Here is a 56855-nt window from a genome sequence, read left to right as displayed (position 1 = left end):
CTTCAATACGGGAGAGGCAGGGTTTAATCGACTTGCTTTTTCACTTGAGGAAAAAGGTGCTTTAGAGTGGCTAAAGCGTAAGCTAAATGCAATTCAAGTAAGCGTAAAAGAAGATGCTGTTGGTAATGTTTTTGGGAAGTTAGGAGCTAACAACCTGCCTTCCATTAGTTTTGGGTCCCATTTAGATACTGTAAGAAATGGTGGCTTATACGATGGGGCATTAGGCGTATTAGCGGGGCTAGAATGTTTGCAGACATTCGTTGAAAATGGTTATAAACCAACTAAACCATTAGAACTAATTGCTTTTGTAGCGGAAGAGGCCAACCCATTAGGCGGCACATTTGGCAGTCGCGCTTTAGCGGGCATGTTAGATGATAGTTATACAGATGAAAAATTGAAAATAGCAAATTTGACACGTGCACAATGTGAGAAGGCAGTTCGTTCTCAAAGTGAGTTTGAAGCATTTCTTGAACTTCATATCGAGCAAGGTTTTGTTCTTGATGAAAAAGGGACAAAAATTGGTGTAGCCACGGCGATTGCTGGCATATTGCGAATTTTTGTTCATATTAAGGGAGATGCCCGTCACGCAGGGACAACACCTATGCATCGTCGAAATGATGCATTACTTCAGGCAGCATCTTTAGTTCAATTTGTAAATAATGTGGCAAAAATGCAAGAAAGTAATTTAGTCGCAACAGTTGGTGAATTCAATGTTTTCCCGAATTTAGCTAGTGTCGTCCCAGGTGCTGTTGAATGTATGATTGAAATTCGTGGGGATCTTTGGGAAGAGATAGAGTCGGTAGAAAATATGATTTCAAACTGGTGTGAACAGCATATTGACGCATCATTACGAAGAGATGTTGTCAAATATCCAAATGCTTTGGATGCAAGTATTCAACAAGCGATTACGAATGTATGTGAAGAAAATGAAGTGAGTTATACGCAAATGTTAAGTGGTGCAAATCATGATACGAAATCGATGGCTACATTATCGAAAGCTGGCCTATTTTTTATCCCGAGTAAGGACGGTATAAGTCATCACCCTGATGAGTATTCATCGTGGGAGGATATAGAAATCGGAACAAATATTTTACTTAAAACGCTAGTATTTTTATCAAAATAAAACAATAGGGGTTGGATTTATGAAAAAATGGTTTTTAGTAATTTTGGCAGTTGCTACATTTGTGTTAGGGGCATGTGGGGAAAAACAGGAAGCTTCAACACAAACGGCTTTAGAGCGTGTAGAGAAAGCTGGCAAATTAGTTGTTGGAACAACAGGGAATTACCGACCATTTTCATACATGGATAAAAGCAATAAACTAACAGGTTATGATATTGAATGGGCGACAATTATTGCAGATGAATTAGGACTAGAGCTAGAATTTGTAACCGGACAATTTTCTGGATTAATACCGGGTTTAGTAGCAGGTAAATTCGATGTTGTATTATCAGGCGCAAATGCAACTGAAGAACGAAAAAAATCAGTTGATTTCTCTGAATTTTATGCAAAGGATGGAGCAGTAGCGGTAGTGAAAAAAGGAACTACGGGAGTCAGTGGCATTGAGGATATGGAAGGCAAAATTGTTGGGGTAAATGCAGGTTCTGCTTTTGAGGAAGTTGTTAAAAAAATTGGTGGTTATAAAGATTTAAAAACATATCCAGGTGCTGCAGAGAGCTTTGCTGATTTAATCGCAGGCCGTGTTGACTTTGTAGCAATTGGTCTACCAGCAGCAGCAGAGTATATAAATAATTCTACGACAGGTAGTGAAATTGAAATAATCGGTCAACCTTTTGATGAAAAAGACATTGCAGTAGCGATTGCTAAAGATTCGGATGATTTATTGGAAGCTATTAATAAAGTGATTCAAAAGAAAAAAGAGGATGGTACATTTGATGATCTAGCTATGAAATATTTTGGTCAAACCTTTCAGTAATTAACAAGATTACGAGATGAATTTAATAAAGAGGGATGTGATATAGATGAATTTTGATGTAATTTCAAATGCCATGCCGTACTTTTTAGAAGGTGCATGGGTTACATTGAAGGTCTCTATTCTAGCAATTATTCTAGGAACAGTTTTAGGCTTTATTTTGTGCCTATGTAAGATGTCAAATATCCGTATATTAAAGTATATTGCATCTGTATATATTTGGCTATTTAGGGGTTTGCCACTATTAATAATTTTATTCTTATTCTACTATGCAACTCCGTTTGATATAAAGTTAAGTGCATTTTCCGCAGCATTGTTAGCAATGTCATTAAACTCTGCCGCATATAAGGCAGAAATTATTCGTTCAGGTATGATGGCTATCAACAAAGGTCAGGTTGAAGCGGCCGAAGCAATTGGGATGACGCCTGTTCAAATTATGTTTCGAATTAAAATACCTCAAATGGTGCGTCTAATTATCCCACCATATATCAATAACTCTGTTGTTTTATTAAAGGAATCAGCGCAAATTTCGGTTATTACAGTACCAGATTTAATGTTAAATGCTCAAACACAGTATAGTAGTACATACCTTCCATATGAAACATTAGGTGTGGCAGCAATATTATACTTAGTTATGACAAGCTCATTAATGCTACTACAATCATGGACAGAGAAAAAATTAAAAGTAGCAAATAACAATAAGTAAGGAGGTAACCCATGGAAATATTAGAATTAAATAATATTAATAAATATTTTGGAGATAAGCATGCTCTTAAAAATATTAATTTATCGATTAATCAAGGTGAAGTTATTTCTTTAATTGGTCCAAGTGGTTCGGGGAAGTCCACTCTACTACGTTGTGTAAATTTTCTAGAAGTGCCTTCTGAAGGTGTTGTTAAATTTGAGAATCAGCCAATTAAGTATAAAGTGAATCGTTCAAGTCAACTAACATTAGGATCTAAAATAAAAATGAGTAAAGTACGTGAAAACATAGGTATGGTTTTCCAACACTTTAATTTGTGGAAGCATAAAACAGTGCTTGAAAATATAATTGAAGGTCCAATACAAGTAAAGAAAATAAAACGTGAAGAAGCTATTAAAATTGCTGAAAAGCTTTTAGAGCGAGTTGGACTAGCAGATAAACGTGACGATCACCCTAGTGATTTATCGGGTGGCCAACAACAACGCATTGCAATTGCACGAGCGTTAGCAATGGATCCACATGTAATGTTATTTGATGAAGCTACATCTGCACTTGACCCAGAAATGGTGAATGAGGTTTTGCAAATTATGAAAAGCCTTGCAGAGAGTGGGATGACGATGATTATTGTAACCCATGAAATGGAATTTGCACGCAAAGTATCAGATCGTGTTGTATTTATGGAACAAGGTGCAATTGTAGAAGTCGGGACGCCAGACCAAATTTTTGGAGAGAAAGCAAACCCCCGTATTACACAGTTTTTAAACAGTATGCATCCAACTATATAATTTCTTTAGGAGGAATAGACGTTATATTCCTCCCTATTTCCTGTTTATCACCAAAAGTAAGAGTTGAAATTTCGTTAGGGGCATATCTAAATTAAAAGGATGATGCAGTACAGGATGGATGTACTATAGGAAGCATATATCCCGATACAGAAATTAATCTCAAGGTTTGATTGGTGAATCTGTAATGTAGAAGAGAGGAAAAGAAATGGATATTCAAACAAAATTATTACAAGACTATACAAATAATCAATATCCTCTAAATATGAGAAGAATAGCAGAGCGTTTACATATGCTAGGCCAAATTGGTATGACTAAAAACGGAGGGTCAAACCGAGTTGCACATTCCCTAGAAGATGAAAAAGGACGCTTTCTTATAAAAGAATGGATGGAGCAAATTGATTTAGAGTTTTTCACAGATGAGCAAGGGAATCAATTTGGTATATGGCATGGGGAAAATCCTGAACTACCAGTCTTTATGATGGGATCGCATACAGATACTGTACCGAACGGAGGGCATTTTGATGGTGCACTTGGTGTCATTATAGGATTAGAGGTGATTCATTTTTTACAGCAACATCATATCCAACCAAGAAGATCTTTAGTAATTAGTAACTTTAGCGATGAGGAAGGTGTTTTATCTGGAGAAGGTTTAACTGGGAGCAACTATTTTTTAGCAGCTGCTGAACAAGGTAAACATATGATAGCTTTGCCTAAAGATTATTTTGAAGTACATATCGAGCAAGGGAAGGTTCTGGAACATCATAATCTAGCAGTTGGCATTGTGGAATCTATTGTCGCACTAACGAATTTGCAAGTTACATTTAAAGGAAAAGCAGATCATGCAGGAACAACACCTATGTTTCTGCGTAAAGACCCAATATTAGCTGCGAGTGAATGGATTTTAAAAGTAAATCATTTAACACGCTCATTTGATCAACATGCTGTTGCAACAGCAGGAAGAACATTAATAGTACCAAATGCAACAAATGTGATTCCTGAGGAAGTACAAGTATTTATTGATATACGTCTTGCGCAAACTGAAAGGCTTAAACAATTAGTTGTGATATTGCAAAAAACAGCACAAGAGATCGCCAAAACGCACCAAATAGAGATTGAAATGAATAACCCTGTTATAACTAACGGTGCGCAGATGAATGCTAATTTATGTAACCAACTACATGCGATTTGTGAGGATTTAAACATACCTGTAATGAATTTATTGAGTGGTGCAGCCCATGATGCACTTGTACTTGCTCAAAAAATTCAAGCCACGATGCTATTTATTAGGAGTCAAGATGGTATAAGTCACCATCCTGATGAATGGTCAAACTTAGATGATATAGAATATGCTTTTACTATAGCTTTGCATTTTGTAAGAAAACAAATTGTATAATGACACAACAGTACGAGATGGTTATAACGAAGTGCAAGTTGTAAGGATTGCCGATGAGGTAGTATTTTGTTTTCTACAACATTTTTCCTTTTATAGATTATTTGTATTTTACGTTCCAATATTATATTCTATCGTAATACATAAATTTGGAAATGATGTGATTGACGTGAATAGTATAGAAAGAGCAAATAAAAGAAAAGTAAAGGCTATACGAATTTTGGATGAATTACAATTAATTCAAAAATGGAGTACTGTGGGAAACTGTTTTTTGGTGGGGGCAACAGCTTACGATTTAATAGTGTCACTTGATATTGATATAGAAACATTTAGTGAAGAAATTAATCCAGACAAAATTATGAAAGAATTAGTTTCACTGATTAATAATAAAAACGTTTTGGAACTAAAATATAAAAATTATATTGAATCAGACTTTAAAGGCTTTTACTTTAAAATCATTTATCTTGATAATGAAGAAGAGTGGAATATAGATATGTGGCTTTTTTCAAATGACCGTCAAGGCGCTCTCTCTAGAGATTTAGTGCCTTTAATGAAAAAAGCCTTATCCGAAACAACTAGAAAAGCGATTCTAGAAATTAAAGAAGCTTTACTAGAAGATAATTTAAATTATTCATCAATTTTTATTTATCAAGCTGTATTAGATTATGGAGTGAGCAATGTCACTGATTTTTTAGCATGGTCGAAAAATCATGATACGAATCATCTTATTCAATGGAAACCTCAATGAAGTCCGATGATGTAAAAATGGGATAAGTGGCTTTCCATTTAGAAAGAGCGACTCCAACCAGCACCTTAAGTCAGTAATATCATAGAGTGGGTAATTTAATTATCCAATTATTCTGCGACTTTATATGGACATATTTGGGTAGTTTTACTTCGTATTTAGAACAAAGCTTTATAGTAACATTAGGTATATAAAGATATAGGAGGTTTTATATGCCTGATTTAATGCTTGTCCTATTTTTATTTAACCTTTCTTTATTTTTTTTGCATGAAATGGATGCTATAAGGCGCTCTGAATGGCGATTGTTTATTGTACTAAAAGATATGGAAGATGCTAAGGCTTATAAAGTATTTACATTGATTCACCTATTTCTTTACGTAATTATCCTTTCCTTACTTTTCAGTGAGTATCAAACAATTACTTTTTGGGTCCTTGATGCATTCTTTATCATTCATGGAATTTTGCACTTATTTTTTGAACGGCACCCTCGAAACGACTTTAAAAATTCGTTTTCAAGATCGATTATTTATTCTATGGGGATTCTTGCTATAATTCATTTATTATTTTTAATTTAGATTTAAGTCATATCTAATAAGATGTGGCTTTTTTATCTGGTCGTACGTCTCCAAATTATGTATATTCATGTAAAGGAGGAATAAAAATTGAAGAAAAAATTAATAGTACCATTTTTATTATTGCTAGGTATGCTTCTAACAGCATGTAGTCAAGATAAGGAAAAAGAGGGTGGAGCTGAAAAAGATGTTGCTGCTGTAAACTCAACTGAAAATACAGCGGATGGAGAGCCACTAAAAGTTGATAAAGGAGTTTTAAATGTTGAAGTAACAATACCAGGCACTTTTTTTGAAGGTCAAGATATTGAAAAAGTTATAGCTGAAGCGAAAAATGATGGAATCAAGGAAGTTATAAAAAATGAAGATGGTTCTATTACTTATAAAATGTCTAAAGCAGAGCATAAAAAAATGATGAAGGAATTAGAAGAAGGGATTATTAAATCAGTAGAGGAAATTAAAACGAGTGAAGATTTTACCTCTATTAAAGATGTAAGTTATAATAAAACATTTTCAGAATTTACATTGTCAGTCAACAAAGAAGAATTTGAAAATAGCCTTGATACAATTGCTTCTTTCGGACTCGCAATTACAGGTATGTATTATCAGTTATTTAATGGAGTAGATCCAGAAAAATATAAGGTGACAGTCATTTTCAAAGATGAATCGAATGGTGAAGTGATTAATACAATTGTTTATCCAGATGATTTAAACGAGAAAAATTAATATATTGGTAAAGAACAACACTCCAAATATAAACCAGAATGAATTCTACGTTTGTAGAATTATTCTGGTTTTATTTTGTTAAACTAAATGCTTTTCTAATTACTGTAGAAAAGGACAGTTTAGTTTGAATTACAAATGGTTCCTGTTTTTATGCCAGTAGGTCCATTAAATCCTGGTATTGTATCAACTACCGTATTTGTTGCAATATCTATTACTGACACGGTATTGTCAGCCTGATTTGTAACATATGCAAATTTTCCATCTGGCAAGATTGTGACTTGGTCTGGAGATAAACCAACAGGGATTGTTGCAATGACTAGATTTGTAGCGGTACTTATGACTGATACAGTATTAATACCTTTATTTACAATGTAAATAAGTGTGCCATCAGGAGTTATTGCTGTTCCAACAGGCCCTGTTCCAACAGGGATTGTATCAACTACAGTATTAGTCACGGCATTAATTACAGAAACAGTGCTACTATTTTCATTTGTGACATAAGCAAATTGACCATTAGGTGTGAAAACGATTGATCTAGGGCGAATTCCAACAGGTATTGTAGCAACTACAGTATTTGTAGTGGTATTAATAACTGAAACTGCATTCGAATTTTCATCTGCTACGTAGGCAAAAGCCCCATTTGGCGTGAACGCAATACCTTGAGGTTGAAGCCCTACTGGAATCGTCGCTGTTACAGTATTAGTCGCTGTATTTATGACAGATACAGTGTTTGATCCGTGATTGGATACATATGCAAGTGCTCCATTTGGTGAAATCGCCACACCAAGCGGATTAACTCCAACCGGAATAGTAGCAACTACCATATTTGTTGCAGTATCAAAAACTGTTACATTATTTGAGAAGAGTGCAGGAACATAACCAAATTCGCCATTTGGTGAAATCGCGACTTCGAGAGGAGCACTTCCTACTGGAATGGAAGCGACAATAGTATTAGTTGCTGTATCGATGACTGACACTCTATTATCGGGAGTTTCTAATTGACCAGCGTCTGTAACATATACGAGATAGTTACAGCTTGGTTGTACAGGTAAATATGGTGGTTTACAACTACAATTACAACAAAAACCGCAGCAGTGACATTGACAACTAGGATTTGTTTTAAACTTAAACTTTTTAAAATTTTTAGGTTCCTTTTCCACACTGAACCTCCTTCTAATCGTATATGGTTAGAATATGTACACTAAACTATATCCTTTGTATGTTGTCCTATACAAAATATTTCTTATATGTGGAAAGTCTGTATTTACTTATGTTTCTAAAATTGATTTATTTTTAAATCGTTAGGCGTTCAAGAGTAGGTGGAGGGGATTTAAACTGAATAGGAAGATGCTTAGAAAAATTAGATTTTTTTGATGGTCATTTCCATTAAATAATTATTTTCATTATTAATTTTTTTTACCTTTGAAAATCCACATTTTTCATAACATCGAATTGCTCTTTCATTCGATATTTCAGGGTCTAAAATTATGATTTCGACGTCAGTCGTTTTCAAAATAAAATCAATAAATTTACTAACCATTATTGTCCCATAGCCTTTATTAAACAGATTAGGAATACCGATAAATTGGTCTATTCCATAAATCACTTGATTTTCGAGATAACCGAAATCTTTTTGCTCATGTATTTGTATTGGATAATGTTGCATGTATCCTATAGGTAGATCGTCTAACTCAACAATAAAAGGAGAAACAGTGCTTTCACCACGTACTCTTGGTTCATACTTTTTCCTCACTTCTTCAATTGTATAGGGTGAATTAATATCTCCATAAAATTCTAATACTTCTTTTGTACTTAACCAATGAGTCATTAAACGATAATCATTAGCTGTCATTTTCCTAATGTTTATTTTGTTTGTAATCAAGATTTGTTTCCTCCTTTAAATTTTTTATTAAAATTAAACCACTACATAATAATTCTGTGATTACGCCATTTTGGATCAGTATACGAATTTACGAGCTGAGCGACACGTTAGGAAAAATTAGGTTCTTTTAAATAAAACTATAAAACCTCACCTAAACGTGAGGTTTTAATATATTTTGACTTGTTCAGCAAAAAGTAATGAGAGATTTTATAAGAATAGAAGAAATTAGTTTTAATTATTATACTGCGCAAATATAACAACGTGGTAATGCTTGTAAGTCAAGGAACAAGTGAAAAGTTGATTTAAATTATAGGTTGAATTTTCCAAAATAGACAGTCAAAATGAAGATTAATACATGATTGATTTTCTTGTTATTTTGAATACCTACCTAATAATTATTATAGGACTGTAATTCATACAATAATTACTTTTATAAAGTTTTTAGCTTGGAGAAATAAGGGGGATGAAGATGGAAAATGTGAATATTTATGAAATCATTGGCGTTTCGATTGACCCTATTTATGAGGCGCTAAATCAGCTTAGTGAAAATGAAGAAATCCTTATCGGAAAATATACCATTCGAAAAACAGCTAAATTTTTCGAAATTGAAAATAAAAACTTGCATGAATGCTTCAAAGAAAAAGAAAATTGCTATCAATTTTTAAGCAATTTGCTCATGGCAAAATAAAAAAGCTACGGTTATGAGTATAGTAGCTTTAAGGTAATAATATGATTGTATTCTAATTTACTAAAATAACCAAATATTGTATAATTTTATTAATGATTTCATATAGTTAGGGGGATTATTATTGGATATCGAGTTTATTAACAGCAAGATTTCAGAACACTTATTAAGTGGTACATCTGAAGTAAGTTTGTTTTTAATTGAAAAGATTAAAACTCATGATGCTTTAGATTATTTTTCATTTAAACCATCTTTAAGTCGGTCTTTGCAATTAGATATTGTAAAGGTTATCCAACCAACTATTGATAAATTAGTGGGAAAAGAGCAAGTTGAATTTAATGAAAATGGTCGACCAAATGGTGTCGTTGAATACTGTGAGCCTTCATATATAGGGATTACATATGATAATTTATTTAAAAGCTTACAAAAACCAGGTGAATTGCTGAATGAAGGTACCCAAAAAGATTTATACTGTATAAAAATTGAAATAGAAATGGGGAAATTTGCTTATATTTTAAATCGTATTCCTCAACTTAAGAAGTTTACGAAAGGTCTATGGGGAACATTGGCGGACTCTACATTTAGAAAATTCTCAGATTCATTTATAGGAATTGAACCTGGATTTGATTTACTTATTTTTGAAGACGAAGTGCTTGTAATTAATAATATAGCGATGCAAAGAATTTTCGATTTAAAAACAAAGTATGTTCAGAATACTAATTCTGTATTAACAGTCTTTGAAGAAACGAATAAGTTAGAAGGATTTGAACAGTTTAAAAATGATAGTATTGAGGATGGTAATATTGTAAAAAGAGTTTCAAGATTGATGACAAGGCCTGAAAGAATGACGAGGTTTGTTGACAATTTTGATAAAGTAGAAGAAATCATTATGGAATTTGACTTAAATATCGAATTAAACGAAGAAAAAACGAAAATAAAATATACTGATAAAAAACAATTAAACGATATAGTCAAGTTACTTAACGACGCTTATTATAAAACTGTATTAACAGGAGAAAGAGGAAGCGATGACCTAAGGTAATTTAAGAAAGGGTGGGGGAAAATTGACAAATCTTTTTAAATTGTTTTTATTCATATCGTCCTACTCTCCATTGTATCTAATTGTAGCTCTTTCAATATACCCCTATGATCGTTTTAGCATCAATTCAATTATTCAAGATAAAGTAACGCTTACAGTGTATATTATTTTAATCGTATTATTTATCCTTTCATTTTTACCTATTTTGTATATAAAGAAATGTGAATTAAACAGCACAATTGTAGGTGAGCGTGTATCGAAGAAAAATGAAGAAATTTTAAGTTACTTAGTGACATATATAGTACCTTTATTGGCAATCGACATCACAGAAAAAAGTACATTGGTTACGAACGGAATATTGTTTATGTTAATTGGCTATTTATATGTTAAGTCTAATTTAATACATGTTAATATAACGTTTTTACTGTTTGGATGGAATACCTATGAGGATGAGCTTGGCCGAGTCTTAATTTCGAAGGAGAATCCAGACTATTTTAATAGAATGAAAATTAGTGGACACAATTTACATGTTAGAAAATTGGCAAACAATATTTATTTGCATAGAGCCTAATTTCTGAAACAAACCTTTATAAAACGCCTATTGCTGCACTGCAAAAGGCGTTTTTTATTATTCAACGAGGTAAAGAACAGAAAGCTGCCACTGGAGAGCAAATAAAATAGAAACTCAGAAAAAGCCACCCCATTTAAATGAAGTGGCTGATTTTGTATAGTTGTTTGGATTTATTTTTAATTATTGTTGTGATTGAAATATTTGATCATTTATAAAAGCCTTTTTAGAAAAATAGTTCATTTTCATTGGGCTCTCTATTATTTTCAGCCATAAAGCATTTTCTAGGGAAGAGGAATTAGGACAGTACATACAGAAAAAGAGGGAATAGGATTAAAAAATTTTTACATAAATTTCTCTAAATCGGACGGTATAGGAAATTGTTTTATTGAAAAAAAGAGATGAAAGTATAGATTTCTTAAAAAAGGAAAGTGTATTAACTGGAGGTGATGATGATGACGAAAGATAAGAGAAATAAGAAGGATGTAGAAAGAGAAGAATTTGGAAATGATTTAAGTCCAGATGATTTAGATGTTCGTGAAGATAATGATCTTACAAAAGAACAATTTAAGAATGCGAATGAGAAGAATGAAAAACAAGAAGAAAATCAGTAAATACTAAATGTATAAAACCCCAGGTATTGAAGTGAAGTGACCCCTAAAAGGTAGACACGGTTATTTCAGTTAGGCAGTATGAGTAAACTGAGTTCGGTATTGTACTGGACTAAAAACTGCACCTCCAATTGTTAGATGTGTCTAACAATGGGGGTGCAGTTCAGTGTACTGGGGTTTTATTGTCGCTTATAAATTATTTTTTGATTTAATTATAGATTCTATTTACTGTTCTATATATTGAATTGTAAAAAGCGCATCAAATTTGATGCTCTAATATCAATGTTCTTACCCATTATTTATTAATTAACGGGAAATTGCTCAGAGTTAATTCGTGTGTTCAGATAACTTTATAAATTCCTCTGGGGTAATGTGTTTTACCTTATAAGATATTACTGCTTTATCTGAAATCACTTTATGTTTTGTTGCAGCTTCACCAGGGGGGATTCGAAAAGTAATGTTAATTAGTTTATACGGAGGATTATGTGCATTTTCAAAAGTAATAACTCTTAAAGTAACGTCATAAAAGTCATTTTGTCTATTTCTTTCAATTTTTTCGATTCTTCCAGCAGTAAATAATTCATTATCACCGTATGAAGTCATTGTTTCAAGTATTGATTGGCCTAATTCGCGCAAAAAGGCTAATTCTATTACACTCGGGGGTTTATCTTGAGGGAAATATTCTGTATCGGATTCAGCAAAAGCATAATTAGTGACTAAGAAACACATTAATACTAACGAAATGATTATTCTTTTTCTCATATTCAATTCCTTTCTGCATTCGCCCTTGTTATTTGCAGATTAAAGAAGTTTTATGTATAGGAATTTTAAGCAAATAAAACAACGTGTTAATGATGGAGCATAATTGACCAATTCGGATATCTTTTTATATTTGATGTTTGCTATAGCTGTTCGAAAATCAATACCTTTGACAATTTTTGATGAGGTCTAACTCATTAGCATGAGGGCAAATGATATTAATTCAGTTGATAATTACCCCTATTTATTGTTTATTTTGATATAATTACCATTATGTAAATGAATCCTTATAGAAAAGCAAAATGAAAATATAAAAATTTACACGAATGTGTTTGTCGAGAAGAATCAAAAAGGAAGCGGCTAAAATGTTTATTAGGTGGAATCAAACTAAAAAGTCTCAAACAAAAGAATGCCTATATCTTATTGATTGATATAGGCGAAGTTTAAAATTATTCTGTTTTTAGAAGTGAATAAATATTTATATCTATAAAACTTTCATTAGAATTTTCGTATTGTCTAACTTGGTCTTCGAACGTGAAATTAAGTTTTTGTAACACCCTAATAGAATTTACATTTGCAGGCTCCACTTTTGCTTCAATTTTATTTAATTTTAAACTTTCGAAAGCGTAATTCAGTAGTGCCTTTATACCTTCTGGCGCAAATCCCATGCCCCAATAGGCTTTCGCAATATCATAACCGATTTCTGCCTTGTTATTTTCAAAGTCTATAAAATTGAATCCACACGTTCCTATTATTTCGCTGGATTTTTTTTCAATCATGCTGAACCGAATTGCTTCATTAGCCTGAGCCAATTCCTCAAGAAGTTCTATCATTTCTTTTGCTTGCGCTTCATGTGTAAAGCTAGCAATGTTCATATATTTCGTCACATCTGGATCAGACCAAATTTTAAATAAGCTATATGAGTCTGAAATTTCCATTCTTCTTAAATGTAATCTTTGGGTGTTTAGTTCTTTTATCAATTTTTGTACCTCCAATATTTTTAATCAGTTAGATAAAAAATATTGCCATCTGCGCATAGTTCAGTCCCTTCAAAGTTGTATAGTCTAATGATACCAAGAGGAGCAAAATAAAGGAATCTTAAAACTTTTAACACTTTTTGATTAATGAAAAAGAGAGTGTAGTAAATTAAGTTAATTAATTTATATTAAATATTTTAGGAGGAATAAAATTGAAGTGAATTTTTCCATTAATAATTCTTTTACTATTAGTTTTATCTGTATATCATTTTAAAGATAAGATAATTGTTTCAGGTGATGTTTCACAACAATATATAGAGCAATTTTTTAATAATGAAGAAATTTATGATACAGCGCATAAAAAATATGGGGTGTATAGCATGGGTGTAGATCAGAATGATAAATTATTACTTGTAAGTATGAGTGTATCTAATAAAGAATACAAGCAAGATGTAGAAAAATATTTTGAACAACAACTAAATATCCATCGTTTAAATGATTACAATATCGAAGTGTATTTATATGAAAATGGGTATAAATAATTTATTTAAATAATGGGTTTAATTACAAAATTAAAAGGTGGATAAAAGAACAGTATATAGTAAAAAATCAAAATTAAAACTATTTCTAAATTTGAAATCAATATTAGCAAAAATTTTCTAATTATGTGTTGAATATGCTAAGAGGCGATCTTATCATAAATAATTACATAGCAAGTTGATATTACTGTAAGAATCTTAAAAGCATTTATTTAATTTATGACAATGAACTAGAACTATAAAGGGGAATACGTATGATAAAATATCCATTTTTAGAAGTGGGGGCAACAATTGGCGTTACAGCACCTTCATCGGGGGTACCCAGTGAGCTGCATGATTTATTGAAAACAGCATGCATTCGTATGGAAAAGGAAGGATATAAAGTCCTTTGTGGAGAAACTGCTTGGACACAAGAGAAAGCAAAATCTGCTTCAGCTAAGAAGCGTGCCGAAGAGTTTAATAACATGATCATTAATGATGAAATCCATATTATTATTCCTCCTTGGGGAGGAGAATTACTTATTGAGACACTCGAATATATTAATTTCGGAAATATTCCAACTAAATGGGTATTAGGTTACTCAGATATCAGTCTTTTATTATTGGCTATTACATTAGAAACAGGTATAGCTACCGCACATGGAACGAATCTAATAGATTTAAGAGGAGAGTATTCTGATGACACGACAGCAATGTGGCAGTCGGTTTTAGCTCTAAAAAAAGGTGAATCAATCGTACAACATTCTTCAGACCAATATCAAAAGGATTGGCATTTTGATAAGCCTACACCATATGTTTTTAATTTTACTGAGAAAACAAACTGGAAAACTACTGCAGATAAACCTGTTAAAATACATGGGCGTTTACTAGGGGGTTGTATTGATTCGATTAGACATTTAATTGGAACAAGATTTGGTGAAATACAGAAATTTTCAGAAACTTTTATTAAAGGGGAATCTGTTATATGGTACTTTGAAAACTGTGAGTTATCTACTACCGATTTGCGTAGGACATTTGTACAAATGAGATTAGCTGGATGGTTTAATAATTGTTCAGGGATAATGTTTGGTAGAAGTAATGCTGAAACCTCTGTTGAAAATTATACAGTCGAAGATGTGTATGAGGAGCTTGCTAAGGAGCTTGAAGTCCCGATTATATACGACATCGATTGTGGTCATTTACCGCCACAAATAACATTAATCAACGGAGCATTTGCAGAAGTGCAAACGTATAACGGTAAAGGAACTATTTTGCAACACTTTATTTAAATATAAAATGTAAAGCAACATCTAAAAACGTATTTAATATGCGGGTAAGGATACTATTATCAATTAAATATACCTTACTGACTTTAGGAATGTAATCTATACAAGGGTCACCCTGGGATAGGAGCGACCCTTTAGAAACAAATCAGGAGGAAGTTTGCTTAACACTATTATTTATATGCAATGTTAACTTGGATTTTATAGTTAATTGCCTTTCGAAAAAAAAAATATTAAAGAGCTTTAAAGATTTTGGGAAATCTTTCTTTCAATAGTATTACTCAAACAAAGTACCTACTACTACAAGGTACATTTTCGCTAACAAAAACCAGCAAGGTAAAAAATACCGAGCTGGTTTTAAGTGTGCAAATATAACTTTTAATCTTTTAGACTGAATGATGACTAACTTTTAGTAATTCCCACTCGCTCCGTAAAATGCCCATTTTAATTGCATCATAGTATTTTCCATTAACCATTCGTGCGTCTCTAATTTTTGCCTCTAATTGCATCCCCAATTTATCTGCTACTCGCATCATTCTTTCATTGCCGGACCAAGTAGACATACCTAAGCGATGAAGAGTAGTATTTTCAAAAAGATAGTCAATCCATAAGCTATAAGCCTCAGAACCGTAGCCACCATTCCAGTAATCTGAATTATATGTAACAATCCCTGTTTCAAGCCAATTCGTATTTTTGTCAACCCAATAAGCTCCGACAACACCTATAAATTGGTCATTTACTGCCATGACTAATGTATTTGGGACACCTTCAAATAACTCTTCCTCATTGGCCCATTCCTTTAAAAATTCTGTTTTAGTCATTTGTTTTTCTGGAATATACGGTCCATTCCATTTCTTAGCGGCTTGTGTTTTATCAACATATTTCCAATAATAAATTTCTTCTAAATCTGCAATTGTAGCTGTACGTAACGAAACTCTTATTCCTCTTTTGTGAATCATGATCATTCTCCCTTTATCGCCTATAAAAACACTAATTTTATAATAACATACATATATGCATAAATTGTCAAAAGCAAACTGGACTTTACTTCAAAAAATGAAGCTTAGTGTTATACTTGTCTGATTTTAGAGGAGATCCATTCTTTATGTCGAATTAGTACATAAATGGAGGGATACTATTGTTAACCAAAATTAGAAAAGTTAAGTTTGAAAAAGAAAGAAAAAATCCTATGTATAATGTTGTTATGGAATGTCCAGATGGGAAGGAACTTTTTGTTAAGTTTGATTATACTTATGCTACAAAAAATTTTTGGCCATTGGAAGTAAATTATAATAAAAAAAATTATGGCGCAAAGCTCGCATGGTATACAAGAGAAGTTGAAAATATGACGGTTGAATTGTTCCTAGAAACTATTGCAAACAAAATAAATAAAAAATATAACTTCGTACTACAGAATTAATAATAGGAAATTTTATTTTAGGTCCTTCAAAAATTGTTGTGAAAGGTCTTTGTGCACTTTAGGAACAATTGTGTTAGCTTTGAGAGGAAAAGTTTGATAAAAATATTCCAATTTTATAGATTTTTTTTATGATTAAGTTGGAGGGGATATTAGATGTTTAGTAATACAGCGAATATGTTTAAGCAAACTACAAATCTTATAAATGCATTGAATAAGCTAAAACAAAACCTATCTTTTGTAAAATCAAATGTAAATAATGATAAAACGCTAGTTATCTATTTTTTAAGTAATGCGTATAGTGACTTTAATTTATTTAAAACGATCTATTTATCTGTAACGCCTGGCGATCAAAAAATCGAAACATTTTTACAAGAATTTGAAAAGTTTTTTGTAGATGCAAATAAATATTTAGTATTTATTACTGAAGATAGTATCGAAGATAAACTTCATAAAGAAGTGGTATTATCAATAAATGAATTAGAAAGATATTTGTTAAATCAGTTAGATATGTATAGATAATTTCATACACACTTTTGACATTCCTTATAGTAGGAGTGTCTTTTTATTTAAAAAGCAAACTTTTCCCTCTCATTACAAGTGTAGCAGGGGGAGGGCATAAGAAAGAGCTTAGTGGAAAGAAGGAACTGGTAGAGAAGGTGATTTAAAATTAAAAAGAGCTGCCCTAAAAAAGAACAGCTACTTAAAAATTTATTTGACAGCCTTTAAAAAAGCCTTCCCTTTGTTATAGATAAATCGTTCCCACTTAGCTAATAGCCCATTTCCATTCTCACCATTGTCTAATGCTAAAGCGTGATTTTTATGGAATTCTTTTACCCGTTTATTATGTTCTTTTTGCCATTGATGTAAAGGATTATGTTTCATTTTTTAGCCTCCTTTTAGTTATTTAATTATATGGTTAGTATGGATAAATTAAAAGCAATAAATATTTAATCAATAGAAAATATAATTGGTAGTTTTGCGTAATGAATATATGAAAGAAATTGTGCAATAACAAAAAAAGCATTGCAATATGCAACGCTAAGATCGATGGATTTCAGACAACTTTGCTATGCTAAAAACAAAAGATATCAAACCGCCAATCAAAAAAATATACGCTACTAATATTGACATAGCTTCTAAGTTGTTTGTAAAGATTCTATATGCCCCTAAAGCAAATAATGCCAAACTACTTACTGAGCTAAGTAATATTCTACTCTTATCAGTCAATAAAACACCTCCTAATATTGGGATTGTTAATTTGTTAACAATACAGTGAAGTAGAGAAGCTTACACAATATGTTTTTTCTTTTCATCTTTGTTTTACGAAATAACAATGATGCCATGAATAAAAAAATTGTTAGCCATAAGGAAAAGAGAAAGTATTCCAGCGAACTCGTTATTATTTTTGAAATAATCCCAAACGGATAAAAATCAGAAAATTGTCCCGAAGTAAGCAATATAAATGTATTTTTCGAATTTTGTAAAATAAAATCCCTCTAAATGTAATTTATGTAAATAATAACATATAAAAGCCGTGAAATAAAATAGTAACGTAATGATTATATATTTTCGCTTTATTAATAATCCCTTTGTTAATACTAGCATTTGTATACAGTATATTGGATAATTACAGGAACATAGGAGGTATGAAATTTGAATATTAAACGAATAGATCATATAGGTGTAATCGTAAACGATCTCTCTGCCGCTAAAAAGTTTTTTATCGATTTTGGGCTTGAGGTGAAAGCAGAATGGGATATGGAAGGAGAGTTAATGGGATATGCAGTTGGGCTTAATGACGCTAAAGTAGCGTGTGTTGGTTTGGGAACATCAGACGGTCCAACATGGATAGAGCTAATCAAATTTTATTCGCCATCAGATGATACAGATATTCAGCAACCCTTTGCAAATACACTAGGTATCCGCCATATAGCATTTACTGTTGAAGATATTGAAGCAGTTGTCGCCAAATTGAAAAAGAATGGGTCCGAAATCTTTAGTGAGATACAGCAGTATGAAGAAAGTTATAAATTATGCTATGTTCGTGGTCCAGAGGGAATTATTTTGGAGTTGGCTGAGGAAATCAAGTAAGCATGTTAATTAAAATGAAGATGTAACTCTTTGTTACTTAGTGGTGGATATTTGTACTGTTAAGATGTTAAACCTAAAGCGGTGCAACACTTCAGAGCAAGAAATTAGACATTGGTAAGTGAACTATAATAAAAGGCAAGTAGATACTTAGTGTAATTATTATCGTCAGTAATCATATATAATAGTGACAAAAGCCTATGACTAAAGTTATAATTCTTTTGGGGAAATAAGTAGAAATATTACTGACGGATCGCCGTATGTGATGAAAATCACCTGTACGGTGAAGGCTCGTTATAAAACCTAAAAAGAAATGGTATAAGACGAGAATAGCTTGTTAGCAGCACCAACTTTAATAACGGATTCTACAAATAACTACCTAGACAATGTATTGGAAATTAGCTTCTCTTCTAATAGTGCTTGGGAATCTAAATTAAGTTCCATATCAATTAGTACGGACGGAGGAGTAAATTTTATTCCTTTAAATTTTATTTCTTCATGGGTTAGTCCAGGAAAAATCACAATTCCTAAAGGCATGCCTTCAGGTTTGTTGATTTTCAAGTTTCATGCTACCGGCTATGAAGATGCTGTTGTTAGTCAAACTGTACTTAAACCATTAGCCGAAGTTAGAATAAAAACAAAAGACGCTAGTATTGTACAAGTGGACAACTCAATTGGATTTATAACAGTTAAATCGACAGCAACAGTCGCTGAAATTAAAGCAGCAATTGAATCTTACAATGGCTCCGCACAAAGTTATATGTTCAGAAAAAATATCGGTGATGATAATTTCGACTATACAGAATCAAATACGATATCAGAGATCTATGTATCATGGTTGGACATTATCTCTGAAGATGGTTCGTCAAAAGGGCAATATTTAATAAATGTTATTAAATGAACAAAATGAGAACGTCCATTATGGCGTTCTTTTCTTTTTGCACATTTGTTTCAGTTTGTTTAGTGAAGAGCTTGATACATGAAATAAGGAAAGAAAGTCGTTACAAACTAATTTTTTAAACGATAGAACTATTTTAGAGGGGAGTATATATTAGATGTGAGAATGATTGAGCCAAAAATGACCTATAATCTTGGACAAGTTATTTTGCTAACACTGTACCTGCCTGAAATCACATAGGGAACATGGCATGACGAGCGATGAGGTTGACGAAACGCATGGGATGCCTATGCGTATTTTGACATATAGTAATAATCAAGTGAAAGCGATGGGTGTAAAATGGAAGGTGCAATAGGCGGCTGAATACAGTCAGAATAACGTGTAGTATGTAAAGTATGGTTATAGGGTTACGGGAGAGTGGGATAAGAGAGAAAATTGGTTCTAATATAGAAACATTTAGATATTGAGATTGCATTCAATCTAACAGGTTATTCAAGTATTTACTTTTTAGGATTCACTTCAGAGGCCGCTGGTGGAGTGTTATATACTACTTTCCCTAGTTACATTATAGTACGAAGTTAGTAAAGATAAATACCAATCGTGAGTATTAGATTTTCGAATGAACTCGATAAATAATAACAATTATATTTCTAGTAAAAGAAAGGTTAGTGTTGAAAGCTAAAGGTGTTTTAAAAAGAATTACTATAGGTATTGTTAGCTCACTTTTTATCTCTAGTGTAGCTAATAGATTAGCAGGAAGTCATATAAGCTATAGCTACTGAGGAGATAGTCGTATTTATATATTTTATCCATGGCCATCAAAGACGTTGACAGCTTATATATTTCTTTCAGAGATCCTATTCTACTATGAAATCTGCTATTTTCCCATCTAGATTTTTAATCATCAACATCGAATTTTCCTGAATGATTCCTGTATCTACGAAACCAAATGAAACGTATAATGATCTAGCTATGATATTACTTGTTCGATAAAAGAGGGCTACATATTCTGCTTCCCCATATGGCATGGTTTCAATATCCATCAACATTTTTTCAAATGCAATTTTGCCATATCCCTTTCCCTGATAACTCTTTTCAATCATAATATGCCAAATAAAATAGCACTTCTTCCCGTAAAAACCTTCATTTTCAAATGATTCATGATCCAGCGTATCGTAAATATACATCAAAAATCCGACCGCAATTCCATCAGCATAAATGGCAATGGGAGTCGCAGGTATCCCATCTGCGTTCAACATATGAGCGTCTGCAAAGCTTCTGAGGTTAGTAGTTTCTATAAAGTCTTTCTGGTTTTCTCCAACTTCAAGCGCAATTACTTCATCTATGTTATCCCCGGATATTTTTCGAAATTCAATCATTTTTTTATCTCCTCTCCTAAGACAAGCTACTCCTATACATACCTAAAATATTTCAAATAACCTTTCCATAATTCTTAAAATAGAGTACACAAAATATTCAATAATGCTAACTTTTTCCACTATGATTTCTAATCCATATTACTGTCAAAATCCATCTTATTTAGGCAATTGTATCATATATATTTACAAATTATAGTGTTTTATTACAAATTATAGGTTTTCGTTACAATTGATCATTCTCGCTTGGCGTAAAAGAAGGAAAGGGTTTAATTTATTTCCAATCGAACAATGAATATGAAGATGAGTCCGGTTATTACCATTTTCTTCAGGAAGCGGAGAAAAGTGACGCGCTATTTCAAAGATGTCCTGGGTATTAAATGAGTGAAACGTTCTTCAAATACACAATGAACCTCTTGATTTACAGAAATTTCGGGTATTTGTGCAAGTGCTTCTTCGATTATTGTACAAGGTGATTATCGTGATATGGAAGCGATGAAACAATTGTTTATAAACAAACAACCCGAATATGTAAACCTATAAACAAAAACGAAAAAGTCAGCGAAGCGTTAAAGCTGATGATGGATGCACAATAAGCAGTAAATTGCAGAAGGTGAGTGAGGCTATCGATGTAACTGATTAAATGTAATTGATCAGATTGAAGAGGAATTAGTCGATGAACAATAATCTTGCCTATAAGTAAAACTTGTCGTTTCTTGCGCTTACCCGGGAAATTATTTTGCGTATGTGGGCTAGGTCAGTAATTGAAGGAGGGGGGATTGTATTAAAAGCAACCTCACCTAAATGGTGAGGTTATAATTTATGGCAATGCAATAAAGATTTGATTATTGCTTCACCCATTGATTTGCAAAAGGAGAGTGGGGTATCCATTTTGCACTTGTAGCCATAATGTTATTTCCTGCTTGGTCAGTAATGGTATTTTTTAATATAACGGCATCATGAATGTGAACTGTACTCATATTCACAAGTATTTGGTGGCTATTAGTATTGTAAATAGCTGAATATAAAAAGTTTATACCCGTAACTGTAATCTGAGCGGCAACATCGGCTCCGTTTTGAACTGGAACACCACCAATATAAGCTTGTTCGCCAATATCAAATGTAAATTGAAGATCATGAATATGGGTAACAGCTACTATAGGCGCTATTGTATCGCTATTCTCGTCTTATCCTTCTCAGTTTTATAACGAGCTTTCACCGTACAGGCGACTTTCATCGCATACGGCGATCCGTCAGCGATAGATGCTAAAACTTATTTCCCCGCGGTTAATAATAAATCAATTTACGTAAGGGCTGTACTGACGAATGTTAATGGTGTTGTTAATACAATAAAAATAACAGTAAGCCTTTGCTTGCGTTTAGTGTGTTACTGAACAATAGGAGGATTAAACGAAAATAGAGAGATTAAAATATCTCTCTATAATTCAACTATATATTAATATTACTTATTTCTTTCAAGTACTTCGATACGCTTTTCTAATTTTTTAATCTTCATGTCATTAAGTACGGCAATGACTGTCGCTGCTATGGCGAAGGTGAAGACTACGTAAGTAACACCAAGCATTAGCATACCTCCTAATTTTTGTGAATTTAATTGTAACATAAAAAGCGGTTGCAGACGCTACAGCTTGAATTGGAAAAACGATATATATAATTTAAGGTTAACTTAATAAGAAAGCCTTTAACGAAGCGTACAAACAAGTAAAATCTTCATGCGTAACTGTGCCATTCTTGAACTACGGGGATTGGAGAAAACAATTTACTGTTGATGGGTGAATAATTAAGGTTTTCAAAAAAAGTGAAATAAATCACCTCAATAGTATTTCTTTAAAGATAATTCCAGTATTGGATATTTATGTTAAAATTGGATTAGGTAAATAAATAATTCGAGGTGCCAATTTGAAAACATATAAAAGATATCTAATTCCCATATGGGCTGTCTTATTTGTTGTGTATTTATTTATATTGTTTATTTATCAAATTTCTCTATATGAAAAGCCTACTATTATATTTACAGTCATTTATATTTGTACTTCAACTATGATCAGTTTATTTGTAATAGGTGTAAAATCGAATAATAAAAAGTTAACAAATTTTATATCTATTCTAGCTATTATGCTTCTCTTCTTTTGTTCGATAGGTGTGGCTGGCTATTTTAATCATCATAAACATGATGATTTCCAGAAGAAAGAGATTTTATTAACGGGTGCATCGAAGGCATTCCAATCACTTAATATAAAAAGTGAAAATATAGTATCTGTTGAGGTTGGAGAATATACAAAAAAAGATGGTTTTCCTTTTAGATATAAAGTGAAAGTCGTAAGTTCTGACTCTGAAAAACCTTATTATTTCGAATGCTCAGATGATAAATGTGAAACGATGAGAAGGTATACATATCGAGTAGAAGATTAAAGGGAAGTTGGATTGTTTTTAAGGTATTTGTGTTCCTAATATACAAATTCCTTTTATTTTGTTTAAAAACTATTGAAGGTTATGCGACTAAGTAAAAAGATTAACTGTTTATAAAAAAAGTTACATCGTTTATCCATTTGGATGGTATAATTTTACGTATATTTAATTTAGAAGGAAGTGAATTCATGAGAGATTTAGAAAAAATCAAACTCGTGAAGCCACCATTTCCCAAGCTACGATGTTTTTCTTTCAAACCTATAATTATCTAGGAGAGGATTATTTTGAAGAAAAACATCGGAAACAAAACACCAAGCTTATTATTATTGATTGTTTTAGTAGGCTTCCCACAAATTAGTGAAACAATTTTTAGCCCATCATTACCTTCTATTGCAGAAGTGTTTGAAACTTCTATGAGTGATGCACAGCTTACGATGAGTGTATACTTTATCGCATTTGCCTTCGGAGTATTTTTCTTTGGCCGTCTATCCGACAAAATTGGTCGTCGGAAGGCAATGCTTTATGGGCTGTTTTTATATTTTGTTGGTAACGTACTTTGTTTAGTAGCAAATGAAATGGCAGTTTTATTAGTCGCACGCTTTATTCAAGCGTTTGGTGCGAGTGTCGGCTCTGTCGTAACACAAACGATTTTACGCGAAAGTTTTTCTGGTGTTGAGCGGCATAAACTGTTTGCTCAAATTTCAGCTGCCCTTGCCTTCACACCTGCCATTGGCCCATTAATCGGTGGTTTTACCGATTATTATTTTGGCTTTAAAGTCGTATTTTTCGTGTTAGTTGCTATGAGCATTATTGTATTTTGCTATGCGTATATACGCTTACCTGAAACAGCGCTAACAACAATTGAAATGAAGCCTATACTACCAATAGCGAAGCGCATGATTACAAATGCGCGTCTATGGCGCTACGGCGTATTAATTGGCGGTATTAACGGTGTATTATTTAGCTATTATACCGAAGCACCATTTATTTTTACGCAATACTTTACACTAACAAGTGCGGTATATGGTTTTTTAGGTATTATCGTTGCGCTCGCTTCTATTGCAGGTGCGATGCTTTCTAAACGACTTGTTAGCCAGACAAAACCTGAGAAGATTATCGTACAAGGGTTAGTCATGATGCTCATCGGTACATTGCTCGCTACATCGGTGCATTTTTTACCGATTGTATTACAAATGCCAACTATGATTGTTAGTGTGTTCATTATTTTATTTGGTACAGGTACCGCTTTACCAAACTGTTTAAGCTTAGCGCTCGTTGACTTTCAAGACGTCATTGGTTCTGCGGGTGCGATATTTAGCTTAGGTTATTATTTACTGGTCAGCGCTATAATTTATGGTATGAGTATTTTCCATAATGGAACAGTTTTAGCGATGCCACTATATTTTTTAGTAATAGGAATTGTTATGCTTTTAATAAGCGTACCCTTACTTAATAAAAAGCTGTGAATTCTCACGTTACGTTATAGGGACCACGTTTGAACTTTATTTTAAAGCTACTCTAATCGTTCCATTATATTAAAAAATTATCAATTATATAAAAGCATTCTCTTTTGAACTGCCCCGTAAAAGTTAGACACCAATCTAACTTTTACGGGGGTTTTTTATGGTAAAAGTAAGAGCTGCATTTTCACTCCAAATGGTGTAGTATAGCAAACTAGAACAAGAAATTGATAGTCAAATTCAAGCAACAATTATGAATTTCAGTCAAAGGAATGAAGTGAATTAATAATGTTGTAAATATAATAGATATTGTTATGTTGTTTTCTATCCTAAATAATCAAAAAGATAGTTCATGGAGAGGATGATTAGATGAGTAAAGACTTTATTATTTTTGGAGCAAGTCAAGGGCTTGGTGACGCCTTTGTAAAGGGTCTACCCATAGAGGGAGATACTGTATGGATGGTGTCAAGAACACGACCAGAAAGTTTGGATATTAATGATGGTGTAAATCGCAAATGGCTCTCCATAGATTTATCAAGTCAACAACAAATCTCTGCTTTAAAGGAAACATTAAAAGACATTGCAATAGATGTATTAATATATAATGTTGGCGTATGGGAAAAGCGTGGTTTCGAAGATGACTATACATTTGATAAGGATGAAATTGAATATATTTCCAACTTAATCAATATAAATCTAACTTCTACTATTACGTATATTCAAGCGCTTCTACCAAACTTAAGACAAGCTAAAAATGGAAAAGTCATTTTAATTGGTTCAACGGCAGGCTTAGAACATACAAATAGTTCACAGGTTTCATTTGTTGCATCTAAATTCGGCTTACGAGGCATTACAAATGCTCTACGTGAACATTTGAGAGGAGATAAAATTCCTGTCACTTGTATTAATCCAGGGGAGCTAGCAGCAGAAGTACCTTATGAAGAAGGTGCAGAAAAGGCAATTGATTTATATGAAGGTACACGTATACCTGTACAAGATATTGTTTCTATTGTGCAATGTGTGATTAATTTATCACCAGTTTCATGTGTTAAGGAAATTATTATCCCTTCAATAACAGACTTAAATGCTTAATCGTTTCAAAATAAGTAAATTTAATTACTAATATAATAGATTTTAAGCCTTTTACAATCGTCTATGGAGGACTTTTATTATGCAAAAAGGATCTGTTCAATAAAAACTGATACACTTGTATGAGGCTCTATGCAAGGGCGCTAGTTTCGTTGGATATCAAAAGCTCTAAGGTTTTGGAGAATTAATTCAAAGGAATTCACTGCCGTTGCCATACGATTTACATGGTGAATGGAAAGTTCATTAGAGTATCCACGAGGTAGCCCCGTAACGGTGCTATACATGAACTACGAGGATTAGAGAAAACGATTTAGAGAAAATAAAGTTTAAATTAAAAGCGTTAGTTTTCTTAGAGCTAATCATCTTTATTGTGTATATATGTCGGGATTTTTTGTGTAATACTTTAAAATGAGGTAAAATAAACCATATCAACATGTTAAAAGACACGAAAAATTATTTAATAGGAGGTAGAGTATATGAATGATAATAAGAAGAATGGGAAATTACAAATCTTAGCAATAGTTTTAATAATATCACTATTAGTTGTGGCATTTGTTACTTTTTTCTTAGGTCATTACATGGTCGGTTCAATTTTATTTGTAATCTTTATTATTATTTTGAATGCTATGAGTAGTTGGTCGAGAATGAAAAATACAGAGTACATTCATTTTAAGAATCATAAAAATAATGACAGATGGTAATTAAACCTAGTTTAGCCTATTGTACTTTTTCCTGTTACATATTAATTTACTCATACTTTATTACAAATCTACAGAAGCCATTCATTTTGAATGGCTTCTTATTGTGTCTTTTCTCTTCGCTTATATAGTGGATTAGGTCTAACTTGTTGAGTTCTTCACAAGAGGATTTGGATGTGCTTGGAGAAGGACAGCCCCCGATTTGAAGAAGTTAATTTAAGTAGTAAACATAATAGAAATCAAATATATATGGGCACAGTGGCAGTGATCATTGGCATTGTTGTGTTTTTCATTTTAAATAAAAGAAAAAGGTTGAATTAGTGATTGGTTAAATAGTAATTCAGAAAGAATTTTTGAACATTGCGATTTATGTTGATGATTTTGGTACTTCTCCCATTGCTGTATATGGTAGTGACTTCTTGCTTTATATGGCATGGAGACATATAGCTCTACTTGCAATTATTACTTAATCTCTGAAATTTAAGTTATTTAGTAAATAGAGAAAATTATCGTTATTCTTCTGAAGACTTATTCCATTATCGGGCGCTTTCTCGGAAAACTAGGAAAGTGTCTTACGCTTTATAGGAAATTGTGTTATTGAACGCTGCATTCATTAGAGGAGGTATTATTATGGAAATATACTGGGCAAACGGACAATATCAAGAAGATAAACGGATTTTTGATTCTCAGTTTGAAGTTTATGAATGGACAGACTCATTATATCAAGATTTCTCAAATTGCTTTTTGAGAAAAGAAAATATCGGTTATGCAACTCCTGATGCAAAGGTGATTGATTGTTTAACGGAATTAATACCACAATGGGCGGTATACACGAATGTAAATGTTACAATGCATAGAGATAAGATTGAGATAGACGGTAAGGATATGTATAGAATTTGGATTACTTATAGTAGATAAAGTTATTCCACAATTGGGCGTGATTCTGTAATAAGAATCAACGCTCGTTTTCAATAAAGGGCCATTTAATTGAATAAAGGAGATTGTGAAGAAAAGTACTTAAAGTAAAGGGGCAGTTTAGAAAGAGAAGGAAATAATGAATGGGTTAGAGAAATCAATTGTATCCGAGGAGGGGAAGTTAATGAGTAAAAATTTACAAGCTTTTTCTATTGTGTTCTTGGGAATATGTATTGTTTTAGGTTCATGGCTAATTTCCAAATCTTTAATAACTAACCATGTAGTTATTGATGAATCTAATAACGAACAAAATAGATATGATTTTATCACCATAGCATCCGACTACTTTGTCATTTTCGATAAACAAAAAGGGGAGTATTGGATGAAAATAGGTTCTTCTGATTGGGAAAAACAACTATCTTTTTCTAATTTAGCAGAATAGCGTGTTCAACAATCGGATCATATTGTTGAAAAACACCTCTTATTATTTAAAATTGGTAAATTTAGTTATAATTTATTAGGAGGTATAAATTGTGAAAATTCAATTATTTAGTGGAGAAAATGATGAGTTGGTGGATTTACTTTGCACAAACGATTGGAAATATCATATGAATCCCCAGTTAGAAAAAGGAGCTATTCAAAGGGCTGTAGAAAATGGTTATTATGCTGATGGAAGAAAGACATTTTGGATTATTCTAGATAACCGAAAGGTCGGAATAGTAATTATTGAGGACATTGAAGATTCAATCCCTTTGTTTGATATTCGTATTACTGAAGGAGCAAGAGGTAAAAATATTGGCACACAATCTTTGCTATGGGTAAAAGATTATTTATTCGGTGAAAAAGAAAAGATTAGAATTGAAGGGTACACTAGGGCTGATAATTTAGCAATGCGAAAATGTTTTTCGAAAGCTGGATTTGTAAAGGAAGGCTACTTAAGAAACGCGTGGGAAAATGAAGACGGGACAATTTCAGATACTGTATTATAAAGAAAATAAAATTACACAAACAAAGATAGATGTATTACCATATTAAAATTACATAAGTCAGTGTATTTTTAATTGGTACCTCAACTTCAACTACCATAGGCTTTAGATAAACATTCGGGTGCAGTACCTTCTGTAATAAGAATCAGCGCTCGTTTTCATTAAAAAGGTCATATTGTTAAAGGCTGCATTGAGATAATGAACTGGAGGGAGGGGTTAGTGAAAAATACATTTAGGAAATATTTTACAAATGTTGTGTGTTCAATGTTAAAATAAAAGTGAATAGTCTGTATGGAGGGAGAAAGCCATGTTATGGGTTGCAATCACCATCTATATACTTTTAATAATTAGTTCTTTTATTCTCGAAAAATTAGTGAAACGGAAATTTAATCTTGCAAAGGATATTAAATATAATAAAAGGTTCTCTAAAAATCAAACTTTAATAGAAAATTTAATGTTGATTATATTTTTTATTGGTTTATTTATGTCTAATATTACTGTTTTTGAAAAAAATATCTATCGTCCATTAAATCCAATCCCTACTTATTTGTGGTTATCGCTATATTTATTTGTATTATTTGGATTTAGAGGATATGTGGCAAAAAGAGTTGATACAGATTCGAGAGTATATTACATCCATTTCGTTTTCTCTGTGTGGTTTCCAATTATAATCATAATAGCCTATCGTGCTACCAAAATTTTACTATAACCTATTTATTAATTAAACAGCAGGGACTTTTGTTAAAGTTATTGAAATAAACCAGCTATAGAAACTCCTTTAGTATTCAACGATCGGGCGCGATTCTGTAATAAGAATTAGCGCTCGTTTTCATGAACGGGCCCAAGTTATTAGATAACAACCTTGTGTTAAATTTTACCTAATTTTGATTTAGTAGCCTATATAAAATCTCGTTGATAAGAAAAATAAAAAACAGATAGGACAGTATCAATAAATAATACTAGTTCTACCTGTTTCATTAATCAAACTTTTCTTACCTCGAACTATACTGAATATTAAGCTACTTTTTTTGCCTGTAATAAACTCAGATAATCAATATAAAAATAATTAACGAAAATGGCATAAGACGATGTGTTATAAATGAGAGCCCACAATTGATATTGACAATCGTTAGCATTGGTTCAAAATAACCTGTAGCCTCCATCGTATTCATATAGTATTATGCTGTTTCGTTTTCATGTCAGTTGGGAAGTCACCATCGACAAACATAAAAATGCCTGATTCAATCATAATCAAACTAAGTACGAAACATATATAGTCTGGGTCAGTTCGTTATAGAGTTTCCTTTTTTTACAATTATTTTACGCCTGGCACCCAACCAACATTACGTTTCATCATGTTCATTAGCGGCTCTGGAATGTTATTATCACGACTCATATCCATTTCAGTAATAACTGGTTCACCAGCCGCTACTTTTTCTACCCAGTGTGGTTCAATTAATAGCTCGCGACCAAGTGCAAGTAAATCAGCACCTGTTTCCATCGCTTCTTTCGCATCTTCTGGTGAATAAATAGAACCAACGCCTATGAACGGTACACGACCGTCAATCACGCGTTTTAAAATTTTAATACGATTTTCTTTTTCACCGCTATATCGACGCGCTTCTGCACGGAAATCACCTAATGAAATGTGTAAGTAATTGAGCTTTTCGTCTGCTAAACGATCTACAAGTTTAACGGTTTCATCTAGAGTGATACCGTCTTCTTCAGGTTCTTCTGGGCTAAAACGATAACCAACGATAAATTGGTCATCAGCATATTGCACTTTTGCACGGTTTATACTATCGATAATATTTAATAAGAATGTCATACGCTTTTCAACAGTTCCACCGTAACGGTCTGAACGTTTATTTGTAAGGCCAGAGAAGAATTGTTGTAATAAATACGTATTGGCACCGTGAATTTCCACACCATCAAATCCTGCTTCAATTGCACGACGTGTCGTTTCACCAAATGCTAAGACTATTTCCTCGATTTCTTCTACCGTTAATGCACGAGCCACACCGCCATCTGCTGCAATGGTTTCACTTGCGCTTACGACATCACCGTTTGGCACAAGGTCACGTACTGCTTGGCGTCCACCATGATAAATTTGTAAAATTGCTTTTGCGCCACCATCATGTATCGCATCAGCAATACGTTTTAAGCTCGGAATATATTCATCACTATGCGCAGAGATTTGACCTGGGAAGCCTTTCCCATTAGGAATTACGTAAGCACATGCTGTAATGACCATACCGACGCCAGATGAGCGCTCACGGTAATATGTAATTTCCGCTTCTGATACGGTATCATCAGCATTAGCTGAGTAAGTTGTCATTGGCGCCATCACGTAACGATTACGAATTGTGACGCCGTTATTAAAAGTAAATGGTGCTAAATAAGTTATCATGTTATTCACTCCTTCTAAAACAAGAGTAAATTTATCGGATTTAAAAGTCAAAGATTGCGCTTTACTACTATATTTTATTTGCTGGATTATTATAAAAAAAGCAATAGAACATAGGGGGACGGACCAAATTAGAAGGCCGAAAAGACGTATGAGCATCGATAATCTAAGATATATTATCAAACGCATATCAAACCGAGCTGGATTCCCTATAAACTACTCCATAAGCTTTAGTTCAATAAAGATCATCTTATAGATAAAACTTTTATAAAAGCCCCCCTGTACGTATCTCCTTTTGGATTTTTGCCCAGTAATCGCATTTTTATTGGATATTTATGTTAATATTGATATATATCTGGTATTGAAATCTATATGAAATAATTCCTGACAAATTGACTGGAGGAATAAAAATGCAAGGCTTTAAACGTTACTGCTCATTTGAATGGTTATTTGAGATGACTAATATAAGTTTTAAAGGATAGTAAAAGGAACAAAGTTTTCTTATTCAAATACAAAGGAGAGTGATAAAGAGATATGAAATCATATTCACATAAACCCGAAGTTTACGAATGCCCATTTTGTCGGGTAGTATCAGGTAAAGAAAAAACAAATAAGGGAACGAAACAAAGAGACATTATTTATCATAATAAACATGTAACAGCATTTATCGCAAGCAAGTGGTGGCCTAATAACATGGGGCATGTTCTCGTTGTTCCTAACGAACATTTTGAGAATATATATGAGCTTCCAGCAGAAGTAGCAGCTGAAATTCATCGTGCTGCTCAATTGACAGCGTTTGCGATGAAGAATACATATGGTTGTGATGGAGTTTCTACTCGACAACATAATGAACCTGCTGGAAATCAAGATGTGTGGCATTATCATCTTCACGTGTATCCAAGATATGAAAACGATAACCTATACCTAACCAAAGGTTACTACACTGACCCAGATGAACGTCCTTTCTATGCAGATAAGTTGCGTTCGTGGATAAGTGAAAACTATTGTAGTACCAACAATAGGTGAAATTTATTGTTATACCGTAATCGGGCGCGATTCTGTAATAAGAATCAGCGCTCGATTTCATTAAAGGGCAAGATTGTAGAATAACACCTTTTCATGAATGATTACTAAAGGACGCTTTGGGACTTTTATTATTTAACAAACTGAGTAATTATTTCAAAGGGAGGAAGAACTTTATAGTTAAAGTTAACGTTATAATATTAAGTTATATAAGAGGAGAAATTATGGGATTATGGTATTTCCTGATATTATTTGTAGGATTATTTTTAGTGATTAAGGGGCTACTTGGGAAAAAAAGATTAAGCTCAGTACTTATTGGATTATTATGTATTTCGTTCTCAATATTTATGTTTTCTCCAGGAAGTGATGAAATCATTTCGAGATTACTCAATTTGAATCAGAGTGTAAGTAGAATATTTATAAGTATTTTCAATTAGGAAGATTTCATTTGAGTACTTGCTCCACAATCAAGCGATTGTAGAATAATATCGCTATTTTTCTAATCCAAAAACATTAACCTATGAGTTATATTACAACCATTTAATTTACGAGGTGTATTTAATTGCTGCCAATTCAAACTGAAGAAATACCAAGTGAAATAAAAGAATATCTTTTTAACATAGATTCTATTAAATTTCCGCGACAAGGTTACGGTTCCGATGTTGGATTAATTGAAAATAATCAAGGATTTTATGCACTCAAAAGGACAAAGGGTCAGGTAAATTGTTCTTTGTTAAATCGAGAAGTAAAAGTTATAAACTGCTTAACTAATGAAACAAATTTACCTATCCCAAAGGTGAAGATATTCGTTGAAAAAAAATTCAAGAATGAATCCTGGGCTCTTGTAGAGTTTATAGAAGGCGAAACTGTAAGAACAGCTTTATATAACGAAAAAAATAATGAGAAACGACAAGAAATAATATTTAACTTTGGTAATCTATTGAGGCAAATCCATTCAACCCCTTGTCCAAATGAATTAATTGGTGAAAGACCTTGGCTAGATCAAATGTTATGTAATGCAGAACTTAATTTTAAAAAGAACAATGAGGATGGAACAAAAAAATTATTAGAAAAAATTAAATCAATTAAGCCGAATGAATTTAAACAAACACTTATACATGGAGATTATACAATTGATAATATTTTAGTCAACAAAGGAGTCATTACAGGCGTAATCGATTGGGGTGGAGGAGCATACGGAGACCCGAGATATGATGTATCTTTAGCTATTAGGCCTAAACTCAATGCCTTTGAAAATGAAACAGATAAACAAACTTTTTTTGAGGGATATGGGGGAAAAATAATTGATGATATTTTGTATGATTATTTTGTAAAAGGGTTATATGAATTTTTTTAAAAATACCAATACCGTTCTTCCACAATCGGTCGCAATTCGAGAGTAGAGGTTGCACTTCTTCTTTAAGAATCTTGCCATTTAGTCGAATAAAATAAAAGAATTAAATTGAACGTGCTGTTTGGGAAGAAAAGAAAATAACCTTGGGGTGGTTTAATGAAAAAATTCGCATTCGTAATACTATTTGTGCTGTTACTAGTAAGTTGTTCTCAAAAGGAACTTGTTAAAGAGGACAAATTACAATTTGAAATCCAAAATGTTAATAAACAGGAACTAGAATTATTGGTTAATCGTGCAAGTAACTTTACTAAACAAGAAATTGAACTGTATTATGCAGTTATTGTTTTAAATTATCAAATACTAAATGGTAATAAGTTTCACAATTTAACTGTAAAGCATGACTTTGATTGGGATGCATTTATGAGTGAAATTGAATTAAATTATGGACCCAAGTATATGAATGGTGAGGGTAGATCAAGTAATTTTAAAAATGGCAGCTTTAAGCAGGATTCCGAGCGCTTTATTTTTTATGCCAAGGATTTTTCAAGCGAGCAGTTACAAAGTATTTTTGAAACATATAAGATAAACATTTCGTGGCAGCAGAATGCTGATGGTAAAATTGTTGAAGAGACGATTCGAATTGGTGATTTCTTACAAGATAAACGCTGAGTTATTCTATCGCTACAAGTACTGAATAAAGAACATTAGCCCTGTTTTATCCTGGATAGATATTCAACAATTATTCTAAAGTAAATAAAGTCCCCAAAGCGCCGTTTGGTAGCAATCAATAATACTCTATAAAAATCTCAAAGCCTCTTTTTATTTGTTTTAATCTAAAGCTTGATATTATTTAATTAAACTATTTAAATATCTAAACAAGCCACTCATTATGAAAACAATAACTAGTTTATTTTGAGCAGAAAGCGATAAGAGTTTCTACTGAGCAATAATCGTTATCAAAAAATGCTTTGGAAGGGTTTGTGCTAGACTACTAAACAAACTTGATAAAATAGATAATTGACACACACATAAGGGTGAAAATATGAACACTATTTTAAAACAATTAACTGAAATTGAAGATGAATTAAGAAAGCCATTTCCTACTGAAGATATTAATAAAATAAGTGAAGATTTTCGAACAGAATTTTTGGATTTATCTGATGAGGATGAGGTGGATTTCTATGAGGATTTTCGATTCTACTGTTCAAACATAGCAGGAACATTAAGTTATGTTTTAGAAGGAAAGACAAATCAAATTCCAACAGGACAAATTGACATGCTGTATAAGTCTTTTTTTGAATACTATAATCCATATGAATTTCTTGAAGACCTGATAGCAAACTATAAGGAATGTAAAATCCATGAGCAAGCAAGAAAATTGTTATTAAAGCTGTTATCAAATAACCATTATCCGTTAAAACAACAGAGTCTTTACACAAAAATAAATCTGAATCTGAATTTTGAGAAATGAACTTGGAATTTATACACCAAAATTTAATATAACGTTCCAAATCAAAGTTTGTACGTACACCAAAAAGTCACGAATGTTGTTAAATCAACGTTTGTGACTTTTCTTGTGACATTTTTTATTCAGCTTTTTATGCAGAGAGCATCTGGTTCTATGAAAAGAAGCAACTCATTTTGACTGGCTAAACCTGTTTTCCTTGACCATTAATATTTCTAAGAAATTATTCCTTTGTAAAATATTTAGGATCAATTTTATCTATAACTGAAACAAAATTATAGAGATCCATTATTAATTTCTCATTTGTTGTTAGATCGGTTTGGTTATTGATAAGAGCTATCCACTCTTTTTCTAACACATCAATATGTTTACCGTAAACCTCATCTATCTTTTTAGCCAAATCCTTATCATTGTATATCTGTTCAAATTTTTCTATTCCATAAGTATCAATTAAATATGAAATAAAAGAAGAAGAATGAATATAGCTCATTTTCATAAGGGCGTTCTTCTCATATTCATTTGTAAATTTAGGACGAAAATAGGAATGGGCATAATTCGTATCTATTAACTTGCTAATAGGTATTAATTTATTTGAATCTATAAAATGCTTCATGATTTGATGAGAATGAATTGTAGTATTTCCGTATTTTTGTTCCATATAATCAGCAAAACCTTCTTGTGTAAAATAACCACTACTTGTATCAAAATTATTTCCATAACCGAGTATAGAATGTGTCATTTCATGGACAAGTGGATATCGATCATCCTTAATGTCATATAGCAGGATTTCCTTTGCAAAGCCCCATGAATTTTGATTTCCTTCATTGAGAAATATCTGAATTCTGTCAGATGGAACATATGTAGTATGGATTGAATTTTTTATTACTTCATATGCAGCAAGTATTTCTTCCTTAATTGTTTCTACCTTTTCTTGGGGAATCTGAATATTATTAATAACCTCAAAGGTTATTTTACCATCCGGTGTAGTGACAATATTTTCTTCACTTTTTTCTTGTTCTTTAGGAACAACTGGAGCTTGAGTACAGGCTGTTAATAGGAATACTAATATAAGGATATAGCCTCTAAACTTAATCATATTTACCTCCATAAAAATAGTATTTTCTAGTTTATACGGAAATAAAATGTAAAAGTTTCATTTTTTAGAATATTTAAGGAATATATCAACACACAACCGAAAATCCACAATTATAGAGACGAGTAATTGGGGAATCTTTAACGGATCACCATATACTACTTACCAAGCAACGGGAGCAATCCATTCAGAGAGAATAAATTGAGGGATGTTTAAATAAAAAAAGAGTATTAATCTTTTGGATTAACACTCTTTTTTGTTCGTGCAATATATTATGGTTTGGATTGAGTATTCCACTCTTTAAAGTAATCTAAAAGGTCAGCATGAAACTCCATATCTGTATTTAAGATTTCACAGCCATTATCATCATAAAGATGGAAAATACATTTCGTATTAGTATTCACTAAAAAAACATCAGGAGCATAAATACTATGTTTTCTTTTTAGTCGAGGATTTTGAGATAAAAAGTCCTCATGAATACATGTTTTTAGCAGTAATTCTAATTTTAAATCCAAGACTTTACAATATAATTCCATTTGTTGAACTGAAATCTTATCTTCATCGAATAGCCAAGTATATTCTTGGAGTAATAATGAATACTTTTTCTTTTGATTCTTTACATATCTTTTAAAAAAGTTTGGATTTACTGTATTTTTTGTTTCATCAGGGTATGAATTTACAACAACAATGACATCATCAGTTTTTTTAAACAACAAACCCACAATTTCAGATACTTGTTTATACTCTATATGAAATCTAGGTAAATAATTTTTATCATAATTTTGATGATTATCATTACCTAACTCAACATGAATACCTGTATCCCAATTATGATAAAAATCTGGCGATAATGCTAATCCATTATAATGTTCTTCCATAAATTTTTTTAATTGCATATAGAGTCACCTTATTTCCACATTATTTTATTATTCATCAATGACGTTACCATTCTTATCTAGTGAAGCTGTTCTTTCACTAGCACCTTTTTTCCATGCCTTTTTCTCACCATTATAGCCTATATGACCTGCTGTATCAGCTTTATTCTGTTGTGAACTATCGTTATATGAATAAGCCAGTGTTTATTAGCAGCGAACTAACTTTTGACGAGATTCTTGTTCAAATGGATGAAGGTCTCGGTACACGCTTTTATCAAATGTGTAAGCAGTTTTTTATTCATATCGATAAGGATTTAGGGTTGAACTACAGATTAAAGTGAGGGGCGCCAAGCTCCTTGATTGGAGGGAGAATGGATGAAGAATGATTATAAACAGATTTTAGCTAAGGTTCGTGAGGCGAGATGTGAGTGGGAACTAAACAAACTCATGAATGAGCTTGACGAATTCAACAAACAAAATTACAAAGCTACTGCTATCGATATCGCTTTGGAAACTGGTGACCGCAGGGCTTTTAATAAATTGGTGGTGTGTGAAACAAATGACTAAAAATTTCACATGGTATGCACCAAATGCAGAGCTGCTGAAATGCCCTGTGCCTGGCTGTCATCACATTGGGACCATCATTACGAAAAAGCATTGCTGGCTAGTGCATGGCATGACGAGAGATGAAGTTGGTAAAAAGTATGGAAAGCCTAAACGCATTTTGACATATAGCGAGAATCAAATTAAAGCGAGGGGTGCGGAATGGGTGAACAATACTTAATTGATCAGATGGTGTTACACACTAGCCTCTACAAAAAATATCAGTACAAAGAAAACGAGATAGGGTTTTATCAGAACCTTGAAGCTTTACGCGTGCTGAAAGGGCTTAACACACAGGACGAGGCTTTGAATTATATTGCATTTACTGGAGGATTGAAGGCTACATGAGATTGTGTAATGTTACGAATAACTCGTGTCTTAAAGAATATGTACAGAATTTTCTGGTTAAATTCTGTTCTTTCGCTTCTTACCAGTATCAACACCTATTTCAAAAATAAAGAGGACCATAAGAAAGAAAAATACAATTTTCATAATAGGGTTAGCCGTCCAAAAGCCTAAATAATACAGGAAAACAAGGATGATTGATAATAGAGTTTTAACAATCTTTAGAGTCATCCTAAAACCTCCTAACATTTGGAATTACTGATTATAAAATAATAACATAGTTAGGATATTTATAGAACATTGTATTGATCCATTTACTGCACAATTTGAGGATTAAGCGAAAAAATGTGCAATAACAGGAGGTGATTGTTTGAAGCGAGTTTTAAATTATGTGGGTTCTAAATGGAATCTGGCTAGATGGATAGTAAACCAAATGCCCGAGCATGAGGTGTATCTTGAGCCATTCTTCGGTAGTGGTGCTGTCTTATTCAATAAGCAACCTGCACGTATCGAAACAATAAATGATTTAGATGGCAATATCGTCAATCTATTCAAAGTCATACGCGACCAGCCTGGACAACTGGCTCAACAAATTCAACTTATGCCCTATTCAAGGCAAGAATACAACGAATCATTTACAGCATTGAAGGATGAATTAAATGCATTAGAAAGAGCAAGGGTATTCTTAGTTCGTTGTTGGATGTCTAGAGGAGGAAAAACAAGTGCTCTTATAGGGTGGCGTCACAATGTAGACTCGAAAATATTTAGTGCCTTACCTGATTGGCGTAAGCTACCAGCTATCGTTTTAGAAGCAACGGAGCGATTAAAACATGTCCAAATTGAAAATTTAGATGCTACAACTCTGATACGCAGATAAAACAAAGAGGATTGTTTGATATACAGTGATCCACCGTATTTATTAAGCACACGTACAAAACGACACTATGCTTATGAAATGACGAATGAACAACATGAAACGTTATTGCGAGCTTTAAATAAACATCGGGGTTTTGCCATGATTAGTGGCTACAAAAACGATATGTACAATGATATTTTACAAGGTTGGACAAGAATTTCGAAAGTGGCCACAACCGAAGCTGCGAAAGAAAAATGCGAAAGTTTGTGGCTCAATCCTCAAATAATTGAGCGTGGGTATATACAACAATCGTTTTTTGAGAAGGTGTAGGAGGGAAGATATGAATGATCTGAAGAATATTTAGAGTATTTAATAATTTATTAGTAAATGATAGTTTCGTCAGTTTGTAACTGTTTAATAGATTTTAAGTCTAATCTATTAAACAAATAGTGAGAGGTCTGAGATCTAATGAAAAAAATGTTTATAGTATTCGTTTTGTTGTTTCTTGTCGGATGTAATAATGAAGAGAAGAAAACTTTTGAGTTTGCAGGTGAAATTCAAAAAATAATTGTGATTGGACAAGGTACCAATACCAAGTTAGATAAACAAGAAGTTGAAAATGCTGCTGAAATAAAACTTTTTGAAGATGCAATGCAAGATGCCACTATATCATCACAGCCTCATACAGATGAAGGTCCTTTATATAAGCTTGAAGTGATATACGATGATAACTCGAAAGAAACCATTGATATATGGTATTACGCGAGTGCAAATACAGGAAGCTTTTATATGAATGATAGGTATTCTTTGAATGAAGAAGCCGTTCCAGCATTAATTGAACTTTTGGAGTCTTATAAAGACGAAAAATGATTTACTGAACAAAATGAGGAAATTAAGAAGAAAGAGCGATTATAATATCGCTCTAAAAAACTCATAAAACCCCATATTCATTGGTATTGCCCAAACGAAGAAACCAAGTAGGGCAATTGGGCCAATAAAGAAATTATATATCTTTTTCGGCAAGATTTTTCCGAATAACGTTTTGTAGATTGCTACGCAAACTACCATTACCACCGGCAGTAAAATCATTGGCGGTATAAAAAACAAAAGACTTCCACCAAGTGATATATCTGAAAATATGTCCATTGAATTACCTCGTTATGTATTTTATGTAAATTGTACCATAAATAAGCTGCAGCGTAGTCACTCGCTACAGCTAAAAATTGGTTATTCCACTTGAGCCTTTTCAAAAGCATTATACCACAGCTTAAGGGGGCTAACCTGATGGGCAAACAAGGGCAAATTAAAGTAACGAAAGAGAATTTACTGCAGTGGATTAAGAATTATCATTGGATGGTTGCGACTATTGAAGAAGCACGAAAGACAGTTGTACAGGTTGATAACAGTAGTTACATTGGTGCAAAAATAGCAATGTACGGTATTGAGGCAATATTACCAAAGGCAAGCGGAGGTACTAGTGATCCGGTGTATACAGAAGTACAACGTCGTGTATATTCACTAAATTATCGTATTAAAGAATATGAGCAAAAGATTGCAGAGGTGCAGAATCGTATTCCGTTAGTGCATGGGGATAGAGAGATTGAAGTGCTGCATAGACTGCTAGATGGTGAAAGTATGCGCGCTATTGGTAAACACATGAGTTTGTCTAGTACGACAATATTTAGAGTTAGAAATAATATTTTGAGTCAGATGATGAAGTAGCCTTTTTGGCTACTTTTTTTAATAACATTTGTTCAACAAAAGGGTCATTTAATTGAATAATACTTCTAAATTAAAAATGGGGTTTTGTGTTAATCTTGATGCGAGTTTGTGAAACAAGGTACTAAAGCTAACGGGGCAGTTTAGTATAATAAGGACTTAATTTTTTTATAATGAATACCTTGCATTATATAGTAATGTGTATTATAACTAATTAAGGAGGTGGGTAAATTTGGAAGTGAATAAAGAGGTTTTAAAAGGTCATATTGATACATTAATTCTCTCATTACTACATAGCAGAGACATGTATGGGTATGAGTTAGCTAAATTAGTTCGAGAAAAAAGTAATGAACAGTTTGAATTGAAAGAAGGTACGCTTTATTTGTCTTTAAAGCGATTAGAAAAAAATAAATGGATTGAATCTTACTGGGGCGATGAACAAGGACCAGGGGGAAGGAGAAAATACTATAAACTCACACCTTTAGGTGAAGAAGGCTTTGAAGTAAAACGCAATGAATGGAATTATGTTAAAAAACTAATGGATTTATTTATCGAAGGGGGAGAAAAAGGGTGAAACAAATAGAATCATATGTTGATGAAGTTTATCGTAGTGCCGGTGGGAACAAGAAAGAAATCGAAGAATTAAAAGCAGAGATGAAAAATCATTTAATAGAGGCTGTTCATGAGTTGAAATCCGAGGGGAAATCAGAAAAAGAAGCTATCAACATAGCAATTGAAAGATTTGGTGGAGAACAAGAATTGCGTTCTGTTGTGAGACAATTATTTAATGCACAAAAAGTATTTGCTAAATGGATGCTTTATCTTGCGATAGGTGTGTTTCTTTTTACTGTCACTGCATTTGGAATAATAATGTTTATCGAAGAAGAAAATGCTAACGAAAATTCGACTGTAGCGACTGATATTTTTAGTGTGTTAAAAGGGAAAGCGGCAATTTCAAAAGATATGGAAGAAGAAATAAAAAGTTTGGTTCAAGAGGCTGATCAAATTTCGAAGGTTGAAATTTATAATGTAAGTGATGTTGCAAATAACAATTTGATATTCGATTATGTTAGGGATGCAAAACCAGATTATCGATATGAACAAAAAGTGTGGAATCCTACATGGCTTAAAGCGAATTTCTTCCCTTACGGAAACGGTGATGGGAAACAGTGGTATGTTGATATGGAAACAAGACATATTGGCGACTTGATGGCTATAATTTTGTTTTCTGGAATTGCGATATACCTTACCCTCTTTACAATATGGGCAATAATTAATGCTTATCATTATAAACGATTAAATGTTGGCTGGATATTTGTATTTGCGTTATTCAATGTTATTGGATATCTGATTTATTATATTTCTGGTAAAAGAGAATCAGTTGTATGAATTTAAAGTAACGGGGTGCTTTAGTTCAATAACGATCTTCAACAATCCGGCGCGATTGTGGAACAAATGTAACATACGTAACAAAAAGAACAAATGTAAAACATGTACGATAGTTTGTGATAGAAAATTTGTATTGTAAAATCGGAGGTAGGTCGGTGCGGAATTGTTTTCCTCCCTTGGTATTTATGAAATCCCGAATATTAGGGAAAGACCGACCGACGACCGACCCGCGCTTGGCAGACTAGTTCTTAGCACGACTTACATGGCCGTCCTATATTTTTTAAGAGATAAAGTGTCTTAAATAATATAGAAGGCTAAAAATTGGAATAAGGAGTGGTTATTATGTGAACTTCGTCCACTTTCCATTTTATTCTGTCAAACTTAATAAACGTGCACGGAAATGCACGAACACAATTCACTTGCAATAATAACGTGGTGTAGCTCTACCACGTTGCTAGAAGTGAGCTAACTCGACATTTTTATCATAAAATTAAAGCTTTCATCTTAGGATGAAGGCTTTTTATATCAAATTAATATTATAGAAAACATTTATTTTATATGTGATAATTATTAATAATACATCATTTTTTGTAGGAGTTGATATAATACAGTGTTTTTGTATCAAATTTTAAAAGAAATGTTGGAAAATCTCTATTACATTACTAGTATAGGATTGTTTGCAGGGATTGTTGTTGCTAGTCGTCAATTAAAGATAATGAAAGCCGATATTCAAGCTAAAAATAAAAGAGCATCTGTTGAAAAAAGTATTGAATATTTACATTGGTTCGCAACTGAATTTATTCCCCAATTTGAAGATTATCAAAATAAATTGTCGGGCAAAAGAATAAATATATATCCAAATATTAAGAATAGGGCATTCACTTTCAATAGTGAGATTAATCTTAAAAGCCCCAATGTAGTCGAAAGTATCAAGCACAAAAATAATTGTGGTGCAACAACACTAATTAATCAACTAGAGTTCTTTAGTGCTGCAATGATGAGTGGGTTAGCTGATGAAGAACTTGCTTTTAATCCATTAGCAGATGCATTTTGTCGATTTGTTGAATTGAATTATGATGTATATTGTGATGCAAGAAATGGGGTTAGGGAAACATTATTTACGCACACAATAGAATTATACATAATGTGGAAAGAAAGACTGGAATCCTTACATTTGCAAAAAGAAAAACAAGTAATTGAAGAAAAGATGTCTAAAATAAAACACAAAAGCATAAAAATATTAGGGAATGAATAATTGTATAAAAGGAGAGATAAAAATGGATGTAATTATTTTTCCAGGCGTCGTAAATCAAGAAAGATTAAAAAATTCAACGATTGCAAAAAAAGAATCAGAAAGTGTTTCAAGTTCAAAATTACTAAGTGAGGCATTTAAAGCGCTGAATACATATAAGATTAAATCTTTAGATAAATAGCCATAATTTATAAAGGTCACACCTAACGAGGTGTGGCTTTTTATTTTGCTTTGGAAACTGCATTAAACAGCCAAAACGCTTAGTGATGAGAGGGTAGAGTTTGGTGTGATTTTGAGGACAACAAAATCAGAATGAGGTGATTAACATGCTCTATGTATTGCAGTGTGAAGATTGTAAACGACCGACTCCGGTTGTTTGTAGAAAATATGGGCATACACTAGTTAGCCAATGAATCGGTTAAATAGACTGTTCCAAACAAATGCGTATGTGGCGACAGAATTAAAGCAATGATTTATTAGGGCTTTGAATAGCGCGTATTGCTGTTTAATGGGTGCGTGCTTTTTAGAGTGAAATATTTATGGTATTATATTCCTATTTGATTTATGATTAAATGGGAGATGATATTGATGGAAAATATTTTTATTGGCACTATAGTTGTATTATCAGTTGTAGTATTATTACTATTTAATAACCAGAGAAAGTTAATGCGAATGCATGAAGATGAAAAAAATGAAATCCGGAAGAATACAGAAAACATTTTAAATGAAAGTCAAAAAGAAATATCGGCTACAGTCACAGAAAACTATAATATGTTAAAAAAAGAAAATAATCACGAATTACAGAAACTAAAAAAAGATTACGATACTGAACTAACTAATATGAAAAAATATATCGGGAATCTAGAAAAATTTTCGCGTAACCGTGGAGAAATACTTGCTCATGAAATATTAATGGACTTGAAAAGTAATTTACTAGAAGAGGGGATTATCAATCGTAATGAAATGATAATTATGGGTAACGTATTTATTCCGTTTCGTTATAAAGATAATGAAGATCTGAAATCTAGACAGATTGATCATCTTATTCTATTGCCACAAGGTATTTATATAATTGAAACAAAGTATTGGAAAGGTAAAATTCTTCAAGGTATTTCAAAAAAAAATGCAGATAATTTATCTATTTTGTTGGATAATCTATTCCCAGGGATTAAGGATGATATGGAAAAAACTTTAATTTTGAATCCAATAAAAGAGAATGAAGGAAGCAATGAATTTAGAGTAATTTCATATGATAATCCGGTAAATCAAGTTAGACAGACTGCGGTCAAATTAAATCAATATATTAAAGAAAAAATTAATAAAAACATTGGTATTAATTCATTAGTTTACTTCGGATATTACCAAGATAAAAATAACTTTGTTGAAATTTATGGTAAGCAACAAGGGAACTTCCCTACACTAATTTGCAAAGGTGAAAAAGAATTAAAAGATATTCTTCGTGAAAAAATTGAAAAATGCGAAAGAAAGTATAATGTTGAAGAATTGTTGGAAATTCAAGAATTATTAAATGAATATAATAGAATTAGCTAAGCGTCCTTTAAGGATGCTTTTTTATTTCGAAAAGCAACTAGCATAATGGTTTGATTACAAAACAAACAAATGACGATGGAGGTGGTGGATATGAACAATGGCTAGACCGAAAAACCCAGAACGTTCAGAAGCGTTTCAAATGTGGCTCGATAGCAAAGGGCAAATGCTGTTAAAGGATATTGCCAAACAACTACAATTATCCGATTCTCAAATTCGAAAGTGGAAGAACCAAGATAAATGGGATGACCGATTTAAAAGGTAACATTACTAAATCCAATAGTAACGTTACTAAACGAAGTCGAGGGGCCCCTGCTGGTAATTCCAATGCTAAGGGGCACGGCGCACCTAAGCAAAATCAGAATGCAACAACGCATGGTTTCTTTGCGAAGTTTCTACCTGAAGAAACGCTTGAAATCATGGAATCAATGAACGAACGTTCTCCAGCCGACCTAATCTGGGACCAAATACAAATCCAGTATGCTGCTATTATTAGAGCTCAACGTATTATGCATGTTGAATCAAAAGACGAAATCATAAAAGAGCTCAAGCGAGAGAAGGTGCAAGGTGGTAAAAATCCATCGCACGAAACAGAATATAACTTCCAATTCGCATGGGAACGACAGGCGCAACTACTCACTGCTCAATCAAGGGCAATCGGGGAGTTGCGTTCTTCAATTCGTCAGTTTGTGGAGATGGCAGATATGGATGATGAACGTCGATTGAAGTTAGAGCAAATGCAGTTGAATATTAATAAGACGAAGTTGGAGATTGAAAAGCTTGGTTCTAGTCAACAAAATGAACCTATAGAAATTCAAATTGTCAGCAAAAAAAAGCAACCTTAATTGGCTGCTTTTTTGTCGTTTTGTTCAATACCAAGAGCCTCTTTAAGGGAAGCTTGAAGTATCTGTGAAAAGTTTAAACCGGCATCTTCAGCTGCATCTCGTAACCAGCGTGGAAGTGTACAGTTTTTAGTTACTGCTTTGTTTACAGACTCATTACGAAATGGGGGCATGTAAACGTCAATAAAGATAATTCGATCTGATTCTGCATGCAAAACGATATCTGCAGGATTTGATGGATTGGGCAGAGAAGTTTCATTTTCTTCTAATTCAAGGATACGAAAAGCTAACATATCTTTCGCTTCTTGGATACCTTCTTTAATATCGTCAGCTAAAATAGCTGTTCCAGCAAAGTCAGGGAAATACATTCCTAAACCACCATCGGCTGCAGTCTCAACAACGACTGGGTAAATAAAATGATTGGCGTAGCTCAATATTAATACCTCCTTTTTTTAAATACTATTATGTTACTTTTGGACATTGAGGTAAGGCAATATAGAGAAAGGCAAGTTAAGGCAAGGCAATAGATGTAAGCAGAGAGGGGTTAGAATTTAACCCCTGAAGTCTGCTCAATACTTTTAAGTGTGCCTACCGGAATCAATCGACCATCAGCTTTTACGCTTATATCAGCAAATCTTGTTGGGTCATCTTTATGTATGTATCTCTGATGACTGCCAGGACCCTTATGAGTAGGAGATTTGATGAATCCTTCTTTTTTGAGTCTTTTTAGTGCTTCTCTTATGGTCACTTGCTTTCCCATTACCTTACCTCCTTTCTAATATCATTATAACACGCATAAATAACGCGTGTCTATTTTGGAGTGTGAAAATACGCGTGTTTTTTATGCGTGTAATATTAAGGGAGTTGAGTAAAATGACAAAGCCTACAAGCAGGTGAAAGCTATTCTGAAATGGCGCACAGGATTGAGAACGCTATGGGGTGGACCAAGAAGAAAGCCATCCTTGTTGCACGTACAGAAGGTGGCCGAGTGCGATCACTTGCCGATTTAGCCGTAGAAGAAAAGGCTAGTAAAACCGTTCGGCTAACAAAGATATGGATGTCCTCCCTTGATACGAGAGTTCGCAAATCACATAGAAAGCTAGATGGGCAAACAGCGGATAAAGACGGCTATTATCACTACGGTAAGTGGAAATCAAAAGCGCCAAGACTATGGGGCGTTGCTTCCATGGATATTCAGTGCCGTTGCCATTCGATTTACATGGTAAACGGTAAACTACCTGAATACAGACGCGGCAAAGACTATATGGATGATACGTACCAAAAGAAATTAGCAGCTCGTATAGATGCTTACATGGAAGACTTGGGACTACCGTATAAACAGGCGTTTAATAAAGCTTACAAAGAAGTGAAGCCACCAAGTGTGACAGTACCTTATGTGAGTTATAACGAGTGGAGAAAGAAGTTTAGCGCCGAAAGGTAGCATGTTATGAACATCTAGTGCTAAAAGCAGATGTAATTTTAAAAAAATTATTAAAGGAGCAGAAAAATGGAATATAAATCAATAAATGAAATGTCAGTTGATGAAATACTCCACCAACAATTAGTATTGTTAGCGGAGCGTTCTCAATCAGCGCTTGATGAGGAACTAGCTCGATTGACAAATTCAATGATAGAAATCGCAAATTACTTAGAATGAGAATTTTTTCCCTTTTTTAATTTAGTATACGAGGTTTATAGAATACATTTGTTTGTATAAGCATCATTAATTTAATTCTTGAATTAAAGCATGATAAAAATCGCCTCGTTAGTTTTTCTTAGAGGTGATTTCGTTATTGGTTATATGTGTTAAAATTGAATTGGTTTGGAAGTTTTGATTAAATTTTATTCAACAATCGGGCCAGATTGTGGAGTAACAATCTATTAAGAAATGTTACTTAACGACGATTTCGGTGCATTTTAAAAAGTGGTAAAATTTTCTTGATAGAGTTAATCAATGGTTTAATGAAAAAGAAATAAAATCATTATTATTTAAATTCTTTTTGCGTATGCAAACTATCGAGGAAAGGTTGCTGAAAGAAAATGAAATCAATACTCAAAATACTTATGAATCCAATAGCTAATCTGAACGAAGAGTTGAAACAAATGATGCCTCTTTCGATTGCACTTGGACATGAAAACGATGTATTTGTCCTACTGAAGGAAGAGCGAATTCCACTAATCGATGGTTGTTTCCCTGCAACCGTTACGGAACAAAGCTATAGATATCAAGTCATTCATCTAAAAGATGGACAAAAGAAAGTACTAGATTTGCCGAAAGAGACATGGAATTATCATTACATACAGCCGATTGATGACGGACAATTTCTGCTTGTATGCGCACGGTCGTATTACCATGATGCGCAAAACATTGAAGAAAATGCACGTGTCTATGATGAGAATGGTCGTTTCATCCGATCATTTTGTTTAGGGGATGGTATTGGGCATGTGTACGTAACAAAGAATCAAGAGATTTGGACAGGGTACTTTGATGAAGGCGTTTTCGGCAATTACGGCTGGAAGGATCCGGTTGGCCGCAGCGGGCTAGTTGGCTGGGACGCCTCGGGTGCTAAATTGGATTCGCTTGAAGAAGATAAGGAATATTTTATTTTTGAGTGTTTGGCGTTGAATGGTGTAGCAGATGGAGGAATTTGGTTTTTCTTTAGCCTAGATTCGAAGATTGGCGTACGGAAAGAAGGTCTCACATCGTATTATTCACCCGAAGATATTTATTTTCAGGCGTTTGCGGTGAACGGGGAGACGATCGTTGCATACCGAGGCAGAGGAGAACGTACACTCTTTGAGTTACATCGTGAAGGTAATGAATATAAGACTGTCCGTAAAATCGAGCTGACGAGGCCGGATGGTAAGCCTTTCGAACCGCAATTAGTGAATAACCGTGAGAGTAAGTTGCTGTTTTTGGACGGGGATGAGCTGTATATGTATGAAGTGAAATCCGGTGTGTGACGGTAGGTGATAAGGAATATAGATTTAGTATCACTCAGTAAAAGAGACGATTTATTGCTTAAAAACAGCAGTGCAACTATTTTGGCTCTTCGCATTTGTGAGCTACTATTGAATAAGCACTTCTGTCTAAGTTCATTAAAACGTTATAAAGTATACAAAATCATTCAAATTAACTTTCCCAAATAAAAGTTTTGGACACAGAAGACCAAACTATAACAATAGGACGCGATTCTATAATAAGGATCAGCGCTCGTTTTCATTAAAGGGCCATTTAGTAATATTTTATAGGTGGGGACAAAATGAAGAAACCAATTGTGAACCTTAGTGATTATAATCTTAATTGGGAAAAAGAATTTGAATATGAGAAAAAAAGAATTATCGATGTTTTAGGTGATAAAGTTGTTGGGATTGAACATATTGGAAGCATTTCTATAAAGGGATTGGAAGCGAAGCCAATAATAGATATTATTTTGGGCATACAAGATTTAGGTGAGGTATCCAACTTTGTTATTCCTCTCAGTGAAATTGAATTTGAATATATCCATAAACCTGAGTTTAAAGATAGAATGTTTTTTAGGAAGGGTTTATGGGGAAAGGGTACTTGTCATCTGCATATCTGTGAAATTAACAGCAGTGAGTGGATTGAAAAATTAATGTTTCGAGATTATCTTAGGTTACACCCCCATGTGGCCAAAGAGTATGCTTCATTAAAAAAAGAACTTGCTTCTAAATATAAGTTCGATAGACCAACATATACAAAGAAGAAAGAACCGTTTATTAAAAAGATTTTCGAAATAGCTATGAAAGAAATGTACGCTAAATAAAAATCTCTTATTAAAGTAACCGGTGCTTAACTTCAATAAGAAGTAAAGATTTTTTATTACTAACGTAGCAGATTAATATAAGAACCAAACGACGCTTTGGGAATTTAATATTGACAAAATTTTCTAAATTTAATATGATTTAAATCAATATATAAGTCAATGATTGGAAGTATTAGGGAACAACTATTGTATAGAGAGCTGTTGGATGGTGCAAAACAGTCAATAAATTTCCGAACTCGTCCATGAGTATTTATACTGAACTAAAGTAAGTATAAACGGCAGCTACCGTTATAGCTTAAGTGGATTAATATGAATTAATCAATTAGAGTGGTACCGCGAATATAACTTCGTCTCTTTATTGAGGCGAGGTTTTTTTATTTTTAGGAGGGTAAGCCATGAAACTATTGTGAGAGAAGTTAAAAAAGTGAGCGAATATTTTGAATGTAAAAGGTTATTACAATAATGTTTACAGCTATAATTATTAACTTTAAATGTATAAATCGAAAGGAGAGAAATTTTATGAACGATTGTTTTATTTGTAATAAACACGCTGGAAATATTCAAACATCAGGAGTGATGATTTACGAAGACGAATATGTTTTTGTTGGACATATTGATAGAAATGGTAATCCAAACTATCTTGGTCATATTATGATTGATTTAAAAAGACACGCTCCCACACTTGCTGATATGACGATGGATGAAGCAAAAGCGTTTGGCGTTATTATGGCTCGAATTAGTAAAGCTCTAACGGAGTCAGAAAATGCTGAACACATCTATTCATTTGTTTCAGGAAATTCAGTTCCACATCTTCATATGCATCTAGTAGCTCGCTATCCAAATACGCCAAAAGAATACTGGGGACCATCCGAAGTTTACGATTGGAAAGATGCTCCTATGGGCGATAATAATGCTGTTATTGAACTTTGTAATCGTCTTAAAACGTATCTAGAGGGTAATCCATATGAATAATATTACTAAAGATTTTAGTTGGGTTGGTAGCCAAGAAGATTTCGTTGATAAACCAAGCGTTCTTCAACTTAATCATATTTTAGTTGGACGTTATGGTGGTAATTCTAATGTAGGGCAATATAAGAATGAAGATGGTTGTTTAGTTTGGTATAATATCAAAGAAAATTGGGAGTTCGTGATTCTACTTGATGCACATAATACAGCAGAGAGTGCTAAAATTATTTTAGAGCAGTTCATTAAAGAAAAAAGTGCTATCAAAAATTTATTGTCCTTACCTGTAAATTCACAATTTTTCAATATGATAGAAGATAAGATTTTAAGTATGTTTCAATCGGCGGATTTCCTATCTATTTGTCGGAAAATCAAGGGAGAAACAGCTTGCTTAATTGTAGTCAGGAAAGATAAATATGTATGGTGGTTTTCGGTTGGAGATTGTATTCTTTGTTTGTTTCATCCACAATTAGCTGCACTAGGTCAATACCAATTAAATCAAAGACAATTTTATGAATGGATAGGACAGGTCAATACTTTTGAACAAGAAGTTCCTTGCTATACAGTCGGAAGAAGGGAATTAAGAAATGGAGAAAATCATTTATTCCTTACAAGCGATGGATTAACGGAGTGCCCGAATGAACCCTATGCAAACGCGATAGATATTTATAATGCAGTTAATAACCTAGATGATGAGCGTAGTATTTGGAAAATGTTAAGTGACATCCAAGATAATAATGTTAGAGACAGTACAACAATTATTTCATGGAAGATAAATATTTCGAAGACTGCCACAATCCCTAGTAATTAGTAGAATATATTAATTAGTATGCAAAATAAATCTAAATAACGTTCCAAATCAAAGTTTGGACGTACACCAAAAAGTCACGAATGTTGTTAAATCAACGTTTGTGACTTTTCTTGTGACATTTTTTATTCAGAGAGCAATTTGACTGGCTAAGTATTATTAATTTTCATGTTTTAAAATTTCCCAAATATCACGTAATCTCTGAACTGCCTCTTCTTTCGAATAAGGAAGTTCTTTGTAAAACTTCTGTAGTTCTGGACTGTTAGAAAAAGCTTGAAAGTCTGCATCTTCTTCTTGAGGAGCAAGCTTTTGTTTTTCTGTTCGACCTAGAAGGTAATCTATTGAAACATCAAAAGCTTAGCGATATTACTTAAAGTGTCAATAGGAGGCATTTTTGTACCATTTTCATAAGCTGTATAAGTAGTTCTTGCAACACCTATTTCTTTAGCAACAAATGATTGGGTATATTCAGGCTTTGATTTCTTTATATTTTCACTTTGCCTAAATATGTGGAAGAAGAACGAAAGGTTGCACTGACACATTTACTTAAAGAACATGGAGTGAAAATGAGTGCTGCTAAAGCGAATACTCGCTTAATTGAATTGGGATTACTCGAAATTAAGGAGCGACCTTCGTCTAATGGTAGTGTTAAAGAATTTAAGTCTTTAACAGAACAAGGACTCTATTATGGTTCTAATGCTATTAGCCCCCATAATCCAAAGGAAACGCAACCGTTGTATTTCCCATCTAAATTTGGTGAGTTACTATCGTTGTTGCTAGGAAATGCAATAGAGGTATCTTAAATGTTTGAAAATAAAAAAATCACAATCTAAGCGCCAACTTAGACTGTGAAATAAAATTCGAGTGACATCCACCATCAAAAACTAACAATAGTAAATGTTACTCCCAGGAGGGAGAATCATGCAAATTCCAAGTGAAAGCTGTTTACAAGCGATGATCCATTATTCAGAGTTTTATAATCTGACACCACCACTTACAAATGATTTTCGCGATTGGAGCAAAAGTGTGGTGAATGAAATGGGTGACAGAGAAATACACTTACTTTATTTGGCGGTGAATGCTGCATTAAATAAAGGGCTTGGTTGTCAAAAGTTAATGACTATAATGTTTCATGAACTTCAAAGACGTAAATTGGAAATAGATTTTTACGTAACTTAAAATTAAGTCAAACACTCTCATGTGAGGGTGTTTTTCTATTGAAAATTCAAATTTTTTTTGCTGAGAATATTGTCGAATCTTCCCTGATTATTTATATTTATTTTGAGATGAATTTTTTATAAAGGGAGGAATTTTTTTATGAAAAAGGCATTTAAGTTTGGTTGTGGTGGTATTGAGCTTTAATTCTATTAAGAGTCATTGTCACTTCTTTTGGCGGCAATGATACCAATGAATTGGCGGATAAAGAAAAAGCTCCTGCTACGTATTCAACTAGTAATAAAGATAGTGAGGAAAAATCTGAATCGAGTGCCGAAGAAAATGGACATGTTGGAATTGGTGAAGAGCTTATTGTAGGTAAAGTTGCATTTAAAGTAAATTCAATTGAAGAAGTGAATGAAATTAGTGCATCTGATGGGTTTATGAAGTATGAACCTGATGCAGCCGGGGCTGTGTTTTTAACTGTTAATGTGACTGTTCGTAATGATGGAACAGAAATGATTAACACTGATTCAAGTTTCTTTAAATTAATTTCTAGTAATGGAGCTGAATATTCTTCTTCAACAGTAATCGTAGCTGATGATAAATACTTTACATATGAAGGAATCAATCCTGGGCTTGCTTTAACTGGTAATGTAGTGTTTGAAGTTCCACCAGGATTAGTGGGCCTCAATTTACAAGTACAGACCGGATTCTGGGGTACTGAAACAGGAATAATAAATCTAAATTAAGCGTTTATAAAAGTCACTTATTGAGTAGCGGGTTCTGGATTCGAGTACAAAACTTTAACAAACACTATAAAAGGGGTATCAAATCGAAATGATTTAGATGCCTCTTTTTTATTGATATAAATCGGTTTTTTAACAATTTTCATACGAATTGGTATATCCAATCGCATTAATAAAGCTACATTATAGAAAGTTCTATAACGATGCGAATACAAAACCTTTTTTTCGCTCGAATTAGTTAACGTCAGGATATAAATGGCAAGGAACTATATTAAACTAACGGGGCAGTTTAGTTGAATAAGAATTTATAGTCAAATATTACATAATAGAAGTTTGGAGGTATTATGGAATCACTCATTTATGCTTTGTTTGGATTTTTAGTTTGTATGTGTATTGGTTCGATACTTAATATACTGCTTAAGACGACTCAACAACGAGATTGACTTATCACATACTTGTAAAGTAATGAACAAACCAAATAAATTATAAATAGAAATATTTAAAAATTGATGTAGAAACATCCTATTGAAACAGCAATAAAAATTATGGCAAATAATAAACTATTCCACAGGCCTAGCATAATAAAAGGAGAAGTACTTTTATCTCCGTCTTTCTTGAGACCTGTGAATGTTCGCCAGGTTATTATTAGCTGCCAAATACCTATTAATAAAAAAATGAATCCAAATAAATATCTCATATAATCACCTCCTTTATATAAAAATACCACGCTCGGAAAGCGTTATCAACAAAATTGGAATATAATGAAAAAATGTTTTATATTGTAAATAGTGAATTAAGTTTAGGTTTAGCAATAATAGTAGTACCACTATTAAATTTATCCACTGCAACTTTTTTGGATGAAGACTAACAGATGTTTACTAAGCTAAACAGGTGGCTTTAGTTAAATTTTGAAAACTTTATTGCACAGGCTGTGAAGGAGGGGATTATTAATGCTTCACATTTGAAGGATTTACAAAGTGGAACCATGACAACTGATCGTTTGATTGGTTTGTATATTACGATTCAGCAACGTAGAGCAACAAAATAAACGGAAAAAGTCCAGAATCATTTAATCTGAGTCTGGGCTTTTATATATTGGCTGTTTTCTGATTGTTGCTATTCGAATAATGGAGCAGGTAATGGAAGGTGGTAGCGGTGAAAAGCAACAATCCAGCATTTGTTATGATTGATGGACGAATTTAATCCCTTCAATAGAACATCCTATGATAAAAAGGTGGGATGATTAATGGCAACTAGGGTTTTATTATTAATACTATTTATTAGTTTTAATTTTTCAATAGGCGTTTCTGCTGACGGCCCACTTAAAGCTGCTTTCATACGAGACCACCAGCTTTGGATAAAAGAGGGTGATAAGGAACTACAGCTTACGACAGGTCAGTATGTATCCTCTCCAAAGTGGTCAAAAGACGGTCAATTTATTGCCTATTTAGCAGGTAAGGAAGAGGATGGAAAAACGAATTTATATATTTATGATGTGAAGAAAAAGGAAAGTTATAAGCCGTATCCTATAATTGAAGCAAATGAAATCAAATGGTCGCCAACATCCAATCAACTAGCTTACAATTCGGGAGGTATCCTAAACGTTACAAAAACCGAAAATGGGCGACCACAAGGTTTTGAAAATGTATCTCTAGGTGTTAGTGATTTTGAATGGTTCCCCGATGGAAAAGCGTTTATCGTTTCATCTCAATCTAATTTACTTCCTACTGGATGGGAACCTGTTCGTCTTTTTAAAGTGCCCTTAGATGCCAATCTCGATACGAATAAAATAAAGCCCTTTTACACCATTCAAACAAATACAACGGACTTATTCGCTATTGATGCTGACTATTTAACGTTTAGTCCTGATGGGAGCTGGATTAGTTTTCTATTAACACCCACAGCGTCTTGGTCCAATGATAGCAATACATTATCAGTACTTTCATCAGTAGGTGATCAATTTCAAGTGATAGGAAAAATGCTTGGGTATGAAAATTGGATAAAGTGGGCTCCATCAAAAAATCAACTAGCCTACATATCGGGTGAAGGAAGATTTTTTGTTGAAAACAAAGATACAACCGTTACCGAGATCCCTACAGCGAATAAACAAAAGGACTATACACCTAAAGGATATGTAGACCTAGATTTGGAATGGCTTTCTCTAGATGAAATAATTGTTGCTCGGGCAAAAGAAAACAAAGCATGGAAATTGGGACCAGTTCCAACTATGTATACAGCGCTATATGTAATTAATCTTGAATCAGGAGAACAAAGGCAGATTACATTTCCAAAGAACAATAAAATAGATAATACTCCTCAAGTAGTTGGTTCAAGGATTACTTGGTATCGAACAGCTAAAAAAGAAAACCAAGGAGATGTATGGATTAAAGATAGAATAGATGGTCTAGAATATCGGTGGTTAATAAACGTAGACACTGCACCAACTTTTTTCTATAGTAAGTAACTGAAACATCCGCAGATTCTACACTTCTTTATTCTAGTAAAAGAGAGCATTAGTTGAATATTCGGTCCAAAAGGCAGATTTAATCTACAAAACGTGTAGAAAAAATTCTGTCTTTTTGTTCTGATATTTCTTGAAATGAAAAACTTTCGTCCCAATTTTTAGGTGTAAAACAACCCCCAACCAACCCCCTGTCGTTACACAAAAAAAGTCACGAAAGTCACGGAAAAGTCACATTTCTCCCGAAAACATGTGATTTTCGGCGAAAACAAGTTTTTGTACATTCGTAAGAAACCTTGCTATAATGGGCTTTGTGATTACATATGAAAGAGGGTAAAAGCATGAACGCTTACGACGAATATATGAAACAGGTAGTGAAGCCGATGCGTGAAGAGTTGGTGGAGGCTGGATTTAGTGAATTGACAACGGCTGATGCTGTAAATGAATTTATGGCGGAGGCGAAGGGGACTTCTTTAGTTGTTATCAACTCGGTATGTGGATGTGCGGCTGGGTTAGCTCGGCCAGCAGCACGTGAAGCGGTAGGTAAGGTAAAACCGGATAATCTTGTAACAGTATTTGCTGGGCAAGATCCTGAAGCTACTGCTGCTATGCGTGGTTTCTTTGAGGATGTGCCACCAAGCTCGCCATCAATGGCTATTTTAAAAGATGGGGAATTGGCTTATTTTATTCCACGTGAACAAATTGAAGGTTTTCCAGTGGAGCAAATTACAGCGCATTTAACAGGCGTTTTAGAGCAAACATGCGAGAAATAAAAACGATTGTGACTACAGCGGGCAGACCAGACGACTTGTCGATGGTGCTCGCTGATTTTGCGTGTGACACGTTACATGTATCGTTTGTGGCTCGTAATAAGCGTTCAATTCGCAAAATCTCCGAGGAAATGCAGGCAAATGTTATTGTTGCAGGAAAAAATCGCTATGAATATTATGCATTTGGGGCAGAAGAGCCTTTTTTCTTTCATCCCAATTCAGCAGCATTTCGTTTAAAGCGAGTGGCACGCGGAGAAATTGAGCCGTTTTTAGAGGCCGTACAGCTAGAAAAAAGTGACACGGTATTGGATTGCACGCTAGGCTTAGGTGCAGATGCGATGTTAGCTGCTTTCATTGTTGGGGATTCTGGGCGAGTAGTTGGGCTAGAGGCAGATCCTAATGTGGCGTTTATTGTGGCACACGGGATGGACACATATGATACATCCGAGCTTCCTTTAACCGCATGTATGCGACAAATCGAAGTTGTACAGGCAGAAGCTATAGCATATTTAAAATTACAGCCTGACAATGCATTTGATGTCGTCTATATGGATCCGATGTTCGAAGAAATTATAGAGGAATCGAATAATTTTCAAGCACTTCGCACGGCTGGAGCACATATAACATTAACCGATGAATGGGTAACAGAAGCGAAACGAGTTGCAAAAAAACGAGTTGTTTTAAAGGCTCACTTTCGGTCGACATGGTTTGAAAAATATCATTTTTCAAGATTGACACGTTTAACTTCAAAATTTCATTATGGCGTTATTTTGAAGCAATAAGTCCATAATTCGCTTAAGTTATACTTTCAGGAACAGACTGATTTTAATGTCTGTTCCTTTTTTCTTGACAAAAATCA

General features: G+C 33.2%; 69 protein-coding genes, 3 pseudogenes and 1 other annotated feature (1 of these 73 only partly in view). Of the genes and pseudogenes, 55 read left to right on the top strand and 17 right to left on the bottom strand.

Annotated elements, in window-relative coordinates; all coding sequences use genetic code 11:
• The 8 genes from ACIP9G_RS02370 to ACIP9G_RS02335 all read left to right on the top strand — a co-directional run.
• Positions 1–1123, top strand: the 3' portion of a protein-coding gene (locus ACIP9G_RS02370) for a hydantoinase/carbamoylase family amidase (protein WP_401017104.1). Its footprint begins 56 nt before the window's first position; the window shows 1123 of its 1179 coding nt (coding positions 57–1179); the start codon falls outside the window, past its left edge; its stop codon occupies positions 1121–1123.
• Between the two features lie 19 nt (positions 1124–1142).
• Positions 1143–1934, top strand: coding sequence for a substrate-binding periplasmic protein (locus tag ACIP9G_RS02365; RefSeq protein ID WP_401017102.1), 792 nt, complete (start codon positions 1143–1145; stop codon positions 1932–1934).
• Positions 1935–1980: 46 nt separating this feature from the next.
• The gene (locus ACIP9G_RS02360; protein ID WP_401017100.1) at positions 1981–2637 is read left to right on the top strand and encodes an amino acid ABC transporter permease; all 657 of its coding nucleotides are present in this window, start codon (positions 1981–1983) and stop codon (positions 2635–2637) included.
• Between the two features lie 11 nt (positions 2638–2648).
• Positions 2649–3419 carry an amino acid ABC transporter ATP-binding protein gene (locus ACIP9G_RS02355; protein WP_401017098.1) on the top strand — a complete coding sequence of 257 codons (771 nt, stop codon included), beginning with the start codon at positions 2649–2651 and terminating at the stop codon, positions 3417–3419.
• A gap of 205 nt (positions 3420–3624) precedes the next feature.
• Complete coding sequence (locus ACIP9G_RS02350) at positions 3625–4812, top strand: Zn-dependent hydrolase (protein ID WP_401017096.1); 1188 nt, start codon at positions 3625–3627, stop codon at positions 4810–4812.
• Positions 4813–4843: 31 nt separating this feature from the next.
• On the top strand, positions 4844–5557 hold the full coding sequence (locus ACIP9G_RS02345; protein ID WP_401017094.1) for a hypothetical protein: 714 nt from the start codon (positions 4844–4846) through the stop codon (positions 5555–5557).
• A gap of 209 nt (positions 5558–5766) precedes the next feature.
• Positions 5767–6129: a DUF6713 family protein gene (locus ACIP9G_RS02340; protein ID WP_401017092.1), complete on the top strand. Its 363-nt coding sequence runs from the start codon at positions 5767–5769 to the stop codon at positions 6127–6129.
• Positions 6130–6216: 87 nt separating this feature from the next.
• The gene (locus ACIP9G_RS02335; protein ID WP_401017090.1) at positions 6217–6849 is read left to right on the top strand and encodes a hypothetical protein; all 633 of its coding nucleotides are present in this window, start codon (positions 6217–6219) and stop codon (positions 6847–6849) included.
• Positions 6850–6968: 119 nt separating this feature from the next.
• Here the strand turns inward: ACIP9G_RS02335 and ACIP9G_RS02330 are convergent, their stop codons facing one another.
• Together ACIP9G_RS02330 and ACIP9G_RS02325 are read right to left on the bottom strand one after the other, a co-directional pair.
• A complete protein-coding gene (locus tag ACIP9G_RS02330; protein ID WP_401017088.1) occupies positions 6969–8009 on the bottom strand; it encodes a beta-propeller fold lactonase family protein in 1041 nt (346 codons plus the stop codon).
• A 200-nt stretch (positions 8010–8209) separates the two neighbouring features.
• A complete protein-coding gene (locus ACIP9G_RS02325; protein ID WP_401017086.1) occupies positions 8210–8731 on the bottom strand; it encodes a GNAT family N-acetyltransferase in 522 nt (173 codons plus the stop codon).
• Positions 8732–9200: 469 nt separating this feature from the next.
• Here ACIP9G_RS02325 and ACIP9G_RS02320 point away from each other — a divergent pair, with 469 nt between their 5' ends.
• From ACIP9G_RS02320 to ACIP9G_RS02305, 4 genes are all read left to right on the top strand, one after another.
• The gene (locus ACIP9G_RS02320) at positions 9201–9419 is read left to right on the top strand and encodes a hypothetical protein (RefSeq protein ID WP_340824197.1); all 219 of its coding nucleotides are present in this window, start codon (positions 9201–9203) and stop codon (positions 9417–9419) included.
• Positions 9420–9540: 121 nt separating this feature from the next.
• A complete protein-coding gene (locus ACIP9G_RS02315; RefSeq protein WP_401017084.1) occupies positions 9541–10458 on the top strand; it encodes a DUF4868 domain-containing protein in 918 nt (305 codons plus the stop codon).
• 22 nt (positions 10459–10480) lie between these two features.
• The gene (locus ACIP9G_RS02310) at positions 10481–11026 is read left to right on the top strand and encodes a hypothetical protein (protein WP_401017079.1); all 546 of its coding nucleotides are present in this window, start codon (positions 10481–10483) and stop codon (positions 11024–11026) included.
• A 452-nt stretch (positions 11027–11478) separates the two neighbouring features.
• Positions 11479–11637: a hypothetical protein gene (locus ACIP9G_RS02305; protein ID WP_340824201.1), complete on the top strand. Its 159-nt coding sequence runs from the start codon at positions 11479–11481 to the stop codon at positions 11635–11637.
• Between the two features lie 324 nt (positions 11638–11961).
• Here ACIP9G_RS02305 and ACIP9G_RS02300 read toward each other — a convergent pair whose 3' ends face one another.
• Positions 11962–12396 (bottom strand): hypothetical protein, encoded by a 435-nt coding sequence (locus tag ACIP9G_RS02300; RefSeq protein ID WP_340824202.1) that lies wholly within the window; start codon positions 12394–12396, stop codon positions 11962–11964.
• A 446-nt stretch (positions 12397–12842) separates the two neighbouring features.
• Positions 12843–13373, bottom strand: coding sequence for a GNAT family N-acetyltransferase (locus ACIP9G_RS02295; protein WP_401017076.1), 531 nt, complete (start codon positions 13371–13373; stop codon positions 12843–12845).
• Positions 13374–13591: 218 nt separating this feature from the next.
• Here ACIP9G_RS02295 and ACIP9G_RS22685 point away from each other — a divergent pair, with 218 nt between their 5' ends.
• Positions 13592–13912 carry a YolC/YozM family protein gene (locus tag ACIP9G_RS22685; protein WP_483869660.1) on the top strand — a complete coding sequence of 107 codons (321 nt, stop codon included), beginning with the start codon at positions 13592–13594 and terminating at the stop codon, positions 13910–13912.
• Positions 13913–14163: 251 nt separating this feature from the next.
• Positions 14164–15177 carry a S66 family peptidase gene (locus ACIP9G_RS02285; RefSeq protein ID WP_401017072.1) on the top strand — a complete coding sequence of 338 codons (1014 nt, stop codon included), beginning with the start codon at positions 14164–14166 and terminating at the stop codon, positions 15175–15177.
• Between the two features lie 380 nt (positions 15178–15557).
• On the opposite strand, the gene ACIP9G_RS02280 is transcribed toward ACIP9G_RS02285, so the two are convergent.
• A complete protein-coding gene (locus ACIP9G_RS02280) occupies positions 15558–16130 on the bottom strand; it encodes a GNAT family N-acetyltransferase (protein ID WP_401017070.1) in 573 nt (190 codons plus the stop codon).
• Positions 16131–16309: 179 nt separating this feature from the next.
• Between ACIP9G_RS02280 and ACIP9G_RS02275 the strand changes: the two genes are divergently transcribed.
• Both ACIP9G_RS02275 and ACIP9G_RS02270 read left to right on the top strand, forming a co-directional pair.
• The gene (locus ACIP9G_RS02275; RefSeq protein ID WP_340824209.1) at positions 16310–16591 is read left to right on the top strand and encodes a hypothetical protein; all 282 of its coding nucleotides are present in this window, start codon (positions 16310–16312) and stop codon (positions 16589–16591) included.
• Positions 16592–16744: 153 nt separating this feature from the next.
• Entirely contained in the window at positions 16745–17110 is a 366-nt protein-coding gene (locus ACIP9G_RS02270; RefSeq protein ID WP_340824210.1) for a hypothetical protein, read from the top strand.
• 189 nt (positions 17111–17299) lie between these two features.
• On the opposite strand, the gene ACIP9G_RS02265 is transcribed toward ACIP9G_RS02270, so the two are convergent.
• Positions 17300–17473 carry a hypothetical protein gene (locus ACIP9G_RS02265; RefSeq protein ID WP_340824212.1) on the bottom strand — a complete coding sequence of 58 codons (174 nt, stop codon included), beginning with the start codon at positions 17471–17473 and terminating at the stop codon, positions 17300–17302.
• A 156-nt stretch (positions 17474–17629) separates the two neighbouring features.
• Positions 17630–17818, bottom strand: coding sequence for a hypothetical protein (locus ACIP9G_RS02260; RefSeq protein WP_401017066.1), 189 nt, complete (start codon positions 17816–17818; stop codon positions 17630–17632).
• Positions 17819–18244: 426 nt separating this feature from the next.
• On the opposite strand from ACIP9G_RS02260, the gene ACIP9G_RS02255 reads away from it, so the two are divergent.
• Positions 18245–18682: a VOC family protein gene (locus tag ACIP9G_RS02255; protein WP_340824214.1), complete on the top strand. Its 438-nt coding sequence runs from the start codon at positions 18245–18247 to the stop codon at positions 18680–18682.
• 331 nt (positions 18683–19013) lie between these two features.
• The gene (locus ACIP9G_RS02250; RefSeq protein ID WP_401017064.1) at positions 19014–19580 is read left to right on the top strand and encodes a hemoblobin-interacting domain-containing protein; all 567 of its coding nucleotides are present in this window, start codon (positions 19014–19016) and stop codon (positions 19578–19580) included.
• Between the two features lie 854 nt (positions 19581–20434).
• Here the strand turns inward: ACIP9G_RS02250 and ACIP9G_RS02245 are convergent.
• A complete protein-coding gene (locus tag ACIP9G_RS02245; RefSeq protein ID WP_401017062.1) occupies positions 20435–20956 on the bottom strand; it encodes a GNAT family N-acetyltransferase in 522 nt (173 codons plus the stop codon).
• Between the two features lie 1459 nt (positions 20957–22415).
• Positions 22416–22538 (bottom strand): hypothetical protein, encoded by a 123-nt coding sequence (locus tag ACIP9G_RS02240; RefSeq protein ID WP_401017061.1) that lies wholly within the window; start codon positions 22536–22538, stop codon positions 22416–22418.
• 335 nt (positions 22539–22873) lie between these two features.
• Between ACIP9G_RS02240 and ACIP9G_RS02235 the strand changes: the two genes are divergently transcribed.
• The 8 genes from ACIP9G_RS02235 to ACIP9G_RS02200 all read left to right on the top strand — a co-directional run bounded on the left by ACIP9G_RS02235 (position 22874) and on the right by ACIP9G_RS02200 (position 29240).
• Positions 22874–23386, top strand: coding sequence for a hypothetical protein (locus ACIP9G_RS02235; protein ID WP_401017059.1), 513 nt, complete (start codon positions 22874–22876; stop codon positions 23384–23386).
• A 281-nt stretch (positions 23387–23667) separates the two neighbouring features.
• Entirely contained in the window at positions 23668–24849 is a 1182-nt protein-coding gene (locus tag ACIP9G_RS02230; protein ID WP_401017057.1) for a multidrug effflux MFS transporter, read from the top strand.
• 363 nt (positions 24850–25212) lie between these two features.
• Complete coding sequence (locus tag ACIP9G_RS02225; RefSeq protein WP_401017055.1) at positions 25213–25935, top strand: SDR family NAD(P)-dependent oxidoreductase; 723 nt, start codon at positions 25213–25215, stop codon at positions 25933–25935.
• A 473-nt stretch (positions 25936–26408) separates the two neighbouring features.
• Positions 26409–26633 carry a hypothetical protein gene (locus tag ACIP9G_RS02220; RefSeq protein WP_340824222.1) on the top strand — a complete coding sequence of 75 codons (225 nt, stop codon included), beginning with the start codon at positions 26409–26411 and terminating at the stop codon, positions 26631–26633.
• A gap of 627 nt (positions 26634–27260) precedes the next feature.
• Entirely contained in the window at positions 27261–27548 is a 288-nt protein-coding gene (locus ACIP9G_RS02215) for a hypothetical protein (protein ID WP_401017053.1), read from the top strand.
• Between the two features lie 181 nt (positions 27549–27729).
• Entirely contained in the window at positions 27730–27987 is a 258-nt protein-coding gene (locus tag ACIP9G_RS02210; protein ID WP_401017051.1) for a hypothetical protein, read from the top strand.
• Positions 27988–28078: 91 nt separating this feature from the next.
• The gene (locus tag ACIP9G_RS02205; RefSeq protein WP_401017049.1) at positions 28079–28534 is read left to right on the top strand and encodes a GNAT family N-acetyltransferase; all 456 of its coding nucleotides are present in this window, start codon (positions 28079–28081) and stop codon (positions 28532–28534) included.
• A gap of 304 nt (positions 28535–28838) precedes the next feature.
• Complete coding sequence (locus ACIP9G_RS02200) at positions 28839–29240, top strand: DUF4181 domain-containing protein (protein WP_401017047.1); 402 nt, start codon at positions 28839–28841, stop codon at positions 29238–29240.
• 606 nt (positions 29241–29846) lie between these two features.
• On the opposite strand, the gene ACIP9G_RS02195 is transcribed toward ACIP9G_RS02200, so the two are convergent.
• A complete protein-coding gene (locus ACIP9G_RS02195) occupies positions 29847–30941 on the bottom strand; it encodes an NADH-dependent flavin oxidoreductase (protein ID WP_401017046.1) in 1095 nt (364 codons plus the stop codon).
• A 531-nt stretch (positions 30942–31472) separates the two neighbouring features.
• Here ACIP9G_RS02195 and ACIP9G_RS02190 point away from each other — a divergent pair.
• From ACIP9G_RS02190 to ACIP9G_RS02175, 4 genes are all read left to right on the top strand, one after another.
• Positions 31473–31964, top strand: coding sequence for an HIT family protein (locus ACIP9G_RS02190; RefSeq protein WP_401017045.1), 492 nt, complete (start codon positions 31473–31475; stop codon positions 31962–31964).
• 559 nt (positions 31965–32523) lie between these two features.
• Positions 32524–33318 (top strand): phosphotransferase family protein, encoded by a 795-nt coding sequence (locus ACIP9G_RS02185; RefSeq protein WP_401017043.1) that lies wholly within the window; start codon positions 32524–32526, stop codon positions 33316–33318.
• A 153-nt stretch (positions 33319–33471) separates the two neighbouring features.
• Positions 33472–33984 (top strand): hypothetical protein, encoded by a 513-nt coding sequence (locus tag ACIP9G_RS02180; RefSeq protein ID WP_401017041.1) that lies wholly within the window; start codon positions 33472–33474, stop codon positions 33982–33984.
• Between the two features lie 373 nt (positions 33985–34357).
• The gene (locus ACIP9G_RS02175; RefSeq protein ID WP_401017039.1) at positions 34358–34786 is read left to right on the top strand and encodes a YxiJ family protein; all 429 of its coding nucleotides are present in this window, start codon (positions 34358–34360) and stop codon (positions 34784–34786) included.
• Between the two features lie 217 nt (positions 34787–35003).
• Here ACIP9G_RS02175 and ACIP9G_RS02170 read toward each other — a convergent pair whose 3' ends face one another.
• Positions 35004–35876 (bottom strand): gluzincin family metallopeptidase, encoded by an 873-nt coding sequence (locus ACIP9G_RS02170; RefSeq protein ID WP_401017037.1) that lies wholly within the window; start codon positions 35874–35876, stop codon positions 35004–35006.
• 269 nt (positions 35877–36145) lie between these two features.
• Positions 36146–36769: a DUF3885 domain-containing protein gene (locus ACIP9G_RS02165; RefSeq protein WP_401017036.1), complete on the bottom strand. Its 624-nt coding sequence runs from the start codon at positions 36767–36769 to the stop codon at positions 36146–36148.
• Positions 36770–37123: 354 nt separating this feature from the next.
• On the opposite strand from ACIP9G_RS02165, the gene ACIP9G_RS02160 reads away from it, so the two are divergent.
• The 6 genes and pseudogenes from ACIP9G_RS02160 to ACIP9G_RS02135 all read left to right on the top strand — a co-directional run bounded on the left by ACIP9G_RS02160 (position 37124) and on the right by ACIP9G_RS02135 (position 39422).
• Positions 37124–37315, top strand: coding sequence for a hypothetical protein (locus ACIP9G_RS02160; RefSeq protein WP_401017034.1), 192 nt, complete (start codon positions 37124–37126; stop codon positions 37313–37315).
• The gene (locus tag ACIP9G_RS02155) at positions 37308–37532 is read left to right on the top strand and encodes a hypothetical protein (RefSeq protein ID WP_401017032.1); all 225 of its coding nucleotides are present in this window, start codon (positions 37308–37310) and stop codon (positions 37530–37532) included. The genes ACIP9G_RS02160 and ACIP9G_RS02155 overlap by 8 nt, the downstream gene beginning before the upstream one ends.
• A complete protein-coding gene (locus tag ACIP9G_RS02150; RefSeq protein WP_340824241.1) occupies positions 37514–37699 on the top strand; it encodes a hypothetical protein in 186 nt (61 codons plus the stop codon). The genes ACIP9G_RS02155 and ACIP9G_RS02150 overlap by 19 nt, the downstream gene beginning before the upstream one ends.
• Positions 37700–38066: 367 nt before the next feature.
• A complete protein-coding gene (locus ACIP9G_RS02145) occupies positions 38067–38573 on the top strand; it encodes a DNA adenine methylase (RefSeq protein WP_401017029.1) in 507 nt (168 codons plus the stop codon).
• A gap of 12 nt (positions 38574–38585) precedes the next feature.
• Positions 38586–38882, top strand: a pseudogene (locus ACIP9G_RS02140) (DNA adenine methylase); the annotation flags it as partial.
• 138 nt (positions 38883–39020) lie between these two features.
• Entirely contained in the window at positions 39021–39422 is a 402-nt protein-coding gene (locus ACIP9G_RS02135; protein WP_401017027.1) for a YhfM domain-containing protein, read from the top strand.
• A 39-nt stretch (positions 39423–39461) separates the two neighbouring features.
• Here ACIP9G_RS02135 and ACIP9G_RS02130 read toward each other — a convergent pair whose 3' ends face one another.
• The gene (locus tag ACIP9G_RS02130) at positions 39462–39698 is read right to left on the bottom strand and encodes a hypothetical protein (RefSeq protein WP_401017026.1); all 237 of its coding nucleotides are present in this window, start codon (positions 39696–39698) and stop codon (positions 39462–39464) included.
• 138 nt (positions 39699–39836) lie between these two features.
• Here ACIP9G_RS02130 and ACIP9G_RS02125 point away from each other — a divergent pair, with 138 nt between their 5' ends.
• The 7 genes and pseudogenes from ACIP9G_RS02125 (at position 39837) to terS (ending at position 45305) form a co-directional block, all read left to right on the top strand.
• Positions 39837–40274 (top strand): LuxR C-terminal-related transcriptional regulator, encoded by a 438-nt coding sequence (locus ACIP9G_RS02125; protein WP_401017024.1) that lies wholly within the window; start codon positions 39837–39839, stop codon positions 40272–40274.
• A 229-nt stretch (positions 40275–40503) separates the two neighbouring features.
• On the top strand, positions 40504–40845 hold the full coding sequence (locus tag ACIP9G_RS02120; protein ID WP_401017023.1) for a PadR family transcriptional regulator: 342 nt from the start codon (positions 40504–40506) through the stop codon (positions 40843–40845).
• Complete coding sequence (locus ACIP9G_RS02115; protein WP_401017021.1) at positions 40842–41660, top strand: permease prefix domain 1-containing protein; 819 nt, start codon at positions 40842–40844, stop codon at positions 41658–41660. Before ACIP9G_RS02120 ends, ACIP9G_RS02115 begins: the two co-directional genes overlap by 4 nt.
• A 610-nt stretch (positions 41661–42270) precedes the next feature.
• Positions 42271–42915 carry a hypothetical protein gene (locus ACIP9G_RS02110; protein ID WP_401017019.1) on the top strand — a complete coding sequence of 215 codons (645 nt, stop codon included), beginning with the start codon at positions 42271–42273 and terminating at the stop codon, positions 42913–42915.
• A 22-nt stretch (positions 42916–42937) separates the two neighbouring features.
• A complete protein-coding gene (locus ACIP9G_RS02105) occupies positions 42938–43093 on the top strand; it encodes a hypothetical protein (RefSeq protein WP_401017017.1) in 156 nt (51 codons plus the stop codon).
• Between the two features lie 407 nt (positions 43094–43500).
• The gene (locus ACIP9G_RS02100; RefSeq protein ID WP_401017015.1) at positions 43501–44463 is read left to right on the top strand and encodes a nuclease-related domain-containing protein; all 963 of its coding nucleotides are present in this window, start codon (positions 43501–43503) and stop codon (positions 44461–44463) included.
• Positions 44464–44560: 97 nt separating this feature from the next.
• A pseudogene (terS, locus tag ACIP9G_RS02095) lies at positions 44561–45305 on the top strand (phage terminase small subunit).
• Here terS and ACIP9G_RS02090 read toward each other — a convergent pair.
• Positions 45302–45736 carry a type II toxin-antitoxin system HicB family antitoxin gene (locus ACIP9G_RS02090; RefSeq protein WP_401017013.1) on the bottom strand — a complete coding sequence of 145 codons (435 nt, stop codon included), beginning with the start codon at positions 45734–45736 and terminating at the stop codon, positions 45302–45304. The pseudogene terS and the gene ACIP9G_RS02090 sit on opposite strands and share 4 nt — an antisense overlap.
• A 110-nt stretch (positions 45737–45846) precedes the next feature.
• Positions 45847–46062, bottom strand: coding sequence for a type II toxin-antitoxin system HicA family toxin (locus ACIP9G_RS02085; protein WP_172771775.1), 216 nt, complete (start codon positions 46060–46062; stop codon positions 45847–45849).
• Positions 46063–46191: 129 nt separating this feature from the next.
• On the opposite strand from ACIP9G_RS02085, the pseudogene ACIP9G_RS02080 reads away from it, so the two are divergent.
• The 6 genes and pseudogenes from ACIP9G_RS02080 to ACIP9G_RS02055 all read left to right on the top strand — a co-directional run.
• Positions 46192–46743, top strand: a pseudogene (locus ACIP9G_RS02080) (phage minor head protein); the annotation flags it as partial.
• Positions 46744–46809: 66 nt separating this feature from the next.
• Positions 46810–46959 (top strand): hypothetical protein, encoded by a 150-nt coding sequence (locus ACIP9G_RS02075; RefSeq protein WP_340824260.1) that lies wholly within the window; start codon positions 46810–46812, stop codon positions 46957–46959.
• Positions 46960–47342: 383 nt separating this feature from the next.
• Complete coding sequence (locus ACIP9G_RS02070; RefSeq protein WP_401017011.1) at positions 47343–48266, top strand: hypothetical protein; 924 nt, start codon at positions 47343–47345, stop codon at positions 48264–48266.
• A gap of 299 nt (positions 48267–48565) precedes the next feature.
• Complete coding sequence (locus ACIP9G_RS02065; RefSeq protein WP_401017009.1) at positions 48566–49090, top strand: GrpB family protein; 525 nt, start codon at positions 48566–48568, stop codon at positions 49088–49090.
• A 150-nt stretch (positions 49091–49240) separates the two neighbouring features.
• Positions 49241–49448 (top strand) — a binding site (T-box leader).
• Positions 49449–49609: 161 nt separating this feature from the next.
• Entirely contained in the window at positions 49610–50062 is a 453-nt protein-coding gene (locus ACIP9G_RS02060) for an HIT family protein (RefSeq protein ID WP_401017007.1), read from the top strand.
• Positions 50055–50864, top strand: a complete 810-nt coding sequence (locus tag ACIP9G_RS02055; RefSeq protein WP_401017005.1) for a PP2C family serine/threonine-protein phosphatase — start codon at positions 50055–50057, stop codon at positions 50862–50864. The genes ACIP9G_RS02060 and ACIP9G_RS02055 overlap by 8 nt, the downstream gene beginning before the upstream one ends.
• A gap of 335 nt (positions 50865–51199) precedes the next feature.
• Here the strand turns inward: ACIP9G_RS02055 and ACIP9G_RS02050 are convergent, their stop codons facing one another.
• Positions 51200–51403, bottom strand: coding sequence for a helix-turn-helix domain-containing protein (locus ACIP9G_RS02050; protein ID WP_401017004.1), 204 nt, complete (start codon positions 51401–51403; stop codon positions 51200–51202).
• Between the two features lie 24 nt (positions 51404–51427).
• On the opposite strand from ACIP9G_RS02050, the gene ACIP9G_RS02045 reads away from it, so the two are divergent.
• The 3 genes from ACIP9G_RS02045 (at position 51428) to ACIP9G_RS02035 (ending at position 52768) form a co-directional block, all read left to right on the top strand.
• Positions 51428–51664 (top strand): hypothetical protein, encoded by a 237-nt coding sequence (locus ACIP9G_RS02045; RefSeq protein ID WP_401017002.1) that lies wholly within the window; start codon positions 51428–51430, stop codon positions 51662–51664.
• Between the two features lie 118 nt (positions 51665–51782).
• Positions 51783–52040, top strand: coding sequence for a hypothetical protein (locus tag ACIP9G_RS02040; protein WP_401017000.1), 258 nt, complete (start codon positions 51783–51785; stop codon positions 52038–52040).
• Positions 52041–52273: 233 nt separating this feature from the next.
• Positions 52274–52768 (top strand): DUF4352 domain-containing protein, encoded by a 495-nt coding sequence (locus ACIP9G_RS02035; RefSeq protein WP_401016998.1) that lies wholly within the window; start codon positions 52274–52276, stop codon positions 52766–52768.
• Positions 52769–53264: 496 nt separating this feature from the next.
• Here the strand turns inward: ACIP9G_RS02035 and ACIP9G_RS02030 are convergent, their stop codons facing one another.
• Positions 53265–53462, bottom strand: coding sequence for a hypothetical protein (locus ACIP9G_RS02030; protein WP_401016996.1), 198 nt, complete (start codon positions 53460–53462; stop codon positions 53265–53267).
• A 549-nt stretch (positions 53463–54011) separates the two neighbouring features.
• Here ACIP9G_RS02030 and ACIP9G_RS02025 point away from each other — a divergent pair.
• From ACIP9G_RS02025 to ACIP9G_RS02015, 3 genes are all read left to right on the top strand, one after another.
• Positions 54012–55229 (top strand): translocation protein TolB, encoded by a 1218-nt coding sequence (locus ACIP9G_RS02025; RefSeq protein WP_401016994.1) that lies wholly within the window; start codon positions 54012–54014, stop codon positions 55227–55229.
• Between the two features lie 338 nt (positions 55230–55567).
• On the top strand, positions 55568–55999 hold the full coding sequence (locus tag ACIP9G_RS02020) for a BrxA/BrxB family bacilliredoxin (RefSeq protein ID WP_401016992.1): 432 nt from the start codon (positions 55568–55570) through the stop codon (positions 55997–55999).
• On the top strand, positions 55987–56778 hold the full coding sequence (locus tag ACIP9G_RS02015) for a class I SAM-dependent methyltransferase (protein ID WP_401016990.1): 792 nt from the start codon (positions 55987–55989) through the stop codon (positions 56776–56778). The genes ACIP9G_RS02020 and ACIP9G_RS02015 overlap by 13 nt, the downstream gene beginning before the upstream one ends.
• Positions 56779–56855 lie beyond the last annotated feature (77 nt).

This window comes from Lysinibacillus sp. NPDC093197, assembly GCF_044754025.1.
Lineage (GTDB): Bacteria > Bacillota > Bacilli > Bacillales_A > Planococcaceae > Lysinibacillus.
The sequence above is the reverse complement of the archived record's forward strand: the minus strand, read 5'-3'. Positions and strand labels throughout refer to the sequence as shown.

Coding starts and splice junctions, on each gene's coding strand:
- ACIP9G_RS02320 (WP_340824197.1), top strand. CDS start 9,201: ATGGAAAATGTGAATATTTATGAAATCATTGGCGTTTCGATTGACCCT.
- ACIP9G_RS02125 (WP_401017024.1), top strand. CDS start 39,837: ATGGGCAAACAAGGGCAAATTAAAGTAACGAAAGAGAATTTACTGCAG.
- ACIP9G_RS02020 (WP_401016992.1), top strand. CDS start 55,568: ATGAACGCTTACGACGAATATATGAAACAGGTAGTGAAGCCGATGCGT.
- ACIP9G_RS02155 (WP_401017032.1), top strand. CDS start 37,308: ATGACTAAAAATTTCACATGGTATGCACCAAATGCAGAGCTGCTGAAA.
- ACIP9G_RS02270 (WP_340824210.1), top strand. CDS start 16,745: ATGTTTAGTAATACAGCGAATATGTTTAAGCAAACTACAAATCTTATA.
- ACIP9G_RS02365 (WP_401017102.1), top strand. CDS start 1,143: ATGAAAAAATGGTTTTTAGTAATTTTGGCAGTTGCTACATTTGTGTTA.
- ACIP9G_RS02105 (WP_401017017.1), top strand. CDS start 42,938: ATGGATGTAATTATTTTTCCAGGCGTCGTAAATCAAGAAAGATTAAAA.
- ACIP9G_RS02210 (WP_401017051.1), top strand. CDS start 27,730: ATGAGTAAAAATTTACAAGCTTTTTCTATTGTGTTCTTGGGAATATGT.
- ACIP9G_RS02215 (WP_401017053.1), top strand. CDS start 27,261: ATGGAAATATACTGGGCAAACGGACAATATCAAGAAGATAAACGGATT.
- ACIP9G_RS02280 (WP_401017070.1), bottom strand. CDS start 16,130: ATGATTCACAAAAGAGGAATAAGAGTTTCGTTACGTACAGCTACAATT.
- ACIP9G_RS02190 (WP_401017045.1), top strand. CDS start 31,473: ATGAAATCATATTCACATAAACCCGAAGTTTACGAATGCCCATTTTGT.
- ACIP9G_RS02150 (WP_340824241.1), top strand. CDS start 37,514: ATGGGTGAACAATACTTAATTGATCAGATGGTGTTACACACTAGCCTC.
- ACIP9G_RS02305 (WP_340824201.1), top strand. CDS start 11,479: ATGACGAAAGATAAGAGAAATAAGAAGGATGTAGAAAGAGAAGAATTT.
- ACIP9G_RS02085 (WP_172771775.1), bottom strand. CDS start 46,062: ATGGGAAAGCAAGTGACCATAAGAGAAGCACTAAAAAGACTCAAAAAA.
- ACIP9G_RS02025 (WP_401016994.1), top strand. CDS start 54,012: ATGGCAACTAGGGTTTTATTATTAATACTATTTATTAGTTTTAATTTT.
- ACIP9G_RS02285 (WP_401017072.1), top strand. CDS start 14,164: ATGATAAAATATCCATTTTTAGAAGTGGGGGCAACAATTGGCGTTACA.
- ACIP9G_RS02040 (WP_401017000.1), top strand. CDS start 51,783: ATGCAAATTCCAAGTGAAAGCTGTTTACAAGCGATGATCCATTATTCA.
- ACIP9G_RS02265 (WP_340824212.1), bottom strand. CDS start 17,473: ATGAAACATAATCCTTTACATCAATGGCAAAAAGAACATAATAAACGG.
- ACIP9G_RS02355 (WP_401017098.1), top strand. CDS start 2,649: ATGGAAATATTAGAATTAAATAATATTAATAAATATTTTGGAGATAAG.
- ACIP9G_RS02055 (WP_401017005.1), top strand. CDS start 50,055: ATGAATAATATTACTAAAGATTTTAGTTGGGTTGGTAGCCAAGAAGAT.
- ACIP9G_RS02245 (WP_401017062.1), bottom strand. CDS start 20,956: ATGATTGAATTTCGAAAAATATCCGGGGATAACATAGATGAAGTAATT.
- ACIP9G_RS02170 (WP_401017037.1), bottom strand. CDS start 35,876: ATGATTAAGTTTAGAGGCTATATCCTTATATTAGTATTCCTATTAACA.
- ACIP9G_RS02300 (WP_340824202.1), bottom strand. CDS start 12,396: ATGAGAAAAAGAATAATCATTTCGTTAGTATTAATGTGTTTCTTAGTC.
- ACIP9G_RS02050 (WP_401017004.1), bottom strand. CDS start 51,403: ATGTGTCAGTGCAACCTTTCGTTCTTCTTCCACATATTTAGGCAAAGT.
- ACIP9G_RS02175 (WP_401017039.1), top strand. CDS start 34,358: ATGAACACTATTTTAAAACAATTAACTGAAATTGAAGATGAATTAAGA.
- ACIP9G_RS02340 (WP_401017092.1), top strand. CDS start 5,767: ATGCCTGATTTAATGCTTGTCCTATTTTTATTTAACCTTTCTTTATTT.
- ACIP9G_RS02045 (WP_401017002.1), top strand. CDS start 51,428: ATGAGTGCTGCTAAAGCGAATACTCGCTTAATTGAATTGGGATTACTC.
- ACIP9G_RS02165 (WP_401017036.1), bottom strand. CDS start 36,769: ATGCAATTAAAAAAATTTATGGAAGAACATTATAATGGATTAGCATTA.
- ACIP9G_RS02240 (WP_401017061.1), bottom strand. CDS start 22,538: ATGCTTGGTGTTACTTACGTAGTCTTCACCTTCGCCATAGCAGCGACA.
- ACIP9G_RS02360 (WP_401017100.1), top strand. CDS start 1,981: ATGAATTTTGATGTAATTTCAAATGCCATGCCGTACTTTTTAGAAGGT.
- ACIP9G_RS02075 (WP_340824260.1), top strand. CDS start 46,810: ATGGAATATAAATCAATAAATGAAATGTCAGTTGATGAAATACTCCAC.
- ACIP9G_RS02160 (WP_401017034.1), top strand. CDS start 37,124: ATGAAGAATGATTATAAACAGATTTTAGCTAAGGTTCGTGAGGCGAGA.
- ACIP9G_RS02030 (WP_401016996.1), bottom strand. CDS start 53,462: ATGAGATATTTATTTGGATTCATTTTTTTATTAATAGGTATTTGGCAG.
- ACIP9G_RS02100 (WP_401017015.1), top strand. CDS start 43,501: ATGGAAAATATTTTTATTGGCACTATAGTTGTATTATCAGTTGTAGTA.
- ACIP9G_RS02220 (WP_340824222.1), top strand. CDS start 26,409: ATGAATGATAATAAGAAGAATGGGAAATTACAAATCTTAGCAATAGTT.
- ACIP9G_RS02225 (WP_401017055.1), top strand. CDS start 25,213: ATGAGTAAAGACTTTATTATTTTTGGAGCAAGTCAAGGGCTTGGTGAC.
- ACIP9G_RS02195 (WP_401017046.1), bottom strand. CDS start 30,941: ATGATAACTTATTTAGCACCATTTACTTTTAATAACGGCGTCACAATT.
- ACIP9G_RS02350 (WP_401017096.1), top strand. CDS start 3,625: ATGGATATTCAAACAAAATTATTACAAGACTATACAAATAATCAATAT.
- ACIP9G_RS02065 (WP_401017009.1), top strand. CDS start 48,566: ATGAAGAAACCAATTGTGAACCTTAGTGATTATAATCTTAATTGGGAA.
- ACIP9G_RS02130 (WP_401017026.1), bottom strand. CDS start 39,698: ATGGACATATTTTCAGATATATCACTTGGTGGAAGTCTTTTGTTTTTT.
- ACIP9G_RS02015 (WP_401016990.1), top strand. CDS start 55,987: ATGCGAGAAATAAAAACGATTGTGACTACAGCGGGCAGACCAGACGAC.
- ACIP9G_RS02060 (WP_401017007.1), top strand. CDS start 49,610: ATGAACGATTGTTTTATTTGTAATAAACACGCTGGAAATATTCAAACA.
- ACIP9G_RS02200 (WP_401017047.1), top strand. CDS start 28,839: ATGTTATGGGTTGCAATCACCATCTATATACTTTTAATAATTAGTTCT.
- ACIP9G_RS02070 (WP_401017011.1), top strand. CDS start 47,343: ATGAAATCAATACTCAAAATACTTATGAATCCAATAGCTAATCTGAAC.
- ACIP9G_RS02135 (WP_401017027.1), top strand. CDS start 39,021: ATGAAAAAAATGTTTATAGTATTCGTTTTGTTGTTTCTTGTCGGATGT.
- ACIP9G_RS02180 (WP_401017041.1), top strand. CDS start 33,472: ATGAAAAAATTCGCATTCGTAATACTATTTGTGCTGTTACTAGTAAGT.